Genomic DNA, 55,938 nt, shown 5'->3' with positions numbered 1-55,938 from the left:
CCGATATCGGCGTTGATCCGGCCCCAGGCGGGGATGATCGGGCGCCAGTCCGGATCGGCATCGGCGAGCGCTTCGCCGAAGGTGGCCGACCACGGATACCGCTCGTTGAGCTCGGCATTCGCATAGGTCGAGAAGCGCGAGGGGTTGCCGCCGGCCATCGCCGTCATGAGGTCGCCCTCCTTCGAGGTCAGCCACTGCATGAGCAGGAAGGCCGCTTCCTTGTTCTCGGCATTCGACGGGATCGCGATACCGAAGCCGCCGGTCTGGCTGGCCGCGCGAACACCCACGGGATGCGCTGCCCAGCCCACATTGCCGGCCACGGTGGAGCGGCTCTCATCCTCGAAGGTCGCAGCGAAGGCGATAGAGTCGAGGAACATGGCCGCCTGACCTTGGGCAAAGGCATTGGCCGCTTCCGCCGGACCGAAGGCCGAGGAGCCCTCGGGCCCGCAATCCACGATGGTTTTCAGCGCCTCGGCCGCTTCCACGCCCGCCGCGTTGTTGATGATCGGATTCCATGCCTCGTCGAAGACACGTCCGCCGAGCGGCGCGAGGTGGAGGAGGAACGCGTGGCTCGCCTGGTGACCGGAGGCCGCGCGCGACGCAACGCCGCCCATGCCGGGCTCGAGCTCGGGGATCTGGCAGGCCAGCGTCAGGAGCTCGTCATAGGTCTCGGGCACTTCGAGGCCGTGCTTCTCGAAGATGTCCGTGCGGTAGTAGAGAACGGACGTCTCGGAGCCGTAGGGGATGCCAAAGAGAGATCCCGTGGGACCGGGCAGATAGCCCTTCTCACCGCCGGCGACGCCGATGTTCTGGACGTAGCCGTCGATCAGGTCTTCGGGGTCGTAGTTCGGATCGGCCAGCGCCGGGTTCATGAAGTAGCGCGCGAGGTTCTCGATCTGATCGGCAAAGACGTAGTCGGCCTTCGAGAAGACCACGTAGGAAATCAGGTCATAGGCGCCTTCGTCGAGCGCCAGTTCGAGCGTCTGCCGCTCGCGCATGTCGAGATAGGGCAGCATGTCCACCTCGACCTCGATGCCCGTCTGCGCCGTGAATTCCGGCAGCACCTCCATCACCGCATTGTAATGCGGGTGCGCGGGGAAGTTCACGATGAGCGTCGTGCCCTCGTAGGCCGCGTAGGGATTGCCCGCATGACCGTCCGCGAAGACGGCCCCACCGGCAACGAGCCCCGTGAGGAGTGTCGTTGTCTTGAGTAATTTCAGCATTTCATTCCTCCCTAATGCTGCAGGTCAGGCGTCAGAGCGCCTGTTCTGATTGAGCGTCGAATAGGTGCAGCCCTTCGGCGCGCACCGCGAAACGCAAAGTCTTTCCGAGGGCGATGGGGGTCTCCGATTTCACCTCCACCGTGACGCGGGCCCCGCCGCAATCACAGATGAGGACGGATTGTGCGCCCACGTATTCAGAGACGACGACGCGCAGATCGAGGGCGCCGTCCTCGGGCGCGGCGTCGTTAAATTCGAGATCCGAGGGGCGGATGCCCAGCACGACCTTCCCTGCTGCCTGCGCAGCGGCGCGCTGCGCCAGCGCCTCGGGCAGCGCGATGGAAAAGCCGTCGCCTCGTGCCTTGAGACCGCCCTCGTCGATGAGCTCGGCATCAAGAAAGTTCATCGGCGGCGAGCCGAGGAAGCCCGCCACGAACTTGTTGGAGGGCGCCTTGAAGAGCTCCTCCGGCGTGCCCTGCTGTTGAATGTGCCCGCCATGCATGACCACGATCCGGTCCGCGAGTGTCATCGCCTCGATCTGGTCGTGGGTGACGTAGATCATGTTCTTCTGGACGCGCTGGCTCATGAGCGCGAGCTCCGCGCGCATCTGCCCGCGAAGCTTGGCGTCGAGGTTCGAGAGCGGCTCGTCGAAAAGGAATGTCCCCGCATCGCGGCAAAGCGCGCGCCCCATGGCCACGCGCTGACGCTGGCCGCCCGAGAGCTCCCCGGGCTTGCGGTCGAGGAAGGGCGACAGGCCGAGGATCTCGGCTGTCTCGCGCACCTTCTTGTCGATCTCGGCCTGCGGACGCTTCTGCAGGCGCAGCGAAAAAGACATGTTCCGCGCCACGTTCATGTGCGGGTAGAGCGCGTAATCCTGGAACACCATCGCGATGTCGCGGTCCTTGGGATCGAGCGCCTTCACCGATTTGTTGCCCATCAGAATGTCGCCGTCCGAGACACTCTCTAGGCCGGCCAGCATCCGTAGGGTCGTGGACTTGCCGCAGCCCGACGGCCCGACAAGCACGGTGAACTCGTTCTCCGCCATGTCGAGGTCGATGCCGTGCAGCACCTCGACGGAGCCGTACCGCTTGACCAAGCTTTGCAACTGTATCGCGGGCATCGATTCTCCCAATCCGTTCCCGCGAGTATTGTGTATGCAAAATACCAAGTAAATATCCAAAATTGCCAAGATGGCCTTCGGATGGTATCGATCTCCCAGAAGAACGAGGACGAAATGCCAGATACCGCAGCCAAGGGAACAAGCACCCAGCGCATAGAAGCAGCCCTTAGAGACGATATCGCCGCGGGCGCCCTCTCTCCCGGGGAGCGGCTGGATGAGGTGTCCCTGTCAGAGCGGTTCGGCGTGTCCCGGACGCCCATCCGCGAGGTCCTGACCCGGTTGACGGCGCAGGGGATCCTCGTGCCCGGCGAGAAGCGCGGCGTGCGCGTCGCGCAGTACAATCGCGAAGAACTCGCGCAAATCTTTGAAGCCATGCATGAAATCGAAGCCGCATGCGCACGCGTAGCCTCCCAAAGGCTGACTTTGTTGAGCCGCGCCGAGATCGAAGCAGCCCAGGCCGCCTGCATCGCCGCCGCCAAGGAGGGTGATCGGGAGGCCTACCTGAAGGCCAACGAGGCTTTTCACGACGCCATCTACCGCGCCACCGGCAACCCCTACCTCGCGGGGATCGCCGCGGAATTCCGCCACCGGACCGGCCCCTTCCGGGCCAAGAAGTTCGGAACCGAAGGCGATCTCGTGGCCTCCGCGGAAAGCCATCTCGACCTGATCCAGAGCATCTTCTCCGAGGATTCGAAGGCCGCCTCTGACGGCATGCGCGCCCATATGACAGCCTCTTTCCTCCAGACACTCGCCGCCAACACGCCCTGAGCCCCCGAGAAAGCGCTTGCGTTCGCATGCTGAAACGTAATTCTGTATGCAAAAGTGAGTCACGCCACGGGAGAGGACGACATGGGTGTCCAGGAGACCAAGATTTATCCAATCAATACCGGGTGGCTCGAAGCCGATCTTGGCACCTACACCTTCTGGAAGGGTCCGGCGGGCAAGAAGTTCTGGAACCCGGTCTACTGCCACTACGTCGACACCGGGGAGATGAAGATCCTCGTGGATACCGGGCTCTGCGACGAGGAGCGCGCGACGAAGTATCACCACAAATGTCAGAAGCGCGGCTGCCTGCAGGTCCACGAGCACCTTGAGCAGAAGCTCGGCGTCCACCCAGACGAGATCGACGCCATCGTCTTCACCCATCTGCACTGGGACCACGTGCAGAACATGAAGCTCTTCAAGAACGCGCGCTACATCGCGCCGAAGGCCGAGATCGAAATGGCCTACAACCCCCTGCCCCTCTATTACCGCACCTATGAGAGCGGCTATCTCGGGATCGAGCCCGCCTATGCCGGCTGCGTTTTCGAGGCCGTGGAAGACGAATGCGAGGTCCTCCCCGGCATCACGATGTTTCATACGCCCGGCCATTCCGTGGGTCACATGGCCGTCACGGTCGCCACCGCCGCGGGCGATATCGTGCTGGCGGGGGATGCCATCTTCCAGGAACGCAACCTTGAGCCCTGCGCGGCGGAGGGCTGGCGGTACTGGGTGCCCGCGCGTTTCGTGAACAGCTACGAGGGCTGGAAATCGGTGGAGGAACTCGACAAGCGCGCCGACGTGATCCTGCCCTGCCATGACGAGGCCGCCAATGCGCGCTCCGACGTCTTTCCCTACGCGGGCATGCCGCTCCGCAAGCGGCGGCAGTTCATCCCGGGCTTCCAGTTCTACTTCGGCGACATGCCTCCCGGCACAGCGCAGGAGTCCGCGCCCGCCATGGCGCCCGAGGAGGTGGAAGGCTACCTTGCCGCCCTCACCGATCCCAAGGACATGGCCGAGAGCTAGACGATGGTTCAGGCGATCGCCTCACTGGCGGACGTGGCCGCCTCCTACGACGCCATCGTGCTCGACCAGTGGGGCGTCCTCCATGACGGCACACAGCCCTATCCGGGTGCCATCGAGGCGATCAGCGCCTTGCATGGCCAAGGCACCCGCTTCGCGATCCTGTCGAATTCGGGCAAGCGCGCGGCCCCGAATGCCCTACGCATCGCGCGGATGGGCTTCTCATCGGCGCTCTTCGAGGCGGTGATGACCAGCGGAGAGGCGCTCTGGCAGGATATCTCCGCGGGCCGCGTCGCGGCGCGCGTGCTTTTCCCCATCGAGCGTGCGCATGGCGATGCAGCGCTCTGGGCCGAGGGGCTCGACATTGCGCTGACCGACGAGATCGAGCAGGCGGAGGCCGTGCTTCTCATGGGCCTGCCGGATAACGCGGCGGGCGATGCCTTTGGCGATGTCCTCGACCATGCTATCAGCCGTGGCTTGCAGGTCATCTGCACCAACCCGGACAGGGCCTCGCCCCGCGCGGGCGGCCACACAGTCACCTCGCCCGGGCAATTGGCCCAAGATCATGTGGCGCGGGGCGGCGATGTACGCTTCTACGGCAAGCCCCATCGCCCGATCTTCGAGGCCGTCGCGCGCGATCTATCTACGGCGCCCGGGCGTCTCCTGATGGTGGGTGACAGCCTCGAACACGACATCGCCGGCGCCGCGCATGCCGGTTGGGACAGCGTCTTCATCCAGTCGGGCCTCCATGCCGGTTATTTCGCGCGGGGGGGCACGGTCACGGCCCTCGCGGCCCAAGAAAGCGCGTCGCTGCCCACCTACACGCTCGCGAGCCTCGGCGCCACGGAAGGACAAGCCGCATGACCGAGCCCGCCGCGTTCACCAGTTTCCGCGCCTTTTCGGCCCGCCTGGGGCAAGACCCGCTGCGCGTCCAGGGCCCCGGCGGAAACACCTCGCTCAAGGATGGCGCGCGGATGTGGATCAAGGCCTCCGGCACCGAGCTCGCCGATGCGGAGGACTGGGATATCTTCGTCGCCGTCGATCTCGACGCGGCCCGCAAGGAAGCCCGGGAGGAGGCCGGTGACGGGTCCTGCAAGACCACCGTGCTCGACCCGGCCCAAACCCTGCGCCCCTCGATCGAGACCACATTCCACGCGGCCCTCGATTGGCCCGTTGTGGCACATACCCACTCTATCGCCACGCTCTGCCACGCCATCAGCCCACAGGGCCGCGCAGCTGCCGATACCAAGCTCGCCGGTCTGCCCTTCGCGCGGGTGCCCTATGCCAAGCCCGGCCTTCCGCTCACGCGGGAAATCCTGCGCCGCGCGGCACCCGGCACGCAGGTCTTCGTGCTGGAGAACCACGGGCTCATTTGTTGCGCGGAAAGCGTGGAGGCCTGCGCCACGCTCATGGACGAGGTGGAGGCGCGATTGGCCCTCCCTGTGCTTGCGCCCGCGCGCGCCGCGCCCGCGCAAACCCCGCCGGACGGGTTCCATTGGACCGCCGAAAGCTGGCTCGCGCAGGATGCCGGGCGCGCGGGCCGCGCGCTCGCGGGGTCCTACTACCCCGACCATGTCGTCTTCCTCGGCCCGGCCCTGCCCGAGCGCGATCACGATGGACACCCGCCAGCCCTCCTCGTCCGCGGGGCAGGCACGGCGCTGCGAGACGGCGCGACCCCCTCGCAGACGGCGATGCTGGCTTGCCTCGCGGACGTCATGGCGCGGCTCCCCGCGGAGTGGGAGCCCGCCCCGATCGGCGCGGCGGCGGAGGGCGAATTGCTCGATTGGGACGCCGAGAAGTACCGGCAGGCCTTGGCCGCGCGCTCATGAGCCGCCTCCCGGGCCGACCATGAGCCTCTCGCTCGGCATCGATCTGGGCACGTCCGGGGTCCGCACGGCTGTCCTGTCTGAGAACGGCGCGCTCCTCTCCCAGGCCAGGGGGACCTACGGCGCGGGCCAGGCCTCCCGCGAGCCCGAGGCCTGGTGGGCGGCCGCCGAAACCTGCCTCACCGATCAGATCGCCTCCTTGCGGGCAGCCGGGCATGACCCGCGCGAGATCGCGACGGTCTCGGTGGACGGCACCTCGGGCTCCATGGTGCTGGTCGATGACAGCCTCGCCCCCGTGACACCGGCCCTCATGTATTCGGATGCGGGCTTCGAGGCCGAGGCCGCCGCCATCGCGGCCCTGGCCCCCGATCCGCACATCACGCGGGGCAGCGGGTCCTCCCTCGCACGCCTGCTCCACCTGCAGAAAGATCCGAATGCCGTGCGCGCCACCCATGTGCTGCATCAGGCGGATTTCATCCTCGCGCGCCTGAGGGGACAGGGCGGCGTCTCGGACGAGAACAACGCGCTCAAACTCGGCTACGATCCGGAGACCGGGGCCTGGCCCGCGTGGTTTGCCGAGGCTGGCGTGCGCCCAAGTCTCTTGCCGAGGGTCGTGGAAGCCGGGGCGCATCTGGGGCCCGTGGATCCCGCACTCGCGCTCAGGCTCGGGCTCTCGGAGACGTTGCAGGTCCATGCCGGCACGACCGACAGCCTCGCCGCCTTCCTGGCCGCGGCTCCCCTCGAGACCGGCTGCGCCGTGACATCGCTCGGGACCACTATGGCCATCAAGATCGTCAGCGACACCCGCATCGACGCCCCGCAGATGGGGCTCTACGCGCACCGTCTTGGCGGGCGCTGGCTCGTAGGCGGGGCCTCCAACACCGGTGGCGGCGCGCTGCTCGAGGTGTTTTCCGGCGCAGAGCTCGCGGCGCTCTCGGAGCGGATCGACCCGGACGCGGCCAGCCCGTTCGACTTCTACCCGCTCTCGCGCCCCGGCGAGCGCTTCCCGGTCAACGATCCCGCGCTGCCCCCCCGCCTGACCCCGCGCCCGGAGGATGACGTGGCCTACCTGCACGGTCTCCTGGAGAGCATCGCCCGCATCGAAGCGCGCTGCTACGCGCTAATCGCCGAACTGGGGGGCCCGAGCCCGAAGAGGATCATCACCGCCGGCGGGGGCGCGCAGAACACAGCCTGGACACGGATCAGATCCCGGGTCCTCGCCAAGCCGGTGACCGCGGCCACCCATGCCGAAGCCGCCATCGGAGCCGCCCGCCTGCCCCTCTTGGCAGCGCAAGTGGGCTCCGGGGAGCCCTGATACAGCCGCTCCTTCGAGACAGCAGGTGAGCGGGCATGCGGAATGCTTCGGTTGTCTAGGCGAAGAAGAGTTCGCCCTCGCCAGCGGCTTGATCAACAACTATACCACGTCGGTCCAACTTCCTCATCACACGACCAAATTCGTTGGTGGCGACCATGTCATCATATGTCGTGGCTTTGCTGTGCCGATCCGAGTAGTCCGGCCACAGGTCCTCGGCCGCAATCGCAGTCTGTTGCGCCAGAAACGCTTTTGCGTGACCCTCGAAGAATGGCGTGATCATCGCTTCGATGTCACGGGTCAAAAGCGACGCGTCCGGCCGTGGGTCCAAATTCGTCGCCACTTTCACGATCCGCTTCTGCGCCTTCAAAAACGCCCGTCGGTTTGTGGTCTGCGCGGCGACGAGCGCGGTCAAAACGAAGGCTGAAGGCGACTGGTTGCGCCGAGGCACGGTGCGTTCTGCCTCGGTCAATGCAACGCCGACGGCATTCAAGAACTGATCAACCACTGACGCAAAGCGGGCTCCAACGAAATGCACATGCACATTCTCCCCGCCCAGCCGTTCGGACCAGTAATCGACATGCTCCGCGAAACGGAGGTTCGACACGACGTGATGCGCGAACCAGTCGGACCGCAAGAACGTCTCGAGTGATGATCGGTATTTGCCGGTCTTCACACCTTGGGCATAGTGCGACACCACCCACTCGACCCAGGGCCGAAAGACGATATGGAGCTTCACCGATTCAAACCGGTCAGTCAGTTCGCGATATTCGTTTATGCGCCTTTGATGAGACGCCCCTTCCGCAGAAAGGATGATATTGGGCGCACAAGAAGCGTCTATTGCAGCGAAGAGGTTTTCGCGCGCAGTGTCCAATGGCACCTCGCTGCTGAAATGCTGAAACGCGACATTGCCGCCTCCGCCCGACAAGCTCTTCATGTAGGGTGTTAGATTGCCAAAGCCGCGGTCGGACACGCGCACATAGTCGAAACCCTGTTCAAGCAACCGCGAGCGATTAGCTTTCAAAACAGCTTGCAGCGTGCTGGAGCCGCACTTTGGCAAACCCACGTGCAGATGCAATGTCTGGCCCAAGTTCGAATACTCCAGTCGGGCATGGCCACGATGGCAAGAAAGACGCTTTTTATTCTCTTTGCAACAGGCCCAGCTGCACGCAAATCTGCCGCGTCAACCTGATCACAGACCTCGATAACCAGTAGAAGCCTCAATGTCCGTTCGCTCGAACCCGCTGAGAGCGCCCCAACCGCTACTTCAACTAGAGGTTCCCACTCTTGCTGGCCGCTTTGCCACCGTTGCACGAAGCAATCGCGGCCAAGCAGCTTCCTGAAGACGAGTTGGGACCATTTTGAGCAGGGCACCCAAACAGAAGCACGACGTTCTCATCGAGTTCCGCGAGACTCAGTGCGCGTCAGACCGCCTTCAAAGCTCCACCTCGGCCCACGTAATGATGAGCAGAATGATCAGAAAAAAGCCGGCTCCGTGCCAATGCTGCTTCGACGTTCTTCTAAACGATCGAGCGCTTGTAGGTCGTTGCGCGTGGCAGGCAGGGTAAGACTTGGCGGAGGCTGTGGGATTCGAACCCACGGGACGCTCTCACGCCCAACGGTTTTCAAGACCGCCGCATTCGACCACTCTGCCAAACCTCCGGTGGCTTCCCGATAGCCTGCAGGCGGGACGGTGGCAATGAGCGGCGTCCCAGCCGCGGACATCTGCCCCGATCTCGGCCCCAAACTCGGCCTTGATCTCGACCCGGGCCGCGGCCCCTGCCCTCGTGCAGAGCCCCCGAACGCAAAGCTTTGCAAACGAGGCGGGATTCGCTATCTTCGCGTCAGACGGGGTCAACCCCGCATCGAGCAGCAGCGAGCGCCCGGGACAATCCGGGGCCGGAAACCAGTGCGGGGGCACCGCATGACGATGAGGCAAGCCATGACGGGACCTTTCTCCACCTCCTTGCGACTGCGCAGCAGCACACTCCTGGCGGGCATCGCCTGCCTGGCGCTCGCCGGGTGCGAGACGATGCCGGACTTTCTCAGCCCCGCCGAGGGCACCGGCGCCGAGGTGACACGCGCCGCGCAGACGACCACGCTCGTCGAGCGCGACGTGGAAGCGCCCGAGGTCTTCCAGGTCTCCGAAGCCGGCCTCTGGGACGGGCGCCCCTCGCTTGGCGGCGTCTGGGTCGCGCATCCCACCGTGGACGAGCCCGAGCGCGTCATCATCCGCAACGATGCCAATGGCTCCTTCGTGATCGGCGCGCTCTTCCGCAAGGAGCGCGAGACGCCGGGACCGGCGCTGCAGGTATCGTCTGATGCGGCCGAGGCGCTGGGTGTGCTGGCAGGCGCGCCCACCGTGCTCGACGTGACAGCGCTCCGCCGCGAGGAGATCGAGGAAGCCCTGCCCGGCTCTGACGGTGCGACGGATGCCGAGCCCGCCGTGGCCACGCTGCCCGACAGCGCGGATGTGGAGACAATGGAGCTCGACAGCGATCCCACGATCATGGCCGCAGCCGCAGCCATCGAGGCCGCGGCACCAGCGGCCCCCGCCAATCCGGAGCTCGTCGCCGCCGCTCCGGCACCGCAGCCCATGCCCGGCGCAGGCGCCATCACGCCCGCCGCCGCCGACACCACTCCGGCCCCCGCGCCGCGCCCCAGCACGGGCCGCCCGGCTTCCCCGCTCGAGAAGCCTTTCATCCAGATCGGCATCTTCTCGGTTGAGGGCAATGCGCGGCGAACCGCCGACCTCATGCGCTCCTCGGGCATCATTCCCACCGTCTATGACCAAGAAAGCAGGGGCAAACGCTTCTGGCGCGTTGTGGTCGGGCCGGTCAATACAACCGGAGATCGCGCCGAGGTCTTGAAAACCGTGAAATCCCTTGGTTTCACTGACGCATATTTCGTCACTAACTAGCGCGCCAGTTGGGCCCCACGCTCCGCATCGGGGCGCGCAAGGAGACATCCCCCATGTTCGCGCGCCTCGCACTTCTCTCAGCGCTCCTCGCCACGCCGCTCGCGGCTCAGACCTTCGACACGCGGGCCGAAGCCGCCTACGTGGTCGACCAGCGGACAGGCGCCGTCCTGCTCAGCAAGAACGCCGAGACCCCGCTCCCCCCCGCCTCCATGTCAAAGCTCATGACACTGCTGATGACCTTCGAGGCCATCCAGCGCGGCACGCTGGCGATCACGGACGAGCTGCCCGTCTCGACCTACGCGGCCAATCGCGGCGGCTCGACGATGTTTCTCGACAGCCGGGACCGGGTCAGCGTGGAGGATCTCATCCGCGGGATCATCGTGCTCTCGGGCAATGATGCCTGCATCGTCCTCGCCGAGGCGCTCAGCCCCGACGGCACCGAGGCAGGTTTTGCGCGGATGATGACCGCGCGCGCGCGAGAGCTTGGGATGGAGAATTCCACCTTCATGAACTCCACCGGCTGGCCCGCGGCAGGACACCTGATGTCGATGGAGGATCTCGCGATCCTCGCCAACCGGCTCATCCTCGACTTTCCCACCTTCTACCCGCTCTTCGCCGAACAGGAATTCGCGTTCGACGGACGCGCGCCCTCCAACACGCGCAACAGGAACCCCGTGCTGAGCCTCGGGATCGGCGCGGACGGGCTCAAGACCGGCCACACCCAGGAGGCGGGCTACGGGCTCACCGGTTCCGCCCGGCAGGGAGATCGGCGCATCATCTTCGTCGTCACCGGGCTCGAGACCCCCGGCCAGCGCGCCGAGGAGGCCGAGCGCATCGTGAACTGGGCGTTCCGGCAATTCTCGGAGACGGTCGTCGCCCCGGCGGGCACGCGGCTCGCCGAGGCGGAGGTCCACATGGGCGCGAGCCAGCGCGTGGGGCTGACGACGTCGGAGGACGTGGCCCTCCTCATCCCGACCATCGGCGCGGGCGACATCACGGCCCATGCCAGCTATGACAGCCCGCTAGAAGCCCCGATCATCGAAGGCGATATCGTGGGCGAGCTCGTGGTGGAGATCCCCGGCTTCCAGCCCATGCGGCGCCCCCTCATCGCGGCCGAGACCGTGGAGGTGGGGGGCTTCGTCCCGCGGCTTCGCACGGCCGCTGACGCGCTTCGCCGCCAGCTTCTCGAAGACGGGACAATCGGCGGCGCGGACGCCGCGGACCCGGCCTCTTGAGCGCCCGCAACGGTCTCTTCATCAGCTTCGAAGGGATCGACGGCTCCGGTAAATCCACGCAGGCCCGGGCGCTCGAGACCGCGCTCAAGGCGGAGGGCCGCGCTGTCACGCGCACGCGGGAGCCCGGCGGCTCCCCCGGTGCGGAGGAAATCCGCAGGCTTCTCGTGGAGGGGGATCCGGACCGCTGGAGCGCGGAGACGGAGCTCCTGCTCTTTACCGCCGCGCGCCGGGACCACCTCGAGACGCTCATCGGCCCAGCGCTGGAGCGTGGCGAGATCGTCATCACCGACCGCTTCGCGGATTCGACACGCGTCTACCAGGGCGCCACGCGGGGCGACCTGCGCAGCACGGTGGACAGCCTCCACGCCCTTATGATCGGCCGCGAGCCCGACATCACGCTCGTCATCGACATCGACCCCGCTGTTTCGCTGGAACGCGGGCTGGCGCGGGGCTCGGGCGAGGACCGTTTCGAGGAGTTCGGCCTGCCCTTCCAGCAAAAGCTCCGCGCGGGCTTCCTCGCGCTGGCCGAGACGGAGGCGCGCTGTCACCTCGTGGATGGTAACCGCAGCGCCGAGGCGATTGCAGAGGATGTGCTGGCCCTGATACGCCCCGCCCTATGAGGCCCGTGGATATCCCCGCCGAAGAGGCGCCGCCCGAACCGGACAAGCTCGACGCCGCGCCGCATCCGCGCGAGGCCGCCGCCCTCTACGGGCAGGCGGCGGCGGAAGCGGCGTTTCTCGAGGCCTTCATCACGGGCCGGCTCCACCACGGCTGGATGCTCACCGGCCCGAAGGGCATCGGCAAGGCCACCCTCGCCTGGCGCATCGCGCGCTTTCTCCTCGCCACGCCGCCCCAAGACGACGGTGGCCTCTTCGGCGCGCCCCCGCCGCCCGAAAGCCTCGAGATCGGCCCCGAGCACCCGGTCGCGCGGCGCATCCTTGCGCGCGCGGAGCCTGGGCTCTTCTCGCTCACCCGCTCGGCGGTGGAGAGCACGGGGCGCATGAGCCGCGAAATCCGCATCGACGACGTGCGCCGCCTGCGCGGCTTCTTTTCCATGTCGGCAAGCGATGGCGGGCGTCGGGTCGTGATCGTGGACGCTGCCGATGAGATGAACATCTCGGCAGCCAACGCCATCCTCAAGCTCCTCGAGGAGCCACCGAAGGACGCCACGCTCCTCCTCGTCACGCACCAGCCGACCCGGCTTCTGCCGACCATCCGCTCGCGCTGCCGGGTGCTGCCCTGCCAGCCGCTCTCGCCCGCCGATCTCGGCTCCGCCCTCACGCAGGCAGGCCTCGCGCCGGAGAACCCGGACGCGCTCACCGCGCTGGCGGATGGCTCCGTCGGTGCCGCTGTCCGGCTCGAGACCGAGGGGGGACCGGCGCTCTACGCGGCGCTCCTCGCGCTGCTGGGGACCCTGCCCCGCATGGACCGCGCCGCGCTGGCCAAGCTCTCGGGCGCCATGGCGGGCACGGGCGGGCAAGACCAGCTCGCGCTCACGCTCGATCTCCTCGACATCCTGCTCGCCCGTCTCGCGCGCACCGGGCTCCTCGGCGCGCCGCAGCCCGAGGCCGCCCCGCGGGAGGCCGAGACGCTGCGCGCGCTCAGCCCCGATGCCCGCGCCGCGCGCCGCTGGGCCGAGCTCGCCGCCCGGCTCACCACGCGGGCCCGGCAAGGCGCGGCGGTCAACCTTGACCCCCAGTCGCTCATCTTCGATACGATGCTCAAAATCGAGACCGAGGCAGCCTGAGCCCTGATGGAACCCCAAATCGTCGACAGTCACTGCCACCTCGATTTCCCGGATTTCGAGGGTCAGGTGCCGGAGCTCGTCGCCCGCGCGGCGGCGGCGGGCGTGACGCGCATGGTCACGATCTGCACGCGGCTGAGGCTCGAGCCGCAGGTGCGCGCCATCGCGGACGCCCATGCAGGCGTCTTCTACGCAGCGGGCACCCACCCGATGCACGCCGCCGAGGAGCCCATGGCCAGCGTGGACGCGCTACTCGCGCTCGCCCAGCATCCGAAATTCGTGGGCATCGGCGAGACCGGCCTCGATTACCACTACACCTCCGAGAGCGCCGCCGTGCAGCAGGAAAGCCTGCGCATCCACATCACCGCCGCGCGCGAGAGCGGACTGCCCCTCATCATCCATGCCCGCGCCGCCGATGACGACATGGCGCGCATCCTCTCCGAGGAGCATGCCGCGGGTGCCTATAGCTGCGTGATGCACTGCTTTTCCTCGGGGGCGGCGCTGGCGCGTACGGCACTCGATCTGGGCTTTTACCTCTCGATGTCGGGCATCGCTGCCTTCCCGAAGAGCCAAGAACTGCGCGATATCTTTGCCGCCGCGCCGGTGGAGCGCATCCTGACAGAGACCGATGCGCCCTACCTCGCGCCCCCGCCCTATCGCGGCAAGCGCAACGAGCCGGCCTACACGGCCCATACCGCCCGCGTGGGGGCCGAGGTCTTCGGCATGGATTACGCCGATTTCGCCGCGCAGACCTCCGCCAATTTCGACCGCCTCTTTGCGAAAGCTGCCGCATGAGGCGCTTCACGATCCTGGGATGCGGCTCCTCGGGCGGCGTACCGCGCCTCGGCAATCAATGGGGCGCCTGCGACCCGGATAACCCGAAGAATCGGCGCCGCCGATGCTCGCTCCTCATCGAGCAGGAGGGCCCGGGCGGGACGACGAGCGTCCTGATCGACACGTCCCCTGACATGCGCGAGCAGCTCCTCGATGCGGGCACCGCGCGTCTCGACGCGGTCGTCTACACCCATTCCCATGCCGACCATGTCCACGGGATCGACGACCTGCGCATGATCGTCTTCAACATGCGCGCGCGGCTGCCCGTCTACGCCGACGCCGCCACCGAAGCGGATCTGCGCCAGCGCTTCGGCTACGCCTTCGAACAGCCGCCGGGGAGCGATTATCCCCCGATCCTCGACGTGAACCCTTTCGAGGGCCCGATCGAGATCAGCGGGCCCGGCGGAACGATCGACATCGCGCCTTTCGACGTGGAGCACGGCTCCATCATCGCCAAGGGCATCCGCTCTGGCGACGTGGCCTACCTGCCCGACGTCTCCGAGATCCCGGAGGCCTCTTGGGCCGCGCTCTCGGGCCTCGACACGTGGATCGTGGACGCGCTGCGCCTCACACCCCATCCGAGCCACAGCCATCTCGACAAGACCCTCGCCTGGATCGAGCGGGTCGCCCCGCGGCAGGCGGTCATCACCAACATGCACATCGATCTGGACTACGCCGCCACCGACGCGGCCACACCGGGCCATGTCATCCCCGCCCATGACGGTCTGACCATTGAGCGGCCCTGAGGGGCATCGGGGCGCGCCGTGAACGCGCTCCTCGATGTCATCGTGCCGGTCTTCATCGTCATCGGCGCGGGCTACCTCGCGGTCTGGCGGGGCTATTTCTCGGACGCCGCTGTCGACACGCTCACGCTCTTTGCCCAGCGCTTCGCGATCCCGGTCCTGCTGTTTCAGGCCATCTCGGGGCTCGACCTCTCGCAGGTGCTGTCCTGGCCGCTCCTTTTGAGCTTCTACATCGGGGCGTTCACGGGCTTCTCGGCGGGCCTCTTCGGGGCGCGCTTCCTCTTCGGCCGCCCCTGGGAAGACAGCGTTGCCATCGGCTTCGTCGGGCTTTTCTCGAATTCCGTCCTCCTCGGCCTGCCCATTACGGAGCGGGCCTACGGCGCGGACGTCCTGTCCTTCACTTACGCGATCATCGCCTTCCACGCGCCGTTTTGCTACGCGCTGGGGATCACGGTCATGGAGATCGTGCGCGCCGAAGGCAAAGGACCGCTCGGCATCGCGCGGGCCGCGGCGAACGCGATGTTCCGCAACGCGCTCATCGTGGCCATTGCGGCGGGCTTCGTGGTCAATCTCACCGGGCTCCCCCTGCCCGGGCCGGTGGCCGACGCCGTGGAGATCGTGAGCGTGGCTGCGCTCCCCACAGCACTCTTCGGGCTGGGCGGGGTCCTCGTCCGCTACCGCCCGGACGGCGAGCTCCGCATCGTCTTCTATCTCTGCGCGGTCTCGCTCGTGCTCCATCCCGCGCTGGCCTTCGCGCTGGGGACGGTCTTCGGCCTCACCCAGGACGCGATCCGCGCCGCCGTCCTCACCGGGGCCATGGCACCGGGGGTCAACAGCTTCATCTTCGCGAGCATGTACGGGGTGGGCAAACGCGTGGCCGCCACGACGGTGCTCCTCGCCACCGCGTTCTCGATCCTGAGCGTCTGGCTCTGGCTTCTCATCCTCGGCTGAGCGCGTCCTCGAGGGCAGGAAGGAAACGCGCGTCAAGGCCCAGATCAGCCACGCTCACGGTCACCCCCGCTACCACGCGGCGCCCCAGCCCGGCATCGGCGTAGAGCGCGTTGATCGCCTCCTCGAAGGCCGCGTCGTCTGCGCGCGTGAGAAACATCGCCTGCCCGAGCACGGCCCAGTCGCCGCCCGGGATGGGCGACATGCGCAGCGCCGTTCCCGCGAATTTGAGCCCGTCCACGGTGACGTTGAAGGCCCCGTCGCAATAGCTCCCCTCCACAGCCCCGGTGCCCGCGGTGACGCCGCAGGCGGCGAGAGCCGCGATGAGCGGCGCGCAGATCGCGGCATAGGCCTCCTCGATGGCATTGGCCGCCTTGGCACTTTGCCGGAAGGCGAGGCCCATGCTCACGACGCCTGGGCCCTGGGGCGTCACGTCGCCGCCCGTGCTGCGGAAATGGCAGGGCCAGCCCCGCGCCTCGGTGGCCGCAAGCCCGGCCCGCAGCCGCCCCGACATGGCGCGCGGTGCCACAAGACACCGCGCCTCGGCCTCCCAGAGAAGCGCCGCGCCCGGGGAGGCTTCGGCCTTCACCTCGGCGGCGGCGGCCGTTTCACGGGCGAACGCATCGTGCAGGGGAAGGGTCAGGAGCGCCATGGCGCTTGTCTGGAGCGTATGACCGGGCGGCGCAAGCTGGTCCGTTTGGAGAACGAGTGCCCTGTGGCGGCGGGCCCGTCTCTGCCGTGCGGCAAGGGCCAAATGGTGCGGTTGAGAGGACTCGAACCTCCACGGGAGTTACCCCACAGCGACCTCAACGCTGCGCGTCTACCAGTTCCGCCACAACCGCACGCTAACTGGTAGCGCGGCGTTTAGCGAAGGCCCCCGGTCGCCACAAGAGCATTTTTGCGCTTCCCGCGTGGAAGACCGCGAAAAAGGATTTCCTGCCTCGGGGCGCGTGCCGGGCCGCCTGCGCCATGGCGTGCCCTTCCGCTCGCGGCGCCCCGCTGTTAGGCCACCCCCATGGTCGAATGGCGCATCTCAGACAGGCTCGTCCCCTACGAGGAGGCGCTCGCCGTCATGGAAGAGCGGCAGGTCGCCGTGCGTGACGGCCGCGCCGATGAACTCGTCTGGTTTCTGGAGCATCCACCGCTCTATACCGCCGGCACTTCCGCGGATCCCAAGGACCTGCGGGAGCCGGACCGCTTCCCCGTCCACGCCGTCCATCGCGGTGGACAATACACTTATCACGGGCCCGGACAGCGCGTGGTCTACCTGATGCTCGACGTGGCCGCGCGGGGCCGCGACGTGCGCCGCTTCGTGGAAGGGCTCGAGGCCTGGGTCGTGGACACGCTCGCGGAGTTCAACCTCGTGGGCCATATCCGCCCGGGCCGGGTCGGGGTCTGGATCGAACGGCCCGACAAGCCCCCTCTCTTCGATGGGCGCCCCGCGGAAGACAAGATCGCTGCCATCGGCATCAAGATGCGCCGCTGGGTAAGCGCCCACGGCATCTCGATCAATGTGGAGCCAGATCTGGCGCATTTCGACGGGATCGTGCCCTGCGGCATCGCCGAACACGGGGTCACGAGCCTTGTCGATCTCGGCCTGCCCGTGACGATGGCCGACCTCGACGCGGCCCTCATGAAGACCTTCGAGCGTGCCCTTCCTGCCTCTGCCGCAGCGTAAATTCCAAGCCACATTCCCCGGGCGCGGGCGGTGCTATAAAACCCCCGCAACAAAAATGAAAAACGGGGAGAACAATGGGGACCACCGCCAAGCCTTGGACGTCCTATTACGGGCCCGGTGTCCGAACGGATATCGACGCGGCCTCCTACCGAAATCTGGCTGATCTGATCAGCTCCGCCTCCGACACCTACGGCAAGGCCAAGGCCTTCACGGCCTGCCTGCCCAACGGGATGAACGGATCGCTGAGCTTCCGCCAGATCGATGCGATGTCGGATGCCTTCGCCGTTTACCTGCGCGAGGTGGCGGGGCTCTCGGCGGGCGACAGGGTCGCCGTGCAGATGCCCAATTGCCTGAGCTTCCCCGTGGCGGCTTTCGGCATCTTCAAGGCAGGCTGCGTGCTGGTGAACGTCAATCCTCTCTACACCACTGAGGAGATGGCCAAGCAGTTCGAGGATGCCGAGCCCCACGCGCTCGTCATCATGGACCTCTTCGCCGACAAGATCCCCGGCGCCACGAAAGGCCACCCGATCCCCAACGTCATCGTCACCCGCGTGGCCGAGTTCTTCCCCGCCGCGCCGCGCGGCATCGTGGGCCTCGTGCAGCGTTACTGGGATCGCTCGATCCCCGAAATCACGGTGGCCCACATCCGGCTGCCAGCCGCCCTCGCCGCGGGCCGCGCGATCATCAAGGAAGGTCGCGTGGAGGCTCACGCCTACCATCAATCCGTCGCGCTCGAAGATCTCGCCGTGCTGCAATATACCGGCGGCACCACCGGAGTCGCCAAGGGCGCCATGCTCACCCACGGCAACCTCATTTTCAACATGGAGCAATCCATGGAGCTGCTGGCGGGCGACATGGAGAAGGGCAAAGAGATCATCCTCACCGCGCTGCCGCTCTACCACATCTTCGCCTTCACGGTGAACATGCTGGCCTTCTACTGGCTGGGCGCGCGCAACATCCTCATTCCCAATCCGCGCCCGCTTTCGAACCTCAAGAGGGCCTTCGAGAACTACAAGATCACCTGGATGAGCGGCGTGAACACGCTCTTCAACGGGCTGACCAACGAGGTCTGGTTCCAGGACACGCCGCCCAAGCACCTGAAATTCGCGGGCGCGGGCGGCATGGCCTTGCAATCCTCGGTCGCCAAGCGCTGGGAGGAGGTGACGGGCACCGAGGTCGTGCAAGGCTACGGCCTCACCGAGACCTCGCCGGTCCTGACCTTCGAGCCGTTCGGCAAGGCACGCGAGGGCACGATCGGCGTGCCGGTGCCCTCCACCGACGTCGTGCTCATGGATGAAGAGGGAAAGCCCGCAGCCAAGGGCGAACGCGGCGAGATAGCCGCCAAGGGCCCCCAGATCATGAAGGGCTACTGGAGAAAGCCCGAGGAGACCGCCAAGGTCATGGTGGGAGACTACTTCCTCACCGGCGATATCGGCACCATGGACGAGGACGGCTATTTCCGCATCGTCGACCGAAAGAAAGACATGGTCGTCGTCTCCGGCTTCAACGTCTACCCCAACGAGGTGGAAGACGTGCTCGCCGCCCATCCCGGCATCCTCGAGGCCGCCGTCATCGGCGTGCCGGACGGGGCCACGGGCGAGGCCGTGAAGGCATTTCTCGTCGCCTCCGACAAGGGCCTCACGCAAGACGCCATCCGCACTTACTGCAAGGAGCACCTCACCTCCTACAAGGTGCCCCGCATCGTGGAATTCCGCGATGAGCTGCCGAAATCCAATGTCGGCAAGATCCTGAGAAAAGACCTGCGCGCCGAGGAACTCGCCCGCGCCGCCAATATCGCCGCGGAGTGACGCAAGATGGTCGATGAAACAACACAGACCCTGCTGGGGATCATGGTAGGCGTCATCATGCTGGGCCTCGGTGCCTCGCTCACCCCGCGGGATTTTCTCCTCGCACTGAAGCGCCCGCAGGGCCTCCTTATCGGGGTGGCCTCGCAATACGGGATCATGCCGCTTCTGGGCTTCCTCTTCGTGACCTTCCTCGTGGTGCCGGAATCGATCGCTCTCGGCATCCTGCTCATGGCCTGTATGCCGGGCGGGACGACATCGAACGTCTTCACCTATTTCTCTAAGGGCAACCTCGCGCTTTCGCTCCTGATGACGGTGACCTCGACGGCCACGGGGATCTTCCTCATCCCCATCGTGCTGCTGATCTACGCGGCCGCGCTCGATATCGAGATCCCGCGCGAGGATATCATCTCCGTCCTCGCCGTTCTCCTCGTGCCCGTGGCGCTGGGGATGACCATCCGCAAGCTCAACGCCAATGTGGGCGCGGTGATGGAATTCTGCGGCTCCATGCTGGGCGCGTTCTTCATCATCTTCATCGCGGCGACGTGGATCCCGCAGAACTGGCAGTTCCTGCTGGGGACGAGCGCGGCGACCTACACGGCCGCCATTGGCCTCGGCGTGGTGGGGATAACGCTGGGTTACGTCTTCGCCACGGCGCTCCGGCTCCACCCGAGGAACGCGCGGACCGTGGCGCTGGAGACAGGCATCCAGAACGGCCCGCTCGCCATCGCCATTGTCGTCTTCACCTTTCCGCCCGAGGAGCAGCAGGCGATCATGGCTGTGCCCGCGCTCTACTCGCTCTTCATCGTGATGGTCTCGACGGCGGTCACCTTCATTTTCCGGCGTGCCAATACCGCGGCGGAGCAAAAGATGCCCGATAGCCTCCTATAGGCTGTGGCAAGATGCGGGGGCTCACGGGTGTGAGGGCCCCCGCATCACATCGAAAGGGGCACCATGCTCTGCAGGATCGGTGAGGTCGAGGTCTGGCGGCTTTTGGATATCCTCGGGCCGTTCCTCGCGCCCGAAGAGCTCTTTCCCAATGCGGGGCCGGACGTGGCGCGCCTCATCGAGGAGGACGCGCCCGGCAGTATCTGCCCCGAAACAGGGCGTCTCATCCTCCCTGTTCAGGGCTTCCTGCTCAAGACGCCGACGGCCAACGTCCTCGTGGATAGCTGCGTGGGCAACGACAAGGACCTGCCGCGCCTCCCCGCCTGGCACAAGCGCGCCGATGACCGCTTCCTTTCAGCGCTCACAGCCGCGGGCCTTGCCCCGGGCGATGTCGATTACGTGCTCTGCACCCATCTCCATGCCGATCACGTGGGGTGGAACACGCGGCTGGTCGACGGGCGGTGGATCCCCACCTTTCCCAATGCGCGCTACCTGATGCCGGAGGCCGACGAGGCCCATCATCGCGAGAGCGGGAGCAGCCTCTACACCGAGAGCGTGCTACCGGTCATCGCCGCGGGCCAGGCGGAGCTCGTCTCCGGGCCCCACGCGCTCGGCGCGGAGATCACACTGCACCCCGCGCCGGGGCACACGGCAGGGCATTGCGCGATCCTTGTCCGGAGCGGCGGGCGCGAAGCGCTCATCACGGGCGACGCGCTGCATTCCACCGCCCAGTGCCGCCACCCGCACTGGCACTTCAAGTTCGACAGCGACCCGGAGAAAGCCGAAGCCACCCGCAAGACGCTGCTGGCCGAGACGGCGGAGGCGAGACGCCTCGTCCTCGGCAGCCACTTCACGCTGCCCTCGCTCGGTCATGTGGAGGCCAAGGGCGACGTCTTCCGCTGGAAACCGCTTTAGGCGGGGCCCAGCGGCCACGATCTCGCCGCACCAGGGCGGCAATTTGGCCCTGCTCTCCACCTAGCGTTGCGCCGGCCGGTGGACGCAGGAGCCCCCGCGCCCGCCGCAAGCAGCATTGGAGCAGGCATGTTCGGACCCGTCGTCGTGACCGTACTGGTCGTATTCATTCTCGATATGTTTTTTCCGACCATGGAGATCACCGTCTCGGGCTTCACGGTGCAGGCCTCATACCTCTTCGTGCTCTTCATGGGCGGCCTCTGCGGCGGTGCGCGCTTTGTCTACCTTCGAGCCCGCCCCATGGAGATCGGGGAAAAGGTCTACGCCGTTGTCCTCGCCTATCTCCTCGTGACCCTCATCCCGCTCGCGATCTTCGCCCTCTTCGTCTACATCGCGCGTGACGAGCCCTCCGTGGCCCGACTCTTCGAGATCGACACCACCGCGGGGGACTGGATAGGCTTTCTCGTCGGGTATGTGGGGGTGGATATCGTGCCCAACCTCGTGACCCTTTACATCGCGATGTCGCTGCCGAAGCTCGTCTCCCCCGCCCGTCACTACAGCTAGGCGGCAGGGCCAAAGACAGTCGCGGGGACAGTCGCGGCGACAGACGCTCGACTTACGGGAAACGTCTCGCGCTTTTCTGGGCGGCAGTCCGCGCGGAAACTGCGCGGTTCTGCCGCGCTTGAGGCGGAACGCCGCGTTGCGTGCCACAGCATACAGCCGCTAGAGGTGTCTTGACGAAGTTGGGTCGCGCCCTAGCGAACCCATCCGTAAGAATCGAGGGAACACGAATGGCAGACGCAGCCGTCCACGGACACGAGCACGAAGACACGCGGGGCTTCTTCACCCGCTGGTTCATGTCCACCAATCACAAAGACATCGGCATTCTCTACCTGCTGGTGGGCGGCCTGACGGGTTTCATCTCCGTCGCCTTCACCGTCTACATGCGCCTGGAGCTCATGGATCCCGGCGTGCAGTACATGTGCATGGAGGGGGCTCGGTTCTTCTCCGCGGCATCCATCGAGAATTGCACGCCCAACGGCCACCTCTGGAATGTCATCATCACGGCCCACGGGATCCTGATGATGTTCTTTGTCGTGATCCCCGCGCTGTTCGGCGGATTTGGCAACTATTTCATGCCCTTGCAGATCGGTGCGCCGGACATGGCGTTCCCGCGGCTCAACAACCTGTCCTTCTGGATGTATGTCGCGGGCACCTCGCTCGCCGTGGCCTCGGTCTTTGCGCCGGGCGGCAATGACCAGGCGGGTTCGGGCGTGGGCTGGGTGCTCTACCCGCCGCTTTCGGTGAACGAGGGCGGCATGTCCATGGATCTCGCGATCTTCGCCGTGCACCTCTCGGGCGCGTCGTCGATCCTCGGCGCCATCAACATGATCACGACCTTCCTGAACATGCGCGCGCCGGGCATGACACTCTTCAAGGTGCCGCTCTTCGCGTGGTCGATCTTCATCACCTCGTGGCTGATCCTCCTCGCGCTTCCCGTGCTTGCTGGCGCCATCACGATGCTGCTCACGGACCGGAATTTCGGCACGACGTTCTTTGACCCCTCGGGCGGCGGCGACCCGGTGCTCTACCAGCATATCCTGTGGTTCTTCGGGCACCCTGAAGTCTACATCGTCATCCTGCCGGGCTTTGGCATCATCTCCCACGTGATCGCCACGTTCAGCCGCAAGCCTGTCTTCGGCTACCTGCCCATGGTCTGGGCGCTCGTGGCCATCGGCGTGCTCGGCTTCGTCGTCTGGGCGCACCACATGTACACGGTGGGCATGAGCCTCACGCAGCAATCCTACTTCATGCTGGCGACGATGGTGATCGCGGTGCCCACGGGCGTGAAGATCTTCTCCTGGATCGCGACGATGTGGGGCGGCTCCATCGAGTTCAAGACACCCATGGTCTTTGCCATCGGCTTCGTCTTCATGTTCACGGTGGGCGGCGTCACGGGCATCGTGCTCAGCCAGGCGGGCGTGGACCGCGCCTATCACGACACCTACTACGTCGTGGCGCATTTCCACTACGTCATGGCCATCGGTGCGGCCTTCGCCATCTTCGCGGGCTGCTACTTCTACGTGCCCAAGATGTCGGGCCGGATGTATCCGGAATGGGCCGGTCACCTGCATTTCTGGATGTTCTTCATCGGCACCAACCTGACCTTCTTCCCGCAGCACTTCCTCGGGCGTCAGGGCATGCCGCGCCGCTACATCGACTACCCGGAGGCCTTCGCCTACTGGAACTGGTGGTCCTCCATGGGCGCGTTCCTGAGCTTTGCCTCGTTCCTCTTCTTCATCGGGATCATGGCATACACCGTCTTTGCCGGCCGCCGCGTGACCGAGAACAACCCGTGGAACGAATGGGCAGACACGCTCGAGTGGACGCTGCCCTCTCCGCCGCCGGAGCACACCTTCGAGACGCTCCCGAAGCAATCGGATTGGGACAAGGGCCACGCGCACTGAGCTCTCAAAACAAGGCCCGGGGCGCGACCATGCCCCGGGCCTTTTTCATTCAACACCTTGCCGGCCTCGCGAGGCCTGATCGATGCCCTACCGCTGGTCCCACACCGCCCCCGACACCGAAGAGCTCGAGCTCTGGCCGCACCGCTCGCTGACAAAGCGCGGCTTCGTGTGGTTCATGGCGGCGACGATGGTGCTCTGGTCGGTGCCGCTCCTCTCGGTGCTGGGCACAGCAGCGCTTTGGTGGATGCTGCCTTTCATCCTGCTGACAATCGGCGCGCTCTGGCTGCTGGTGAAACGCAACTACCGCGACGGCGACATGTCAGAGCGGCTCTCGATCACCCATGACGACTGCCACCTGCACCGGGAAAACCCGCGCGGCCCCGCGCAGGACTGGCACTGCAACACGCACTGGGTCAGCGTCCAGATGCACGAGACGAACCCGCAGGTCCCACACTACGTGACCCTGCGCGGTGCGGGACGGGAGGTCGAGATCGGGGCCTTCCTCAGCGAGGACGAGCGCCTGACGCTCTTCGACGATCTTCAGCTGAGGCTGGCAGCGGCGAAGACGCTCGCGCCGTGAGCGCCTAACCGAGCTTGGCTTTCACGAGCGGGCCCACTTTGCCGAAATCCATCCGACCGGTGAACTTCGATTTGAGCGCGCCCATCACGGGGCCCATGTCGCGCAGGCTTTCCGCGCCCACCTCTTCGATGGCCTCGGATATGGCGGCCTCGGTCTCCGCCTCGTCGAGCTGGCGCGGCAGGTAATCCTCGATGATGCCGATCTCCTGCAGCTCCTGCTCGGCAAGCTCGATGCGACCGCCCTCCTCGTAGACCCGCGCGCTCTCCTGGCGCTGCTTTACCATCTTGCCGAGGAGAGCGAGGATCTCGTCCTCGCCCACCTGCTCGCCACGGCCTTCGGAGCGGGCGACGATGTCCTTTTCCTTGAGGGCGGCGTTGATGAGCCGGAGCGTGCTCAAGCGCTGGCTGTCCTTGGCTTTCATGGCGTCTTTGACGCCGTCACTGAGCCGGGAGCGCAGGTCCATGGGTCTATCCTTCGATGCGGGTTGCTCGAGGCCGGAACATAGGGGTCTGGGCCGCGTAAAACAACGCAAGCGGCACCTTGACCCCACCGCGCCTCTTTTCTACTCCCGTCCAAGTTTGCCCGCGGCGCGCCTCGCCCCCTGCCCGAGCGCGTGCGCCCCGCGAGACAGGAGCGCCCGATGTCCACACCCGCAAAGCCCACCGCCTGCCTCGTCCTCGCCGACGGCACGATCTTCTACGGCCAGGGCTTCGGCGCCACGGGCCAGACCGAGGCCGAGCTCTGCTTCAACACCGCCATGACCGGCTACCAGGAGATCATGACCGACCCCTCCTATGCGGGCCAGATCGTGACCTTCACCTTCCCCCATATCGGCAATGTCGGCGTGAACCCCGACGATGACGAGACCGCCGATCCGGTGGCAGCCGGCATGGTCGTGAAATGGGATGTGACCGACCCGTCGAACTGGCGCGCCGCCGAAAGGCTCGATGCCTGGCTCGCCAAGCGGGGCCGGATCGGCGTCGGCGGGGTGGACACCCGCCGCCTTACCCGCGCCATCCGGAACCAGGGCGCGCCCCACGTCGCCATGGCCCATGATCCAGACGGTGAGTTCGATATCGAGGCGCTGCTCAAGGCCGCCCGCGCCTTTCCCGGGCTCGAGGGCCGCGACCTCGCCAAGGACGTCACCTGCGCGCAATCCTACCGCTGGGAAGAGATGCGCTGGGCCTGGCCCGAGGGCTATGCCCGCGTCGCCGACCCTAAGCACAAGGTCGTCGCCATCGATTACGGCGCCAAGCGCAATATCCTGCGTTGCCTCGCCTCCGCGGGCTGTGACGTGACGGTGCTGCCAGCGACGGCCACCGCCGAAGACGTGCTCGCGCTCGAACCCGATGGCCTTTTCCTGTCGAACGGCCCCGGAGACCCCGCGGCGACGGGCGTCTATGCCGTGCCGATGATCCAGCAGGTGATGGAGGCCTCCGACATGCCGGTCTTCGGCATCTGCCTCGGGCACCAGATGCTCGCGCTGGCCCTCGGCGCGAAGACCATCAAGATGAACCACGGCCATCACGGCGCGAACCATCCCGTGAAGGATATCGAAACCGGAAAGGTTGAGATTACGAGCATGAACCACGGCTTCACCGTGGACAGCCAGACCCTTCCCGAGGGGGTGATGGAAACCCATGTGAGCCTCTTCGACGGATCGAATTGCGGGATCCGGGTGAAGGATCGCCCGATCTACTCCGTGCAGTACCATCCCGAGGCTTCTCCCGGGCCGCAGGACAGCTTCTACCTTTTCGAGCGCTTTGCGGCTGCCATGGATGGCGCGGACGCCTTCGCCCGCTAACGCCTGATTAACCATTAACGTCCCATTAACCCGCCCTGCGCTACGAAGGCGCAGGAAGAGGGGAATGGATCATGGCTCACGTCCGGTCGCTGGGCGGCTTTTCCGGCGCTGCCTCGGAGGCCCGCGCGCCGCGGCGCGTCGGCGCCAAACCGTGGGACACGCTCGACGAGCTGACACGAAGCGGGATCATCCCCCTGGATCGCGCCGAGAGCGCGCGACGCGCCGCAAAACGCACGGGTTCACGCCCCGAGGACATCATCCTTCACCGACGCCTCGCCACCGAGGCCCAGATCGCAGCGGCACGGGCCAAGGTCCTCGGCGTCCAGCTCGCCGACCTTGATAGGTATCCACCCGAACGCCTCCTGCTCGACGCCCTGGGCGCCACGGAGGCCATCCGCTTCGGCGTGCTGCCCTGGCGCCGGCTGGGGAACACGACGCTCGTGGCCGCTCCCTCCCAGGAGGCATTCAAGGCTGCCGGGCCCGCCCTCACCGCGTCTCTCGGCCAGTGCGCGCTCGTCATCGCCGAGCCCAACGCCATCACGCAAGCGATCCTGCGCAAGAAGCGCACCTACCTGACGCGCCTCGCAGAAACGCGCGTGCCCATCCGCGAAAGCTGCCGCGCGCTGTTCGGCGCACGCTGGGAGATCGGCATCGCGGCGCTCGCCGTCGCTGTGCTCATCGCCCTCGGCTTCGCCAGTGGCCCCGTGCTGCTCGTAGCCACGTGCTGGGCTCTCCTGACGCTCGTGGCCACGACACTTCTCAAGATCGCCGCCGCCGTGATCTCGCTGACCCGAAAGGTCCCTGCCCCGCCGGACATGCGCGGCCTGCAGACCGCCGCCCTGCCGCGCATCTCGATCCTCGTGCCGCTCTACGAAGAGACCCGCATCGCGCAGCACCTCCTCGCGCGCCTGCAAAAGCTCAACTACCCGCGTGACCGGCTCGACGTGATCCTCATCACCGAGCGGGACGACTTTACCACCCGGGACACGCTGGCGGCCACGGCGCTTCCGCACTGGTTCCGCCATCTCACGGTCCCGCCGGGACGCGTGAAGACGAAGCCGCGCGCGCTCAATTTCGCCCTCGACCATTGCCGGGGGACGATCGTGGGCGTCTACGATGCGGAGGATGCCCCGGAGCCCGACCAGCTCCTTCACGTGGCCGGCGCCTTTGCCCGTGCGGAGGGCGACGTAGCCTGCCTGCAAGGGCGGCTCGACTACTACAATCCCGAGGAAAACTGGCTCTCCCGGTGCTTCACGATGGAGTATGCCGCTTGGTTTCGCGTGCTGCTCCCGGGCCTCGCGGCGCTACATTTTCCAGTGCCGCTCGGCGGGACGACGCTCTTTTTTCGCCGCGCCGCGCTCGAAGAGCTGCATGGCTGGGACGCCCATAACGTCACCGAAGATGCAGATCTGGGCCTCCGCCTCGCGCGGAAGGGGCTCCGCACGGAGCTCATCGACACGGTCACCCACGAAGAGGCCAACTGCCGCGCGTGGCCCTGGGTGCGGCAACGCTCGCGCTGGCTCAAGGGCTATGCCATCACCTACGCGGCCCATATGCGCCGGCCCGCTGCGCTCTGGCGCGACCTCGGCCCATGGGGGTTCCTCGGCGTGCAAGTGCTCTTTCTCTGCACGCTCTCGCAGTTCCTGCTGGCGCCGCTCTTATGGAGCTTCTGGCTCGTGGTCTTCGGATGGGCGCATCCCATCCTGCCGCTTCTCCCAGAGAACGGCCTCCTGTGGATCATGGGCCTTTTCATCGTCAGCGAGCTCAGCGGCCTCGGCCTCGTGGCCCTCGGCCTCAGACAGACACGGCACGGACATATCTGGCCCTGGATGCTCTCGTTACCCGCCTACTTTCCGCTCGGCACGGCGGCGGCCTACAAGGCCGCGGGAGAGCTTCTCGGCCGACCTTTTTATTGGGACAAGACGGTGCACGGCGTGACGCTGACGGCCGAGCCCTGAAGCTGCCTACTCGGCGGCCTCGTTCTTGAGACGCGTGACGAAGGCCTTGCTGAGATGCGAGCGCAGCGCCTCGTCTGCGGCGGCGCCATCGCGCGCTCGGATGGCATCCACCACCGCCTGATGCTCGGCCAGCGCGACCTCCCCCCGGCCCTCGACGGCGAGCGAGGTCGTCGCCATGAGCGCCATGAAGCGATGCACGAGATCGAGCTGCTGCACGAGAAAACGATTGTGCGACGCGAGGTGGACAAGCTTGTGAAAGCGTCTGTTGGAGTGCGACAGCGCCTGCGGATCCCCGATGAGCGCGCGATCGGCGTCCACCATGCTCTGAAGGACCTCGATCTCCTCTGCCGTGGCATGCTGTGCGGCAAGCTGCGCGGCGAGCCCCTCGAGCTCGGAGCGCACGACATAGAGCTCGGCCAGTTCATTGTGATCAAGAGAGGACACGATGAGCGAGCGCCCGTCGCGCGTGAGCATGGATTGGGTCTCCAGCCGCTGCAACGCTTCGCGGATCGGGGTGCGCGACACGCCAAACCGGTCAGCGAGCTCGCTTTCAACGAGACGGTCGCCGGGCTTGTAGACGCCCATGTCGATGGCCTCGAGGATCATCGAGTATGCATCGCGAACGGGAACTTTCACATCCATTGCCGGCGCCTCTTTCGCAGCTGTGTCAGCTTACCCTCACAGGTCAGTGTCAATCAAGCCCACGATGGTCTGCGTTGGACGGCAAGATAAGCCGCGCTAGCCTCAAAGCCATGTTCGACACATGGGTCTTCGACCTCGACAACACGCTCTATCCCCCCGAAGCCCGGCTCTTCGATCAGATCGAACGGCGCATGGAGTCTTTCATTTCGCGTCGCTTGTCGGTGTCTGACGAGGTCGCGCACGACCTCAGGTCGCGCTACTGGGCCGACCACGGGACGACACTGGCGGGCCTCATTGCCCATCATGACGTGGAGCCGGGCGAATTCCTCGCCGACGTCCATGATATTGATTTCACGGGGCTTTCACCGCATCCGCCGCTCGCCGACGCCCTCGATGGCCTGCCCGGGCGCAAGATCATCTTCACCAATGGCGACGTGCCCTACGCGCGCAACGTGCTCGCGGCCATCGGCCTCGCAGAGAGGTTCGACGCGCTCTACGGGATCGAACATGCACGCTACGTCCCCAAGCCCGCGGCGGAAGCTTTCGAAGCCATCATCGCGCTCGACGGCCTCGCCCCCGAACGGGCCGTCATGTTTGAGGATACGCAGCGCAATCTCGAGGTCCCCCATGCGCTGGGCATGACGACGGTCTATGTCGGGCCCGATGCGGCTCAGGGGCCTCACGTACACCATACGACGTCGGATTTGGCGGGCTTTTTGTCTCAGATTGGCGATGCTGCGTTGCCGCAAATGGGCGGGAGCATACGTTAGCCTCATGTTTGACCGCACAGACATCCTTATCTCCGGCGGCGGTGTCGCCGGGCTTACCGCAGCAGCCGCCTTTGGCAGCGCTGGCTTCAACGTCATCTGCGTGGATCCCGCGCCCCCCGTCACGGAGCGTGACGCGGAAGAGGCGGATTTGCGTACGACGGCCTTCCTGCAACCGGCCCAGGACTTCCTGAACAGGGTTGGCGTCTGGCCGCTGATGGCCCCGGAAAGCACGCCCCTGGCCACGATGCGCATCGTCGATGCCGGCGGCGCGGAGCCCGTTGCGCGCGTCAGCCGCGATTTCGAGAGCGGGGATGTGAGCGACGGGCCCTTTGGCTACAACGTGCCCAACTGGCTGATCCGCCGCGTGCTGCTTGAGCGATTGGAAGAATTGCCCAATGTCAGCTTCCGCCCCGGGGTCGCCACCACGCGCTTCCTCGCCCGCACGACAGAAGCGCTCGCCACGCTGAGCGACGGTGCGCGCATCTCCGCCCGCATGGCCATCGCGGCGGACGGGCGCGACAGCTTCATTCGCAAGGCCCTCAACATCGGCGCGCGCCGCATGGAGTTCGGCCAGCGCGCGCTCACCTTCAGCGTCACCCATGACGCCCCGCACGAGAATGTCTCGACGGAAATTCACCGTACCGGTGGACCGTTCACCCTCGTCCCGCTTCCGGACTACGAGGGAAAGCCGTGCTCGGCGGTCGTCTGGATGGAGACCGAGGATAACGCGCAGGCGCTGCTCGCGCTCGACACGGAAGACTTCGAGGCCGCGGCTACGGCCCGCTCGGCCGGGCTCTTCGGCGTGTTGCGCCTCGCCTCCCGCCGCACCTCCTGGCCCATTATCAGCCAGCTGTCGGATCGCTTCTTTGGCCCGCGCACGGCCATCGTGGCCGAGGCCGCCCATGTCGTCCCGCCCATCGGAGCGCAGGGCCTCAACATGAGCCTCTCGGACCTTTCGACCCTTCTGGACCTCGCCACGGAGGACGCGGATGCGCTGGGCTCCGAAACCATGCTCAAACGCTACGAGGAGGCACGCTACGGCGATGTGCGAACGCGTGTGCTGGGCGTCAGCGTGCTCAACCGCACGTCCATGGCCGATCTCGGTGCCGTCAGGGACGCGCGTGCCTTCGGCATCCGCGCGATCCACGATATCACGCCCGTCCGCACGACCCTCATGAGGCTCGGGATGGGCCGGGGCAGCTCCTCCTAGAGCACCTTGTCGACCACGCGCCTGAGCCGTGCCACCGTGGCGTCCACATCGCGCAGCTTGTCGAGGCCGAACAGGCCGATGCGGAAGGTGCGGAAATCCTCGGGCTCATCGCATTGCAGCGGCACGCCCGCCGCGATCTGCATGCCCTCTGCAGCGAAGCGCGCGCCATTCTGGACATCGGCATCGGCGGTGTAGCTCACCACGACGCCCGGCGCCTGAAACCCTTCGGCGGCGACGGAGCGGATCCCCTTTTCCTCCATGAGCGCGCGCACGGCCCGGCCAAGCGCCCATTGCGCTGATTTCGCGGCCTCGAACCCGAATTCCCGCGTTTCAGCGACCGCGTTCCGAAAGTGAACGAGGCCATCGGTGGGCATCGTGGCGTGGTAGGCGTGCTTGCCCGCCTCGTAGGTCTCCATGATGGAGAGCCACTTGCCGAGGTCGATGGCAAAGCTGTTGGATTGCGTGACTTTCACGCGTTCGATCGCGCGCGCGGACAACATGACGAGCCCCGCGGATGGCGTGGAAGACCAGCCCTTCTGCGGGGCAGAGATCAGCACGTCGACGCCGGTGGCCGCCATATCCACCCAGATGCAGCCCGACGCGATGCAATCGAGCACCATGAGCGCGCCCACCTCGTGGGCCGCGGCGGCGAGGCTCGCGATGTAATCGTCCGGGAGAATGACGCCCGCGGAAGTCTCCACGTGGGGGGCAAAGACGATATCCGGCTTCACCTCGTGGATCTTCTCCACCACCTCCTCGATGGGCGCGGGCCGGAAGGGGGATTGCGGGGCGTTGCCCGTGCGCCGGGCCTTGATCACCTCGGTCTCGGCCGTGAATTGCCCGCTTTCGAAGATCTGGCTCCACCGGTAGGAGAACCATCCATTGCGCACGACGAGCGCGCGGGCATCCTGCCCGAACTGTCGCGCCACGGCTTCCATGGCGTAGGTGCCGCCGCCCGGGATGATGGCCACGCCCTCCGCGCCATAGACTTCTTTCAGCGCGCTCGAGAGATCGCGCATGACCTGGCCGAAAGAGGCGCTCATGGAATTGAGCGAGCGATCGGTGAAGACGACGGAGAATTCGTCGAGCCCCTCGGGGTCCACTGTGTCGAGCAATGCCATGGTATCCTCCCTGAAAACCGAAGCTCTGGGTAAAGGCCCGCCGAAGCCTTGGCAAAGTCTACTTCGGTATACTTTGCCTGTTTTTTCCGGGTCTTGGACGGTCCGAGGTCGATTTCGGAGACTGAGGTTTCCCATACGCGCCGCCTATCCCGGACCTGATCCGGGACCTCGCGCTTTGAAGGGGGAGGCCCTGGGTCACGCCCGGGGCGTGAGGCTTTCCATGGGGCCCTCGCGCACCTCTTCGGAGAGGAGCACGTTCGATTCGATATCTCCCACGCCCGGCAAGGTCATGATGCGGCGGCGGAGCACCCGCTCGAAATCGGCGATGTCGCGGGCCGTGACGCGCACGCGATAATCGTAGAGGCCCAGCACATGATCGACCCGCTGCACCTCGGGAATGGCGGAAATCGCACGCTCGAAATCCTCGAGGCTCACCCGCCCGCGCGTGGCCAGCTTGATCCCGAGAAAGACCGTAACACCGAAGCCCAGCGCCTTCTCATCGAGATCGAGGCGCGCCCCTTTCAGGATGCCCGCCGCGCGCAGTTTTTTGAGACGCCGCCAGGTGGCAGGTTGCGACAGCCCCACCCGCCGACCGAGATCGGCCGTGCCCTGCGTGGCGTCGGCATGGAGCGCGCGGAGAAGCGCCACATCGATGGCGTCGGGGATCATGGCGGCGGTCATAGCGGCAGCCCCTCGCGGCGCGAAACCTCCGCCACATGCATCAGCGCCTCGATATCGGCGATGTGGGGCAACGTCAGGATGTGGTCTCGGTAGAGGGCCTGATAGTGACCCATGTCACGGGCGATGACCGACAGCCGGATATCGACGCGACCGAGAAAGGTCTGCAGTTCGATGACCTCCGGCACGGCGCGCGCCGCGGCGAGGAAATCATCGAACGCGCGCGGCGATTTTTCGAGCGTGATGCGCAAAGAGACCTCCACGGCATAGCCGAGCGCGCGCCAGTCGATGCGGGCGCGGAAGGCGCGGATCACGCCGTCGGCGCGGAGCTTCTCGATCCGCCGCGCGGCCGTGGCCTGCGGCACCCGCGCGGCCTCGGCAAGGGCGGCGAGGGGCTGTTCGGGATCGTCTTGCAGGTAGCGCAGAAGGCGGCGATCGGTGGCGTCGAGCATGGTTTTGTTGATATCAGGCATTTGCGCGCATGGATATGCCGGAAAAGAGGTATTTTTCGAAGGATGGAGGAGTGAGGCTCGCGCGCGCATGCGTTAGGACAACGCCAGTTTCATCCAAGGGAGGACGCCATGCGCGTTTACTATGATCGCGATTGCGATGTGAACATCATCAAGGACAAGAAGGTCGCCATCCTCGGCTATGGCAGCCAAGGCCACGCCCATGCGCTCAATCTCCGCGACAGCGGCGCAAAGAACCTTGCCGTGGCGCTCCGCGAGGGCTCTCCCTCCGCGAAGAAGGCCGAGGGCGAAGGCCTGACGGTCATGGGCATCGCCGAAGCGGCGGCCTGGTGCGACGTCATGATGTTTACCATGCCCGACGAGTTGCAGGCCGAGACGTACCGCAAGCACGTCAAGGACAACTTGAAGCCCGGCGCGGCCATTGCCTTTGCCCACGGCCTCAACGTGCATTTCGGCCTGATCGAGGCGCCGGCTGAGGTCGACGTCATCATGATGGCACCGAAGGGCCCCGGCCACACGGTGCGCGGAGAATACACCAAGGGCGGCGGAGTCCCCTGCCTCGTGGCCGTGCACAACGATGCCTCCGGCAAGGCGCTCGAGATCGGCCTGTCATACTGCTCCGCCATCGGCGGCGGTCGCTCTGGCATCATCGAGACGAACTTCAAGGAAGAGTGCGAGACCGACCTCTTCGGCGAGCAGGCCGTGCTCTGCGGCGGCCTCGTGGAGCTCATCCGCATGGGCTTCGAGACGCTGGTGGAGGCGGGCTACGCGCCCGAGATGGCCTATTTCGAGTGCCTCCACGAGGTGAAGCTCATCGTGGATCTGATCTACGAAGGCGGGATCGCGAACATGAACTACTCCATCTCCAACACGGCGGAGTACGGTGAATATGTCTCCGGCCCGCGGGTGCTACCCTATGACGAGACGAAGGCGCGGATGAAAGCGATCCTGACCGACATCCAGACGGGCAAATTCGTGCGGGACTTCATGCAGGAGAACCAGGTGGGCCAGCCCTTCTTCAAGGGCACGCGGCGCATGAACGACGCGCACCAGATCGAGGAAGTCGGCGAAAAACTGCGCGGGATGATGCCGTGGATTTCTGCGGGCAAGCTCGTGGATCAGGCCAAGAACTGACGCGTCTTAATACGAACAAAGGGCCCCGGGCAGTACTGCAGCGGGGCCCTTTTTCTTTACGGAGCTTGGCGATCGCTCGGCGCATCCGCGGCCAAGGAGCTCTTGGGGATGCCGTCATCCTCCTTGCGCTCCAGTGTTTTCTTCTTCGACCTCATCGCGCCGATGATGACGAGCGTAAAGGTCGTAAGGGCGAGAATTGCGAGAAGCGGAAACGTTTCCATCGTATCTTCCTTTCTTGCGTGGGTGCGGACCCTCTTTGTGGAGAGACAACGACACCCGTGCCCGAGCGTTCCATCGACACCCTGACGCAGGATCACGGGGCTGTGAGCGCGGTCAAATTGTCAGGTCACCGCCTGCCAGAGCTGGAGCGCCTGCCGCGTGGGCGCGACATCGTGGATCCGCAGGATCTGGGCACCCTGCGCCACGCCCGCCAGCGCCACGGCGACGGAGCCCGGCATCCGCGCGTCTGCGGCCTCCACGCCCGAGAGCGTCCCGATGAAGCGCTTGCGAGACGCGCCGAGCAGGATCGGGCAACCGAGCCCGTGGAGGAGGGAGAGCCCCCTCAACAGCGCGAGATTGTGGTCGAGCGTCTTACCGAAGCCGATGCCGGGATCGACAATGATCCTATCTCGCGCGACGCCTGCAGCCAGCGCCGCCTCCACTTGCCCCCCGAGCGCGTCGAACACGTCGAGCAGCACATGCTCATAGCGCGGATCTTGCTGCATCGTCTTGGGATCACCCTTGGCGTGCATGATGCAGATCGGCACGCCGGTACGCGCGGCAAGGGGCGCCATGGCCGGGTCGAAGTGAAGTCCAGAGACGTCATTCAAGAGACGTGCCCCGGCGGCCAACGCGGCCTCGCCCACGGCGGCCTTTCTCGTGTCGATGGAGATCGGGAGCTTGGTGTCCATGGCCGCGATAGCAGAAGACGTGCGTGCGATCTCCACATCCGTGGGCACGGTTTCTGCGCCGGGCCGCGTGCTCTCACCGCCAATATCGAGGAGATCGGCCCCCTCGCCTTCCATCCGCTCGGCATGCGCGACCGCGCTCTCTGTGCTGTCGTAGCGGCCGCCATCGGAGAAGCTGTCGGGCGTGACGTTGAGGATGCCCATGAGCCGTGGCTGGTCCATGGAGAGGCCGGCGATGTCCGCGCGTCGTGCCTCGAGACGTTCCATTAGGTGGGAGGGGACGGCCCGCCAATGAATGATGCGCGCACCCTCCCGCGTGATCTCCTCGACATGGGAGAAACGCAGCCATCCGCCTGCGAGCCGCGGGCCCGGCGCGCCGCGCTGGGGCAAAGGTCGGTAGTATCGCCTCAACGAAGGCCGTCGCGCTGGGGCACGTCGCCTGCGGGAACGTCCAGGCCGAGGTTGAGGATTTCCTCCGCCTGCATCTCGTTGGCGAGCCAGGAGATCAGCGCGCCTGCATCGGCGCTTTCGGGGCCTTCGACCGCGTCGAGCACCATTTTGGACGGGGCCCAGACGCTGATCTGCCCGTGGCGCATGCCCCAATCGAGCTCGGTCCGCGTGCCGACGACGACGCAGCGCGGGTCCCGACCGGCGAGCATCCATGCATTCTGCTCGATGGCGAGCAGGTCGATCCGACGCTGAACCGGCGCGTTGCCGCCCTGGGGCGCAGGGGCCTCGGGGAGACCGACGCAGAGGATGAGGGGAGACGGCTCGGCTGCAAGCGCGTCGAGCAGATGCGAAAGAGCGTCATCCGAGATCTGGCGATTGCCCAGGGCCACGATGCGCGGCTGCGGCGTATCCTCGATGGAGAGCACCTTCGGGCCAGCACTCCGCACGATTTCCACTCCCAATGTCCCAGGCCCGCGGTCGAGCTTCTCGATGCGCAGAAAGGCGCGCTCGGCCTGCGGCTCCACAAGGATGCGCTGCGCCACGCGCTCGGCGAGAGTCTCGAGGAGGTTGAGGCGTTCTTCTGCGAGGGCGGCTTCTATGGCCTCGGTGATGCGGTCATAGCTCAGGATGCGGTCGACGTCGTCGGATAAATCTGCGGGTAAAGCAGAGACTTCCACGACGACGTTGAAGCGGATGCGCTGGGTGACGCCTCGCTCCGCCTGGAATGCGCCGATCTCCGCATCGAGGACGAGATCGCGCACGCTGATCCTGTCACGCTCCGGCGCGTCGGCGCGGGCACGTTCCTCGGGATGGGCGAAGGCGAGCGAAAGATCACGGGTCATAGCGCGGCGATACTAGCGCGGCGGGCCGCTCGCAAGCGCTCGCGCGCGACGCCTCTGCGCTCACCCGCGGCGGTAGAACTTGTGATAGCCGATGGTGGTGGTGTGCTCGAACACGCGCGACCAACGCGGGCTGACGGACTGCGTGTGATAGAACTGCGCGCCATTCGTGAGGTTACCCGCCGCACCTGCCATGGAGAGCCGCGCCACGCGCCCCACGAGACGCCACGCGATGGGCTCGCGAATGACCTCGGCATGACCGTCACAGGTATAGGTGAACTGGCAGCGATAGCGCTCGCCCGTGCCTTGATTGATCACCTTGCAGACGGTGTTTGGGAAGCGGGGGCTCTCGACACGGTTGAGAATCACCTCGGCAACGGCGAACTGCCCTTTCACGCTCTCCCCACGTGCCTCGAAATAAAGCGCCTCCGCGAGGCAGCGCCATTCAGGGCCACCCTCGATAAAAGGCTGTGTTTTCAGCCATGCATTGGAGAATTGTACGTCCGGCGCATCGCCTTCGATGCGCGCCCGGGGCGACAGGAGACGCGCGGTCGTCGAGGCGTCCAATTTCGACAAACTCTTGGCCTCGAACGCCACAGCCCCTGAAATAGCGAGCGTGTTGTTCTGGGCAGCCAGCGGCATTGCGAACGAGAAAATTGCCACAATAACAACAAGATAGCGCATAAAATTGTTCCTTTAGGTCAGAAACCCATGGGGCAGCTTTGCGTCAACTGCCGCTCGTAACTCTTTGTTTTAAAGGAGTCCAGACTGTGGCGCTGATTTGGTACGCTGCGTCACACCTGCCGAGCGGTCGCCCGCTCATCAAGGGCCACATGGGCTGCCGCGAGCCGAGCGCCGGGCACGCGAAATGGCGAGCAGGAAACATAGGTGAAGCCGGCCTCCCGGCACATCCTGATCGCCTCCGGGTCCCCGCCATGCTCGCCACAGAGGCTGAGCACCACGTCCGGGCGCGCACCGCGCCCCCGTTCTGCCCCGATCCGGAGCAGTTCTCCCACACCGTCGGTGTCGAGGCGATGGAAGGGATCCTCGGGGTAGACGCCCTGCTGCACGTAGTCCGACATGAAACGTCCCGCATCATCGCGCGAAAGCCCGTAGGTCATCTGCGTGAGATCGTTCGTGCCAAAGCTCAGAAAGGCCGTATGGGGCGCGATGTCACCGGCCCGCAGGGCGGCCCGAGGCGTCTCCACCATCACGCCGATGGTATAGCTCAAATCGCGGCCTGTCTCAGCGCGCACCGCTGCCGCCACCGCGTCGATGCGCTTGCGCACAAGCTCCACCTCCCGCCGGGCGGTCACGAGCGGGATCATGATCTCGGGCGTCACATCGCCGACGCTGAGCGCGGCTTCGAGGATGGCCCGCACCTGCATGTCGTAGATCTCGGGCATCGTGATCGCGAGCCGGACACCTCGCATGCCAAGCATGGGATTGTATTCGGTGAGAGAACGGACCCGCTCCTCCACCTCGCGCACGGGCAGACCGAGCGCCCCGGCAAGGTCGCGCAGGCCTTCGCGGCCCGACGGCAGGAATTCGTGGAGAGGCGGATCAAGAAGCCGCACGCAGACGGGTCGCCCTTCCATGATCCGGAAAAGCTTTGCGAAATCAGCGCGCTGCATCGGCAAGAGGCGCTCGAGCACCGCCGCCCGATCCTCCGGGCTCCCCGCGAAGATCATCTCGCGCATGACCGTGAGCCGGTCTCCCTCGAAGAACATGTGCTCCGTGCGGCAGAGCCCGATCCCCTCGGCGGCAAAGCCCGCCGCGCGCTCGGCTTCCTCGGTGGTGTCCGCATTGGCGCGCACGCCGATGTCCCGGATCGCATCTGCCCAGCTCAGCAAGGTGGCGACGCTGTCGTCGAGCCCGGCCTTCGTCAGCTCGGCCGCGCCGGCGAGCACTTGCCCTGTCGTGCCGTCGATCGTGATCGTGTCACCCTCGGAGAAGCGCCGGCCAAATGCCTCGAAAGCGCGCTTGCCGTCCTGGACGGAGATGTCGCTCGCGCCGACGACGCAAGGCAGCCCAAAGCCGCGCCCGATCACGGCGGCGTGGCTCGTGATCCCGCCGCGCTCGGTCAAGACCGCCTGGGCCGCGTGCATGCCGCGGATATCCTCCGGCGTCGTCTCCCGGCGCACGAGAACGCAGGCCTCTCCGCGCGCGGCGCTGGCCTGCGCCTCGGCGGAGGAAAAGACGATGCGCCCGGAGGCCGCGCCCGGAGACGCCGCGATGCCCCGCGCGATGACGTCGCGCGATGCGCCCGGCGCGATCTGGGAGTGCAGCAATTCTGACAAGGTGGAGGGTGTGATCCGGCGAACGGCCTCTTCGCGGGTGATGACCCCGTCCTCGGCCAGAGCCACGGCCACGGTGACCGCGGCCCGAGACGACCGGGAGATCCTCACCGCATCGAGGATCGCCAGCGCGCCGTTCTCGATGGCGAACTTGATCTCCATCTCCTCCCGCAGCCGCTGCCGCGCAATTTCGCCGTATTCGAGGAGCTCGGCAAAAACCTCTGGCTGATGCTCCTCGAGCGAAGGGCCGCGCGGATCCCGTGTCAGGTAGATGGCGTCGGATTCACCTTGCGCCTCGCGGCCGTGGGCGCGGCTCAGGTAGCGGCCGGTCACCTGCGGTTTGCCGTCCTCGGACGAGACGAACTGGATCACACCGCTGCCGCGTTCTCCCTCGACCGGCATGGGCGCCATGCGTTGGATGATGAGGCCAAGGCCTGCATCCGCCGGCGCGCCCTGCGCCTGCCGGAGAAGCCGGGCCGACGTGCCCTCCCAGGCCCTGGCCATGGCCCGCAGGACTTCTGCGAGCTGCGTTCCCGTCTCCTGCGGCAGCGGCTCGCCCGCCTCGTCCTCGTAGGCGTCGAGCGCCGCGCGAAGCGTCGCGGCATCCGGCGTCCCGAGTTCGGGGAATGCGTCTGCGTCGAGCCGCGCGACATGGAGCGCGTAGGATTGAATGAACCGGAGATAGAGCGCCGTCGCCGCTGCCTCCCCGATCGTTTCGCAGAGGGCGGCATGGCGCGCTCCGTTCATGCCGATATTGAGGATCGCGGCTGGCCCGCCCCAATCCGCATGCTCCGAGGAGGGACGGACCGAGAGGAGATCGCTGGCCTCGAAAGGCCCGAGGATCGTGGCGAGGTCAGGCGCCGCCCCCGCTGCGATGCGGCGCACCGTGGAAAAGCAGAGCGCCACCGTCGTCGGCACCGGCATGCCCAGTCGAATAAGGCGCTGCAGGCATTTTGCACGCCCCCCGTGGAACCGCGCCTTCATGTGCGCGGTGGGCGTTATCGGCGCGATATCGGAAACTTGGAGCTCTTGCTGCACTGCGGCATCCCTTCGTCGGCAGATTACGCTTTAGGCGCTGCAAATCAAGGGAAGCCTCCAAAACGCCCTTTCGGCGAGCCGCTTAGCCTTCGATCCGCGTCAAATCTGCCACCTGGCCCACGGTGGAGCGGATCTGGCTGAGAAGGTTGAGCCGGTTACGCCGCACCGTTTGTGCGTCGGCATTGATCTTGACCGCGTCGAAAAAGGCGTCGATCGGCGCGCGCAGCTCGGCCATGGCGCCCATGGCGGAGACGAAATCCTCGGCCTCCATGGCAGGCTTGATCTTGCCCTCCGCCGTCTCGAGCGCCGCGAAAAGCGCCTTCTCCTCCTCGGCCTCGGCGAATTTCATGTCCGCGCCGTAGGAGTATTCGACCCCGTCCGCGTCCTCGGCCTGGCTCAGGATATTGTTGGCGCGCTTGAAGCCCTGCACGAGGTTCGTGCCGTTTTCCGTGTTCATGACCTCCTGCAGTGCCGTCGCACGCTTCACGAGGAGGCTCAGATCGTCATTGCCCGGCATGGCGAGGCAGGCGTCGATGACGTCATGCCGGATGCCACGGTCACGGAGATAGACCTTGAGGCGGTCGTGGAAGAACGATGTGAGGTCAGCGCTTTCGACTGGGAAATCAGACCTAACTTTTGCTTGCAGCGCCTCCAATGCGACAAGAATCTCATTGGAAGAAAGTTCCTCATGACGACTAGCGTGGGCAAGAGCTTTGAGAACGTCATCATCCAGCCAACTGTCTATCGTTCGTAGCGTGGCATCATGTCCTTTAAGGCTCATCCCCCATGAGGGTTCTACTTCTTCCTCTTTCATTGCTGTCCAAAACTCATCTGCAAACGCCCTGAAAAAGGAGCGTTTCAGAATGGAAGCTAAGCGTATTTCCACTTCAGCATGATCGACAATGCGGAGCGTGCCTAGGGTGGCTCGACGAAGGGCGAAAGGGTCCTTTGATCCCGTGGGCTTCTCACCAATTATCCAAAACGAGGCCAAGAGATCGAGTTTATCAGCGAGGGAGACGGCGACGCTCACCGGCTCGGTGGGCACGGCGTCGGAAGGGCCGAGCGGGGCATAATGGTCTCGGGCGGCGTTGGCCACGGCCTCGGGCTCCCCTGCTTCCAGCGCGTAGTAGCGCCCCATCGTGCCCTGCAATTCGGGGAACTCGTAGACCATCTCCGAGGCAAGGTCGGCCTTCGCGATCTTGGCGGCCGCTTCGGCCTGCTCTGGATCGGCGCCCACTGCGGGTGCGAGTTCTCGGGCGAGCGCCGCGATGCGGGCGATGCGCTCGGCCTGCGTGCCGAGCTTGGCGTGGAAGGTCACGTTTTCGAGGCTCTCGAGCCACGCGCCCATCCCGGCCTTTGCCACGCGCAGGTCGTTCTCCCAGAAGAACTTGGCGTCCGAAAGACGCGCGGCGAGGACCTTCTGGTTGCCTGCGAGGATCGTGGCGCCGTTATCAGACGTCTCGCGGTTGGCCACGGTGATGAAGCGTTCGATCCGGCCCGTTTTCGGATCGCGTACGGAGAAGAACTTCTGGTGTTCCTTCATGGAGGTCTGCAACACCTCCGGCGGGAGGCCGAGGAACGCCTCGCCGATCTCGCCCATGAGCACGACCGGCCATTCCACGAGGCCCGCCACCTCCGCCAGAAGCCCGCGATCCTCGACGACCTCGAGGCCCACGGCCTCCGCTTGCCGCACGGCATCCTTCCAAATCATCTCTTGCCGCGTCTCGGCGCGCAGGATGACGTGGTGCTTTCCGAGCTCCGCTTCGTATTGCGCCACGTCGGTCACGGCAAAGCGCGCGGGCGCCATGAAGCGATGGCCGCCGGTTGTGTTTCCAGCCTCGAATTGATCCACCTTAACAGGCACCACCGCGCCATCGAGGATGCACAGGATCGATTGCAGCGGGCGCACCCAGCGCAAGCTGCCCGAGCCCCAGCGCATGGATTTCGGCCACGGGAAGCCGCGCACCGTCTTTTCCAGCGCCTCTGCGATGATCTCGGCGGCCGGGCGGCCCGGCTTCGTGATTTGCGCGAAGTAAACCTGGCCCTTCTTGTCCTCCCGGATCTCGAGGTCTTCCTTGGTCACGCCCGCGCCGCGCAGAAAGCCCTCGAGGGCCTTTTCCGGCGCGCCGACCTTGGGGCCCTTGCGTTCCTCGGTCACGGTAGGGCTTTCGGCAAGAAGGCCCGCGACGGAGAGGGCGAGGCGGCGCGGGGTCGCGAAATGCTCGGCGCTCTCATAGGTCAAGCCCGCGCCGGTCAGCGCCTCGCAGACGAGCCGCTCCAAATCCGCAGAGGCACGCGCCTGCATGCCCGCCGGAATTTCCTCGGAGAAGAGTTCGATCAGAAGATCAGGCATTCACTGCGTCCTTTCGGGGCAATCGTCGCCCGCTGGCGTGCCGTCATAGAGGCGGTCACCGCAATCATTCACTTGGTGCCAGACGAAGCCCTGCCCCGCCTCGGTGATGGCGACGACGCGGTCGATCCCGTATTCGAGATTGCGCGTACCGGTAAAGGCGATGGCCGTGCCCGCATCGAGGGCCGCGCCGATGGCCTCCGCATCGAAGCAGTCGAACCAGCCGGGTGCCGTGAGCGGCTCGGCCGCGTCGAAGATCTCGTAGGTCTCGGTGAGCGTGGCGAGGCTCGTGGGCGTGGTGAAACACGCACGGAAGCGGATCGGGGAGCTGTCGGCGTCGATGGCCTCGAGGCCCTCGGCCAGGATCGGCTCCGGCTGCTGGCTGGAGAGACTGGTGAGCTCCACCGTGGCGTCCTCGACGTCGTAGTAGAAACCGTAGACCTGAGCGTAGTAGACGCCGCCGCCGACGCCCAGCGTGACGAGCACGAGAAGCACCGCGATGATCTTACCGGCCATGGCACGCCTCGGCGGAGGGGGGCGGCGGCGTCAAGCCCGACCTCGGGAGGGCCGCGGTGCTGCGCGCGATATCTCGGCGCGACCGGCAGGCAGGGCGACGGACGGACGGCCCTCGATAGTATGCTCTCCCGGGGGGGAGATCGGGCATGGCGCTGGCGCGCCGGGTGCGCCTGGCCGCCATCACGCCGCCTCCCAACCGCCCGCTTCCGTCTGCACGAAGGCGTCGGCGCAGCGTTTGGCCAGCGTGCGCACGCGCAGGATGTAGCTCTGCCGCTCCGTCACCGAGATCACGCCTCGCGCGTCGAGCAGATTGAAGAGGTGCGAGGCCTTGATGCACTGGTCATAGGCCGGGTGCGCCATGACGATGCGCTTGCCGGTCTTTGAATCTTCGTGAGGCGCGTCGAGGATCGCGTTGCAGGCGGCCTCGGCATCCTTGAAGTGCTGTAGCAGCGTCTCGGTGTTGGCCACGTCGAAGTTCCAGCGGCTGTACTCCTGCTCGGTCTGGCGGAAGACATCGCCATAGGTGAGCGGGATCGGCACCTGCGGATCGTTATAGGGCATGTCCATCACGTGCTCGGCGCCTAGCACGTACATCGCCAGCCGCTCGAGCCCGTAGGTCAGTTCGCCCGAGACGGGATGGCAATCATGTCCGCCCACCTGCTGGAAATAGGTATATTGCGAGACCTCCATCCCGTCGCACCAGACCTCCCAACCGAGGCCCCAGGCGCCGAGCGTGGGGCTCTCCCAATCGTCTTCGACAAAGCGGATGTCATGGATCTCCATGTCGATCCCGATTGCTTCGAGCGAGCCGAGATAGAGCTCTTGCAGGTCGGGCGGGGACGGTTTGATGAGCACCTGATACTGGTAGTAGTGCTGAAGACGGTTCGGGTTCTCGCCATAGCGGCCATCTGTGGGCCTCCGGGACGGCTGCACATAGGCCGCCGCCCAGGGCCGGGTCCCGAGAGAGCGCAGCGTCGTGGCGGGGTGAAACGTGCCCGCGCCCACTTCCATGTCATAGGGTTGCAGCACTGCGCAGCCCTTTGATCCCCAGTAATTCTGGAGGCGCAGGATGATCTCCTGAAACGAACGCGGGGCGTCTTGCGCGGGCATGGGCAGCTCTCTCCGGCTGTGAGCCGTGCTTCCCTAGCCGCCGCCCCAAAGAGGGTCAATGCGGCGCTCCCCGCAATGGCTGTAGCGGCGATGTGACAGGTGCGGGTTTTGCCGGGGCCCGACGCCGCATTTGGCGCTTTTGCGGTGCAGCATCTGCCGCTTTTGCTAATGTGTCGGGGTATTTTCAGGGGGACGCACCACAGATGCGACGGGTTATTCTTGCGGCGCTCGTATGGCTGGCAGCGAGTTCGGCGGCCGTGGCCCAGGACAGGGTCTGGATCCAGGTAGAGGCCCAGCCGAGCCTGCGGAAGGCGCAGGACCGCGTCCGGAACTATGCCGCGCGCTTGCCGGACGTGGCGGGCTTCCAGCTCTCGGCGCGCTGGTACGGCATCGCTCTCGGCCCCTACTCGCGTGCGGATGCAACCCAACGGCTCGCCGCGCTCCGCGCGGAAGGGCTCGTTCCAAGGGACTCCTACCTCGTCGAGCCCGCCCGGTTCGAGCGTCAGTTCTGGCCCATCGGGGCCGAAGACCTGCGAAACACCACGGCCATCGTGGCCCCCGCGCCAACGCTTCAACAGGAGCCCGAACTCCGGCCCGCGGACGAGACACCCCGACAGGCCCGTGCCGCAGAGGCGCTTCTGAGCCGCGATGAGAAGCGGCTCCTGCAGACCGCGCTCGCCTCCGAAGGCTTCTACAACTCAACGATCGACGGCCTATTCGGGCGCGGCACGCGGGCCTCCATGGCCAACTGGCAGGCCGCGAACGGGTTCGAAGCCACCGGCATCCTGACGACGGCGCAACGGGTCGCGCTCATCGACAGCTACAACTCCATCCTCGACGGTCTCGGCATGGAGCGCGTTGTCGCCGCGGAAGCGGGCATCTCGATGCTCATGCCCAGCGCGCAGATCGCGTTTGATGAGTTCGAGGCGCCCTTCGTCCATTACCGCGCGACCGGCGAAGACGGGATTGCCCTCTCGTTGATCTCGCAGGACGGGTCCCGCGCACGGTTCCAAGGGCTCTACGACGTGCTGCAGACGCTGGACGCTGTGCCGACCGACGGCCCGCGCGAACTTCGCCGCGACAGCTTCACCATCACAGGCATCGACGCCACCCGCCACACCACCGTGGACGTGCGCTACGAAGACGGCGCCATCAAGGGGTTCCTGCTCGTATGGCCTGCCGGCGATGAGAAGCGGCTGACGCGGGTGCTGAGCGAGATGCGTGCGAGCTTTGGCACGCTCCCAGGCACACTCGATCCTGCCCTGTCGCCCCCGAGCGAGGACCAGTCCCTCGATCTGCTCGCCGGCCTCGAAATCCGACAGCCGCAACGGGCGGCCACAGGCTTCTTCGTCGATGGCCGGGGCACCGTGCTCACCGCCGCCGAGACACTCGGCGCCTGCGAGCGCGTGAGCATCGGGGCGGACGTGGATGCTGACGTCGTCTTCGCGGACGCCGATCTCGGCCTCGCCCTCCTGAAACCGAAGCGCGCGATTTCCCCCATCGCCTATGCCACCTTCCAATCCTCCGTTCCCCGCCTGCGGGACGAAGTGGCCGTGGCCGGCTTCTCCTATGGCGGCGATCTCGGCGCGCCGACGCTGACACTCGGCGAGCTCGCCGATCTCAAGGGCCTCGACGGAGAGGACAGCGTCAAGCGCCTGAAACTCCGTGCCGAGCCGGGTGATAGCGGCGGTCCCGTCTTCGACCGCGGCGGCGCCGTGCTCGGCCTGCTGCGTCCGGCACCGGAGCGTGACGGCCAAGTGCTGCCGGACACCGTGCGCCTCGCCGTGGATGCGGATACCATCCGCTCCAGGCTCGCGCTGGAGGGCGTGGCCATCGAGGAAGTCGATGCGTTCGCCGTTCTCGACCCTGTCGAACTTAGCTCGCTGGCGGCAGATATCGCCGTCCTCGTGGAGTGCTGGTAGCGGTCAGCCGATCTCGGGCGTGACGTAGATAAGAGTGGGGCCATCGGCCTCGAAGGCCGTGGTGACTGCCTCCTGCATCTCCGAAAGCGTCTCGGGTGCCACGCCATGCGCTCCATAGGCCCTTGCCAAGGCGACGAAATCCGGATTGCGGGCCACGACCGCGTTGGGCGGGATCTGCGCGGCGATCATGCTGTCCTCGATCTCCTTGAGCTTCCCGTTGTCCCAGAGAAAGATCGGCAAGGGCAGGCCGAGCTCCACGGCCGTCCCAAGCTCTTGCAGCGTGTATTGAAAGCCGTAATCGCCTGCGATCGCCAAGGTCGGCGCGCCCTTCCGTGCCACTGCCCCGCCAATGGCGGCCGGAAGCGCGTAGCCCAGCGTGCCGAAGCCTGTGGGATGGTGCCAGTGACCCGGGCGGTCTATGTCCCAGACCTCCTTCGCGGCGTAGGCGAACTGCGTCATGTCCGAATAGAGCATCGTGCCCTCGGGCAGGCAGGCGCGGAGTGCATCGGCCACGGGCACGATGCCCGGGCGCTCCGCGTCGACCTCCGCCCGCCAACGGCGCCGAGTGGCCGCGATCTCATCGGACGACCACCCCGCCGCGGGCGTATGGCCGGCAAGCGCGTCGAGCACCGCCTCCATGATTTCATAGCAATCGCCGAGGATCACGCGATCTTGCGGCCTCTGCTGGCTGGCGAGGACCTGCGGGTCGATATCGAGGCGGAGGATGGGCGTGTCAGCCCCGAGACCCGTGCGCCAAAGGTCGACCTCCGCCAGCTCGCATCCGGCGACGACGATCAGGTCCGCCTGCCCCAGCACGCGCGCACTCTCCGGCCGCGCGAGCGTCGCCCCGAAGGACAGCGGGTGCCCCGGCGGCATGATCCCGCGCCCTGCATAGCTCATGAAGACGGCCGCGCCCGCGGCCTCGGCCAGCTTGGGATAAAGGCTCGCCCCAATGGTCGCGCCACCCCCGAGGATGAGCACGGGCCGCGAGGCCGCCTTCAGCGCCTCCGCGATGCGATGCACGGCAAGCTCATCACGGGGAATATCCCCCGCCAGTTCGTCATTCGCACGGGCTGGTGGTGACGGGGCCTCCGCCTCAAGGAGCTTGATCGGCACCGAGAGGTGCTTGGGCCTCTGGCGCCTCGTGTCGAACTCCATCAGCGCCCGGTCGATGAGCGCATAGGCAGCCTCGGCGGTGCGGGCTTCCTCTGACCAGTCACAGACCGTTTCCGCCGCCGCGCGCTGGTCCTTCATCTGGTGAAGCTGGCCCCGCGTCGCCGCCGTCTCATCGAGACAGGAGGAGATCGCCAGCACCGGCACACTGTCCGAGTAAGCCTGCCCCAGCGGCGTGAGCACGTTCGTGAGCCCCGGCCCGGTGATCACGTAACACACCCCCGGACGGCCTGACGCGCGGGCATAGCCATCCGCCATGAAGCCCGCCCCCTGCTCATGGAGCGCGAGGACATGGGTGATCCCGGCCTCCGCGATCCCGCGATACATCTCCTGGTTATGAACCCCAGGGATGCCAAAGATCGTATCGACGCCCCGCGCCGCCAGCATGTGCGAGATCTGGGCCCCGAGCGGTCTTCGCATCACGTCCTCCAGAAGGCGCGCGTGAAGAGAACGAGCACCGCCATGAGCTCGAGCCGCCCGAGGAGCATCCCGGCGGCCAAGAGCCACTTGGCGGTGTCATTCAGCCCGCCGAAATTCTCCGCCGGGCCGATCTCGCTGCCGAGGCCGGGCCCGATATTGGCGATGGCCGAGGCCGCGCCGGAGACAGAGGTGATCGCGTCGAGGCCCGTCATGGACAAAAGGATCGCCAGCACGATGAGCGAGCCGATGAAGACCACGAAGAACGACATCACCGAATCCATCACGTCCTGCCCCACGGGGCGCCCGTCATAGCGCGGCGTGAAGATGCCCGAGGGGCTGTAGATCTGCCGCACCTGCGCGGCGACGGAGGCGAAGAGGAGCTGGTAACGGAATATCTTGACCGAGCAGGACGTCGAGCCCGCGCAGCCGCCCACCAGCCCCACGAAAAAGAGCGCGACCACGGGGAACGCGCCCCAGAGCATGTAATCTTCGCTCGCATAGCCCGTGCCGGTGATGAGCGAGGTGGTGTTGAAGAGCGCGGCCAAGGGCGCGGCGAGGCCCACCTGCCCTGCCCGGAGCCACAGCCAGACCGTGATAGCACCCACGGCGACGGCGAGCACAGCGGCGAGCCCGAGGACCTGCCGATCCTGAAAGAGCGGACGCGGCTCCCCGTTGAGGAGCTGCACGAAGCGCACGAATGGCAAGGCCGCGAGGACCATGAAGAGCACGGCCACGAGCTGCGCACCGGCGCCGAACGCCCCGAAGGAGGCATCGCGCGTGGAAAAGCCACCGGTGGAGACGGTGGTGAGCGCGTGCATGATCGCCTCGAAAAGCTCGAGCCCTGCGGCGATGTAGGCCGCCGCGCACAGCGCCGTCAGCGCAACGTAGATCACCGAGATCTGCTGGGCGATCTGGGCGGCGCGGGGGAGGATCTTGCCCATGGTATCGAAGGCTTCGGACCGGAAGATCTGCATGCCGCCCACGCGCAGCTCCGGCAGGAACACCATGGCCACGACGATGATGCCCACGCCCCCCAACCATTGCAGCATCGCGCGCCAGGCGAGCAGCCCTTCCGGCAGGGTGTCGAGCCCTGAAAAAACAGTCGATCCGGTGGTGGTGAGGCCTGACATCGCCTCAAAGAACGCGTCCGTGGGGCTCGCCTCTGTGGCCCCGATGATGAAGGGGATGGCGCCGAAGACGGGAAGTGTTACCCAGACGCCCGTTGTGAGCAGGAAGGTCTCCTGCAGCGAGAGCCCGCCGCGGTTCAGGTTATGGGTCGCGAGCGCCACGAAAAGCCCGACGAGAAAGGTGAACGCCGCCGCCTGTACGAAGACCCAGCCATGGGCATTGCCGTAAAAGAAGTCCACGCCCGCCGGGATCAGCATGACGACACCGAGCGCCGCTACGAGGAGTGCGATCACGTAGGATACCGGGCGGACGTCGATCATGGGGTCAAGCGGTGGCGGAGCATCCCGGGCCTGTCAACTCCTAGCGCCGCTTGGGATAAGGGCTCGGATCCGGCTCTTCGAGCGCGGCCAGCACGGCGCGCACGCGCTTGAGCACTGTGGCCTCTGTCTTGGCCGACGCGACTTGGTGGGCAAAGCCCCGCTGCGTGCCGGGTGTGAGCCCGGCCCAGACCTCGCCCGCGCCTTCATCTTGGGCCAACGCGTCCGCAAGCGCGGGAGGGACATCCACGGCGTCCGGGTCATCGTATCGAAACGCGATGCGGACCGGGTCCCCCTCGCCCAGCCCGGTGGCCTTCTGCATGGCCTTCGAGAAGATGAAATAGGCCCGTCCGTCGGATGTGGGATGGAGCGCGCCCTTGAAGCTCACGCCGCCGAGCTCTCCCACGACGCGCGGTCGCGCCCGCGCGGGCTCCGGCAGCCCCTCGGCAAACGCGGGCGGCAGCCACGCCACGGTGTAGCCCATGGGCGTGTACCGCCCCACCTCACCAATGGCCTCGAACGGAAAGAAGACTTCCAAGATCGTCTCTTCACCTTTCCCGAAGAACTTGGGGAGCGCGAGGGCAGGCCCCCACGCCCGGCGCCTCAGCCCACGTGGAAAAGGGAGGCGAAGAGCCGGGGATCAAGGCTCTCGCTTGCAAAGGTCTCGCCCTCTGTCAGCACGCTCACCGCGTCATGGGAATGCAGGCTTTCTTGATGCGAGGCCACCACCCTGAAATCGCCCACGCGCGGATCGGCGAGAAGCACCTCGCAAAAGGAGCGCGCCGCGTCCTCGACGAAGATCGGGTTGGCGGCGTTCAATTCGGCAAACGCCTGCTCGTCCTCGCGCTTGACCATCACCTGCGTCTCCGTGGGCACCGCCGCGCGGCAGAGCTCCACGAGATCCTCGAACCAGAGGCACGGCGCCCCCTCCGCAAGCTCCAAGGAAATCCGCGCGACGGAGCGCTGCGAGTGCGGCGTCGCAAGCTGGCCGCGCGTGGCACGGGCATGCTCGGAAAGCTCCAGCGAGCACGGGCAAGTCGACGAGTAGACATAGTCGAGATGCACGATCTTCTTGCGCACGCCATCACGCTCCACGAGTTCGAGCGCGAGATCGTAATACTGGTAGCCCTCGAGCCCGGACCGAAGCGAGCCCACCTTCATGGGAAAGGACGTGCGCATCTGGATGCGCGCGTCAAAGCTCTCGAGATCGCTCTTATAGGCGTCGAGGGCGCGCGCCATCACGTCGAAGCTGAAGGTCTCCTCGGCATAGGCATAAAAGCTCCGCATGATGCGGCTCATGTTGATGCCCTTTTTCTCCGCCTCGAGGCTCACGGTGCCGGTGACGGAGGTCTCGAGCGTCGTGGGCGCGCCGTCGCGTGTCATGTAGCGGATCGGCAGCCGGAAATTCGAAATGCCCACATGCTGGATCTGCTGCTTGGCGCCGCGGATCAGGGAGGACGGCCCGTTCTGCAGATCGGGCAGCGATGCCTTGTAGGCGCCGTCCACCGAGAAATCCTCAGGGTAGGCGCGTGCCAACGCCGGATAAGCGGATGGACGGCCCGGCATCAGGCCCGCGACTTGCGGGTCGAGATCGGTAAGCTCGCTGGCGGAGACCTTGCCAGCCCAACGGCGCAATAGCGCCAATGCGGCCTCGGCCTCTTCCCGGCTGGGCTCACGATCGATATCGGCTGCGTGGATGTTCATGGCAATTTCCCCCTTTCAACGCGGGTGCGGGCCAAGCACTTAGATGGGCGTGCGGCGTCCTATGACAACCGCCATGTTCGCATTTTGCCTGAGATTTACGCACCGCGCGAGAGCGTGGATCACCCGGAGAGGTCCAGGAACATGCTATATCGCAGGATCGCCAGCCCGCCGCGCTCGACCTCCTCGGCGCGGTGGATCGTCCAACCATGGCGTGTGAAAAACGGTTGCGCATAGGCGCTGGCGTCGACAGCGAGATAGGTCAGCCCCGTCGACCGCGCCGCGCGCAGGATTTCAGCATATAGCTTGTCTGCGAGCCCGGTGCCCCGCGCGTCCGGCGCCACGAAGGCCATGTCGATATAGCCTCTGGGCGTCAGGCTCATGAAGCCCCGGATCGCCTCGCTATCCTGGGCCACGAAACAGTGCTCCGCGCCGAGCCTCTCGGCAAAGGCCGCGCCATCGGGCACCTTGGGCGCCCAGGCCCGGCGCTGGGCCGCGTCGTATTTCTCCGCCGCTCCCACGTGGACGGCCTCGTAGAAGAGAGCTGCGCAGCCCGCGCCATCTTCCGCGCGAAACCGCCGGATCAGCATCAGGCCGCGTCCAGCGCCGCGCCCAGATCGGCGATGAGGTCCCCACTGTCCTCCAATCCCACGGAGAGGCGGATGAGGCCCTCGGTGATCCCGAGGGCCTGACGCGTCTCCTCGCTGAGCCGCTGGTGGGTGGTGGTGGCCGGATGCGTGACGATGCTCTTGGCGTCGCCCAGATTGTTGGAGATCGTGAAAAGCGCGAGCGCGTTCAATACCTTGAAGGCCCGCGCCTTCGTGCCGCAATCGATCGCGAGGAGTGTGCCGCCCGCCCCCATCTGCGCCATGGCGAGGGCGTGTTGCGGGTGGCTCTCGTGCCCGGGATAGATCACCCGCTCCAGATCGCGGCGCGCCGCGAGCGCGTCGGCCAGCGCCTCGGCGGAGGCGGTCTGGGCGCGCACGCGCAGTTCGAGCGTTTCAAGCCCCTTGAGCATCATCCACGCGGTGAAGGGCGACATGGACCCGCCCGTATGTTTCATGAACGGGACCACGAATTTTTGCAAAAATTCGTGGCGGCCGAGGATGACGCCCCCCAGGGCGCGGCCCTGCCCGTCGATATGCTTGGTGGTGGAATAGATCACCACGTCCGCGCCTTGCGCGATGGCACGGGAATAGACCGGCGTGGCGAAGACGTTATCGACCATCACGAGCGCGCCCACCTTGCGCGCGAGGGTGGAAACCGCCTCGATATCAATGACTTCGAGCGCCGGATTGGACAGGCTCTCGAAGAAGACGACCCGCGTGTCAGGCCGGATCGCAGCCTCCCATTGCGGAAGCGAGGTCCCGTCGACGAACTCCACCTCGACCCCGAAGCGCGGCAGGATGTCTTCGAGAATGTAGAGACAGGAGCCGAATAGGGCGCGTGCCGCCACGACATGATCGCCCGCCTTGAGCACCGACATGAGTGCGCCATTCACGGCCGCCATGCCGGATGCCGTGGCAAACCCGCCCTCGGCCCCTTCAAGCGCCGCGATGCGGTCTTCGAACATGGCGACGGTCGGATTGCCATAGCGCGCGTAGATGAACTCGTCCGGCCCGCTCTCGATGAAGCGTGCCTCCGCGTGTTCGGCGCTCTCATAGACGAAGCCCTGCGTGAGAAAGATCGCTTCGCTGACCTCTCCGTATTGGCTGCGGCGGATGCCCTCGTGGACAGCCTTGGTGCGTTTTTCCATCGGTGCTGCCCTCCTTCAGGCAACAAAAAAAGCCCCTGCCGGCGGCAGGGGCGCAAATACGCTCCTCACCTGTTTAGCGGTTTCTTTTACGTGGCCCGCAATCCGGCACAAATCGCCACCCTTCGTGCCTATGCCGCCCGGCGCTCCCGGTCAAGCGCGGCCCTTGCCATCCGGCCCGCACTGGCCATCCTGAGCATGCAAAGGAGCATTCCATGATCGATCTCTACTACTGGCCCACGCCCAACGGCTGGAAAGTCACGATTGCCCTCGAAGAGATGGGCCTGCCCTACAGGCTCCATGAGATCGACATCGGATCAGGCGCGCAGTTCGAGCCGGATTTTCTCAAGATCGCGCCCAACAATCGAATGCCCGCCATCGTCGATGCGGTGGGGCCCGACGGCGACCCCGTGAGCGTCTTCGAATCCGGGGCGATCCTGCTCTACCTCGCCCGCAAGACCGGCCAATTCGGCGGCGCCGACGCCCGGGGGCAGATCGCCGTGGAAGAATGGCTCATGTGGCAGATGGGCGGCGTGGGCCCGATGGCCGGACAGGCCCATCATTTCCTGAAGTTCGCCCCGAATTTCGACCCGCCCGTCGTGCTTCCCTACGCGCAGGACCGCTACCGTGGAGAAACCGCGCGCCTTTATGGGGTCCTCGACCGGAGGCTGGCGCAGAGCGAATGGGTCGCCGGGTCTGCGTACACGATTGCCGACATGGCCATTTGGCCGTGGGCCTCGCTCTGGCCGGGGCAAGAGCAGAGCATGGACGACAAGCCCCATCTGAAACGGTGGCTCGCGGCTTGCTGGGCGAGGCCCGCGCTTCAGCGGGGGCAGCAGGTGCTCGCCGAGAAGCGCAAGGGCGCGGCGACCAAGGCGGAGCTCGACGCGCTTTTCGCGCGATAGCATCCCCGCAAAGAAAAAGGGCTGGCGCAAGGCCAGCCCTTTTCCCGATTTGAGTGCGCTGGATTTAGCGGCGCACGTCGATCTCTTCTTGATCAACCACGTTGCCGTTCACGATGAGCGAGGCGACGAGGTCCTGGCCGGATGCCGGCGTTGCGAAGGGCACGCGGACGTCGGTGTTGGTGCCGGCGTTCAGCATGGCCGTGCCGAGCACGTCACCGGACAGCGTGGAGATCTGCACTTCACCTGCGCCGAGCGTACGAGCCACGTTCACGTCGTAGAACGTGTCGCCCTGCTCTGCACCACCGAGGATGCCGAAGGTGTTGTTGGCGGATGCGGCGCCAGCGGAGAGTGCGATGGCGGTGGCGGCGATTGCGAATTTCTTGAACATGAGAGTTCCTTTGTTTCAGTATGGTCGGCGGGGTCAGCGCCGGGTTTGATGTGTTCCGGGCGGTGGCGGGTTAGGGTCGGTGCCGCCGTCCGATGACCGAGAGATGTGTCCTGTGACGAAAAGAAAAACCCTCGAACCGTTCACATGAATCTGTGCATCAGGTGACACGCCCAACCTGTTGAAATGCCAGAAACCCTCACGCAGGGGCGGTTCTGTGCACAGAGGCGAAGACTTGGTGCGCCCGCGCCGGGAATTGGCGCGGATTGCATGAAAAAACGGGAAATCAGACTGTAACAAATCACAAGCGGCGCGTGATCTGAAACCGGAAAATGCCGAAAAATTCTCGCGTTCCGGGCAGGAAAACGAAAAAGGCCGGCCCGAAGGCCAGCCTTTCGCGCGTCTGTCTGGGGATTTAGCGCGCGACGTCGATCATTTTGACGTCCACCACCTCACCGTTGACGATGAGCTTGGCAATGAGGTCCTGGCCTGTCGCCGCACCCATAAAGGCCACGCGCACGTTGGCATTGGGTCCGGCCTTCAACGCCGCCATGCCGAGGACCGCGCCATTGAATGTCTCGATCTGGACGGAGCCGGGCGCGGAAACGGAGGCGACCCTTTATCAAGCCCGCTGTTTGACCAGAGTGGGGCGGCAGGGACGGGACTTGCACTCTTCTTCAGGCGAGTGCCCCTAGGACGCGTCGTCCTCGATGACGTGGCTTTGGAGCGCCATGATCTGCCACCAGAGAAAGACAAAAAGCGCGATCGGGAACCCGAATGTCTCGATCGCCACCCATGTCTCGGTGCTCATGGTCCGCCAGATGATCTCGTTGGCCACCGCCAGCGCGGCAAAGGCGAGCGTCAGGCGACGGGTCAGAATCATCCAGCCCTCATCGGTCATGGGCATCATCTCGGCCATGACATAGGCGAGGAAGCTCTTGCGCTTGATAAGCCCGATCCCGAGCATGACCGCGAAGAAGCCGTAGACAAGCGTCGTCTTCATCTTGAAAAACCGCTCGTCGTTGAAATAGGCCGTCAGCGCTCCGAAGAAGATGACCATGAAGGCCGTAAAGATCTGCATGCGGCTGAGCTTGCCCGTGAGCATCCAGAGCAGGCCCATGGCCGCGAGCAGGATCGGCACGAAGATGACGGTGGCCACGATGAAGCCGGAATATTCCGTGCCGCCGAAGGTGAAGATCTCGTCCTGGATGCGCAGGTAGATCACGAAGAATGCCACGGGCGGGCCCAGCTCGAGCACAAGCTTTGTCATCGAGTTGATTTCTTTCGTCTCCGCCAAGGCTCAGCCTCCGAATTCCACAATCACCGCGCCTGCCGCGATCGCGGCCATGAGGGCCGCGCGCCGGGGCCCCACCGTCTCCTTGAGAAAAAGCCACCCGATGAGGGCGGCGAACACGGTGGACGTCTCTCTCAGTACCGCCGCCTCGCCCACCTTGTCGAGCCGGGTCGCCACCATGATCGACCCGAAGGAGCCGAAGGCGACGAAGGCGCCAACGATCCCGCGCGCTAGAAGAGGACGCACCGGTGGGCGGAGGGGGTCACGCCAGTACAAGATGGGCCCGAGCACGACGAAATCGAAGGAGGTGAGGAAGAAGAACCACGCGAGAAAGGTGAAAGGATCCGGGATCGCGCGGATGCCGTAAGCGTCGTAGGTCGTGTAGAGCGCGACGAGTGCCCCGGTACCCACGGCAAACCACAGGGCCGGCACGAGGCTCACGCGATCCACCTCCACATGTCTGAGATTGTAGGCTGCAAGCCCGAGGATCGCCCCGCTGAGCAGCGCCACACCCGCCCATTGCACGAGCGTGAAGACTTCCCCGAAGAAAAAGTAGGCTCCGATCACGGTGAAGATCGGCGCCGTCCCCCGGACGACAGGGTAGACCACCGTGTAAGCACCACGACTGTAGGACAGCGCCATGCCGACCTTGTAGGCGAAGTGAATGACCATGGCGCCCGCCATGATCAGCCATTCCTGCCCCACGGGCCACGGCACCACGAAGAGCGCCACCGGCGCGGACAGGACGCAGATCCAGATATCGATGGCACCCCGCGTGAGCCATGGATCGTGCTTGCCCTTCTGGAGCGCACCGAAAATCGCGTGAAGAAAGGCCGCCAAAAGCGCGAGGACGAGCGCCGCGCGGGTGCCCGCCTCCGTTCCCTCAATGCCCAGGATCCACTCAGTCATCGGCGGGGCTCAAGGGCGCTTGCGCCTTTTGCGTCGCTTTGGATGCAAGGACGCCTGCCCGCGGCGCCTGTCGTCACGCCCCATCAGGCATCGAGGCCCGTGAGCGCAGCCGCGAATTCCTCAGGGTCGAAGGGCGCAAGATCGTCGATCTGCTCGCCCACGCCGATGGCGTGGATCGGCAGGCCGAACTTGTCCGCGAGCGCCACGAGAACACCGCCCTTCGCCGTCCCGTCGAGCTTTGTCATCACGAGCCCCGAGACATCGGCGAGTTTCTGGAAGGTCTCGACTTGCGAGAGCGCGTTCTGGCCGGTGGTGGCATCGAGCACGAGGAGCGTGTTGTGCGGCGCGTCGGGATCCTTCTTGCGAATGACGCGCACGATCTTGGCAAGCTCTTCCATGAGGTCGGCGCGGTTCTGCAGCCGGCCTGCCGTGTCGATCATCAGGAGGTCTGCCCCCTCGGCTTCGGCCTTGGTCATGGCGTCGAAGGCAAGGCTCGCGGGGTCCGAACCCTCCGGCGCCGTCAGCACCGGCACCCCGGCGCGATCGCCCCAGACCTGAAGCTGTTCGACGGCCGCCGCGCGGAACGTATCGCCCGCGGCAATCACCACGGATTTGCCCGCCGCGCGAAACTGCGAGGCGAGCTTGCCGATGGTCGTGGTCTTGCCGGAGCCGTTCACGCCCACGACCAGCACGACCTGCGGCGTCTTCGGGTAGATGGGAA

Annotated in this window: 54 protein-coding genes, 2 tRNA genes and 1 riboswitch (2 of these 57 running past the window's edge); of the genes, 26 read left to right on the top strand and 30 right to left on the bottom strand. The window is 65.9% G+C overall.

All coding sequences use genetic code 11. From position 1 onward, the window contains the following. Both AAFM92_02050 and ugpC read right to left on the bottom strand, forming a co-directional pair. Positions 1-1,223, bottom strand: the 5' portion of a protein-coding gene (locus AAFM92_02050; GenBank protein ID MEL7299142.1) for an extracellular solute-binding protein. It extends 115 nt beyond the left edge of the window; 1,223 of the gene's 1,338 nt are visible here — the first part of the coding sequence; the start codon lies at positions 1,221-1,223; the stop codon falls past the left edge of the window. A 31-nt stretch (positions 1,224-1,254) separates the two neighbouring features. Beyond that, positions 1,255-2,340: a sn-glycerol-3-phosphate ABC transporter ATP-binding protein UgpC gene (ugpC, locus tag AAFM92_02045; protein ID MEL7299141.1), complete on the bottom strand. Its 1,086-nt coding sequence runs from the start codon at positions 2,338-2,340 to the stop codon at positions 1,255-1,257. 81 nt (positions 2,341-2,421) lie between these two features. Here ugpC and AAFM92_02040 point away from each other — a divergent pair, with 81 nt between their 5' ends. The 5 genes from AAFM92_02040 to AAFM92_02020 all read left to right on the top strand — a co-directional run bounded on the left by AAFM92_02040 (position 2,422) and on the right by AAFM92_02020 (position 7,263). After that, positions 2,422-3,108 carry a GntR family transcriptional regulator gene (locus AAFM92_02040; protein ID MEL7299140.1) on the top strand — a complete coding sequence of 229 codons (687 nt, stop codon included), beginning with the start codon at positions 2,422-2,424 and terminating at the stop codon, positions 3,106-3,108. An 81-nt stretch (positions 3,109-3,189) separates the two neighbouring features. Next, entirely contained in the window at positions 3,190-4,125 is a 936-nt protein-coding gene (locus AAFM92_02035; protein ID MEL7299139.1) for an N-acyl homoserine lactonase family protein, read from the top strand. Between the two features lie 3 nt (positions 4,126-4,128). After that, positions 4,129-4,986: a TIGR01459 family HAD-type hydrolase gene (locus AAFM92_02030; GenBank protein MEL7299138.1), complete on the top strand. Its 858-nt coding sequence runs from the start codon at positions 4,129-4,131 to the stop codon at positions 4,984-4,986. Next, positions 4,983-5,951 carry a class II aldolase/adducin family protein gene (locus tag AAFM92_02025; protein MEL7299137.1) on the top strand — a complete coding sequence of 323 codons (969 nt, stop codon included), beginning with the start codon at positions 4,983-4,985 and terminating at the stop codon, positions 5,949-5,951. The genes AAFM92_02030 and AAFM92_02025 overlap by 4 nt, the downstream gene beginning before the upstream one ends. Positions 5,952-5,970: 19 nt before the next feature. Continuing rightward, positions 5,971-7,263 carry an FGGY-family carbohydrate kinase gene (locus AAFM92_02020; GenBank protein ID MEL7299136.1) on the top strand — a complete coding sequence of 431 codons (1,293 nt, stop codon included), beginning with the start codon at positions 5,971-5,973 and terminating at the stop codon, positions 7,261-7,263. A gap of 55 nt (positions 7,264-7,318) precedes the next feature. Here the strand turns inward: AAFM92_02020 and AAFM92_02015 are convergent, their stop codons facing one another. Further along, positions 7,319-8,350 (bottom strand): hypothetical protein, encoded by a 1,032-nt coding sequence (locus AAFM92_02015; GenBank protein MEL7299135.1) that lies wholly within the window; start codon positions 8,348-8,350, stop codon positions 7,319-7,321. 482 nt (positions 8,351-8,832) lie between these two features. Beyond that, positions 8,833-8,922, bottom strand: a tRNA-Ser gene (locus AAFM92_02010). A 280-nt stretch (positions 8,923-9,202) separates the two neighbouring features. Here AAFM92_02010 and AAFM92_02005 point away from each other — a divergent pair. Genes AAFM92_02005 through AAFM92_01975 form a run of 7 tightly spaced genes read left to right on the top strand, consistent with a single transcriptional unit; the run spans position 9,203 to position 15,687 of the window. Beyond that, positions 9,203-10,180: an SPOR domain-containing protein gene (locus tag AAFM92_02005; GenBank protein ID MEL7299134.1), complete on the top strand. Its 978-nt coding sequence runs from the start codon at positions 9,203-9,205 to the stop codon at positions 10,178-10,180. Between the two features lie 53 nt (positions 10,181-10,233). Beyond that, the gene (locus tag AAFM92_02000) at positions 10,234-11,415 is read left to right on the top strand and encodes a D-alanyl-D-alanine carboxypeptidase family protein (GenBank protein ID MEL7299133.1); all 1,182 of its coding nucleotides are present in this window, start codon (positions 10,234-10,236) and stop codon (positions 11,413-11,415) included. Continuing rightward, positions 11,412-12,035, top strand: a complete 624-nt coding sequence (gene tmk / locus AAFM92_01995; protein MEL7299132.1) for a dTMP kinase — start codon at positions 11,412-11,414, stop codon at positions 12,033-12,035. The genes AAFM92_02000 and tmk overlap by 4 nt, the downstream gene beginning before the upstream one ends. Positions 12,036-12,046: 11 nt before the next feature. Continuing rightward, positions 12,047-13,162: a DNA polymerase III subunit delta' gene (locus AAFM92_01990; protein MEL7299131.1), complete on the top strand. Its 1,116-nt coding sequence runs from the start codon at positions 12,047-12,049 to the stop codon at positions 13,160-13,162. Between the two features lie 6 nt (positions 13,163-13,168). Next, positions 13,169-13,954 carry a TatD family hydrolase gene (locus tag AAFM92_01985; GenBank protein MEL7299130.1) on the top strand — a complete coding sequence of 262 codons (786 nt, stop codon included), beginning with the start codon at positions 13,169-13,171 and terminating at the stop codon, positions 13,952-13,954. Then, a complete protein-coding gene (locus AAFM92_01980) occupies positions 13,951-14,739 on the top strand; it encodes an MBL fold metallo-hydrolase (protein ID MEL7299129.1) in 789 nt (262 codons plus the stop codon). Before AAFM92_01985 ends, AAFM92_01980 begins: the two co-directional genes overlap by 4 nt. An 18-nt stretch (positions 14,740-14,757) precedes the next feature. Further along, positions 14,758-15,687, top strand: a complete 930-nt coding sequence (locus AAFM92_01975) for an AEC family transporter (protein ID MEL7299128.1) — start codon at positions 14,758-14,760, stop codon at positions 15,685-15,687. Here AAFM92_01975 and AAFM92_01970 read toward each other — a convergent pair. Beyond that, entirely contained in the window at positions 15,674-16,336 is a 663-nt protein-coding gene (locus tag AAFM92_01970) for a hypothetical protein (protein ID MEL7299127.1), read from the bottom strand. The two genes, AAFM92_01975 and AAFM92_01970, sit on opposite strands and share 14 nt — an antisense overlap. A gap of 103 nt (positions 16,337-16,439) precedes the next feature. Continuing rightward, positions 16,440-16,526: transfer RNA gene (locus AAFM92_01965), tRNA-Leu, on the bottom strand. 173 nt (positions 16,527-16,699) lie between these two features. Between AAFM92_01965 and lipB the strand changes: the two genes are divergently transcribed. From lipB to AAFM92_01930, 7 genes are all read left to right on the top strand, one after another. Beyond that, the gene (lipB, locus tag AAFM92_01960) at positions 16,700-17,362 is read left to right on the top strand and encodes a lipoyl(octanoyl) transferase LipB (GenBank protein MEL7299126.1); all 663 of its coding nucleotides are present in this window, start codon (positions 16,700-16,702) and stop codon (positions 17,360-17,362) included. A 74-nt stretch (positions 17,363-17,436) separates the two neighbouring features. Then, positions 17,437-19,170, top strand: a complete 1,734-nt coding sequence (locus AAFM92_01955) for an AMP-binding protein (protein ID MEL7299125.1) — start codon at positions 17,437-17,439, stop codon at positions 19,168-19,170. A gap of 6 nt (positions 19,171-19,176) precedes the next feature. Then, positions 19,177-20,058 carry a bile acid:sodium symporter gene (locus AAFM92_01950; GenBank protein ID MEL7299124.1) on the top strand — a complete coding sequence of 294 codons (882 nt, stop codon included), beginning with the start codon at positions 19,177-19,179 and terminating at the stop codon, positions 20,056-20,058. 63 nt (positions 20,059-20,121) lie between these two features. Further along, positions 20,122-20,970 carry an MBL fold metallo-hydrolase gene (locus tag AAFM92_01945; GenBank protein MEL7299123.1) on the top strand — a complete coding sequence of 283 codons (849 nt, stop codon included), beginning with the start codon at positions 20,122-20,124 and terminating at the stop codon, positions 20,968-20,970. A 126-nt stretch (positions 20,971-21,096) separates the two neighbouring features. Beyond that, positions 21,097-21,531: a hypothetical protein gene (locus AAFM92_01940; protein MEL7299122.1), complete on the top strand. Its 435-nt coding sequence runs from the start codon at positions 21,097-21,099 to the stop codon at positions 21,529-21,531. Positions 21,532-21,758: 227 nt separating this feature from the next. Beyond that, positions 21,759-23,435, top strand: a complete 1,677-nt coding sequence (ctaD, locus tag AAFM92_01935; GenBank protein ID MEL7299121.1) for a cytochrome c oxidase subunit I — start codon at positions 21,759-21,761, stop codon at positions 23,433-23,435. Positions 23,436-23,517: 82 nt separating this feature from the next. Continuing rightward, on the top strand, positions 23,518-24,015 hold the full coding sequence (locus tag AAFM92_01930) for a DUF2244 domain-containing protein (GenBank protein ID MEL7299120.1): 498 nt from the start codon (positions 23,518-23,520) through the stop codon (positions 24,013-24,015). Positions 24,016-24,019: 4 nt separating this feature from the next. Here the strand turns inward: AAFM92_01930 and AAFM92_01925 are convergent, their stop codons facing one another. After that, positions 24,020-24,478, bottom strand: a complete 459-nt coding sequence (locus AAFM92_01925; GenBank protein MEL7299119.1) for a GatB/YqeY domain-containing protein — start codon at positions 24,476-24,478, stop codon at positions 24,020-24,022. Between the two features lie 177 nt (positions 24,479-24,655). On the opposite strand from AAFM92_01925, the gene carA reads away from it, so the two are divergent. Further along, entirely contained in the window at positions 24,656-25,819 is a 1,164-nt protein-coding gene (gene carA, locus AAFM92_01920) for a glutamine-hydrolyzing carbamoyl-phosphate synthase small subunit (GenBank protein MEL7299118.1), read from the top strand. Between the two features lie 71 nt (positions 25,820-25,890). Next, positions 25,891-27,777 (top strand): glycosyltransferase family 2 protein, encoded by a 1,887-nt coding sequence (locus tag AAFM92_01915; GenBank protein ID MEL7299117.1) that lies wholly within the window; start codon positions 25,891-25,893, stop codon positions 27,775-27,777. A 6-nt stretch (positions 27,778-27,783) separates the two neighbouring features. Here AAFM92_01915 and AAFM92_01910 read toward each other — a convergent pair whose 3' ends face one another. Further along, positions 27,784-28,419 carry a GntR family transcriptional regulator gene (locus AAFM92_01910; protein ID MEL7299116.1) on the bottom strand — a complete coding sequence of 212 codons (636 nt, stop codon included), beginning with the start codon at positions 28,417-28,419 and terminating at the stop codon, positions 27,784-27,786. A gap of 110 nt (positions 28,420-28,529) precedes the next feature. Between AAFM92_01910 and AAFM92_01905 the strand changes: the two genes are divergently transcribed. Then, the gene (locus AAFM92_01905; protein MEL7299115.1) at positions 28,530-29,189 is read left to right on the top strand and encodes a pyrimidine 5'-nucleotidase; all 660 of its coding nucleotides are present in this window, start codon (positions 28,530-28,532) and stop codon (positions 29,187-29,189) included. Between the two features lie 4 nt (positions 29,190-29,193). Beyond that, positions 29,194-30,399: a UbiH/UbiF family hydroxylase gene (locus tag AAFM92_01900; protein ID MEL7299114.1), complete on the top strand. Its 1,206-nt coding sequence runs from the start codon at positions 29,194-29,196 to the stop codon at positions 30,397-30,399. On the opposite strand, the gene AAFM92_01895 is transcribed toward AAFM92_01900, so the two are convergent. The 3 genes from AAFM92_01895 to AAFM92_01885 all read right to left on the bottom strand — a co-directional run bounded on the left by AAFM92_01895 (position 30,396) and on the right by AAFM92_01885 (position 32,650). After that, a complete protein-coding gene (locus AAFM92_01895; GenBank protein MEL7299113.1) occupies positions 30,396-31,520 on the bottom strand; it encodes an aminotransferase class V-fold PLP-dependent enzyme in 1,125 nt (374 codons plus the stop codon). The genes AAFM92_01900 and AAFM92_01895 overlap by 4 nt on opposite strands. 195 nt (positions 31,521-31,715) lie before the next feature. Next, complete coding sequence (locus AAFM92_01890; GenBank protein ID MEL7299112.1) at positions 31,716-32,189, bottom strand: Lrp/AsnC family transcriptional regulator; 474 nt, start codon at positions 32,187-32,189, stop codon at positions 31,716-31,718. An 8-nt stretch (positions 32,190-32,197) separates the two neighbouring features. After that, positions 32,198-32,650 (bottom strand): Lrp/AsnC family transcriptional regulator, encoded by a 453-nt coding sequence (locus AAFM92_01885; protein MEL7299111.1) that lies wholly within the window; start codon positions 32,648-32,650, stop codon positions 32,198-32,200. Between the two features lie 129 nt (positions 32,651-32,779). Between AAFM92_01885 and ilvC the strand changes: the two genes are divergently transcribed. Further along, entirely contained in the window at positions 32,780-33,802 is a 1,023-nt protein-coding gene (gene ilvC, locus AAFM92_01880; GenBank protein ID MEL7299110.1) for a ketol-acid reductoisomerase, read from the top strand. 56 nt (positions 33,803-33,858) lie between these two features. Here the strand turns inward: ilvC and AAFM92_01875 are convergent, their stop codons facing one another. From AAFM92_01875 to AAFM92_01840, 8 genes are all read right to left on the bottom strand, one after another. Beyond that, complete coding sequence (locus tag AAFM92_01875) at positions 33,859-34,023, bottom strand: hypothetical protein (GenBank protein ID MEL7299109.1); 165 nt, start codon at positions 34,021-34,023, stop codon at positions 33,859-33,861. A 120-nt stretch (positions 34,024-34,143) separates the two neighbouring features. Then, positions 34,144-34,977, bottom strand: coding sequence for a dihydropteroate synthase (folP, locus tag AAFM92_01870; GenBank protein MEL7299108.1), 834 nt, complete (start codon positions 34,975-34,977; stop codon positions 34,144-34,146). Positions 34,978-35,117: 140 nt separating this feature from the next. Beyond that, positions 35,118-36,002, bottom strand: a complete 885-nt coding sequence (locus tag AAFM92_01865) for a dihydroneopterin aldolase (GenBank protein MEL7299107.1) — start codon at positions 36,000-36,002, stop codon at positions 35,118-35,120. 60 nt (positions 36,003-36,062) lie between these two features. Then, the gene (locus AAFM92_01860; GenBank protein MEL7299106.1) at positions 36,063-36,641 is read right to left on the bottom strand and encodes a cell wall hydrolase; all 579 of its coding nucleotides are present in this window, start codon (positions 36,639-36,641) and stop codon (positions 36,063-36,065) included. Between the two features lie 152 nt (positions 36,642-36,793). Then, positions 36,794-39,280 (bottom strand): putative PEP-binding protein, encoded by a 2,487-nt coding sequence (locus tag AAFM92_01855; GenBank protein MEL7299105.1) that lies wholly within the window; start codon positions 39,278-39,280, stop codon positions 36,794-36,796. A 136-nt stretch (positions 39,281-39,416) separates the two neighbouring features. Beyond that, entirely contained in the window at positions 39,417-41,687 is a 2,271-nt protein-coding gene (glyS, locus tag AAFM92_01850) for a glycine--tRNA ligase subunit beta (protein ID MEL7299104.1), read from the bottom strand. Then, complete coding sequence (locus AAFM92_01845; protein ID MEL7299103.1) at positions 41,688-42,200, bottom strand: DUF6446 family protein; 513 nt, start codon at positions 42,198-42,200, stop codon at positions 41,688-41,690. A gap of 180 nt (positions 42,201-42,380) precedes the next feature. Then, positions 42,381-43,310, bottom strand: a complete 930-nt coding sequence (locus AAFM92_01840; protein ID MEL7299102.1) for a glycine--tRNA ligase subunit alpha — start codon at positions 43,308-43,310, stop codon at positions 42,381-42,383. A 203-nt stretch (positions 43,311-43,513) separates the two neighbouring features. Between AAFM92_01840 and AAFM92_01835 the strand changes: the two genes are divergently transcribed. After that, entirely contained in the window at positions 43,514-45,232 is a 1,719-nt protein-coding gene (locus AAFM92_01835; GenBank protein MEL7299101.1) for a serine protease, read from the top strand. A gap of 3 nt (positions 45,233-45,235) precedes the next feature. Here the strand turns inward: AAFM92_01835 and AAFM92_01830 are convergent, their stop codons facing one another. The 6 genes from AAFM92_01830 to metZ form a co-directional block, all read right to left on the bottom strand. Further along, the gene (locus AAFM92_01830; protein MEL7299100.1) at positions 45,236-46,825 is read right to left on the bottom strand and encodes a thiamine pyrophosphate-binding protein; all 1,590 of its coding nucleotides are present in this window, start codon (positions 46,823-46,825) and stop codon (positions 45,236-45,238) included. Then, on the bottom strand, positions 46,825-48,273 hold the full coding sequence (locus AAFM92_01825) for a TrkH family potassium uptake protein (GenBank protein MEL7299099.1): 1,449 nt from the start codon (positions 48,271-48,273) through the stop codon (positions 46,825-46,827). Before AAFM92_01825 ends, AAFM92_01830 begins: the two co-directional genes overlap by 1 nt. A gap of 40 nt (positions 48,274-48,313) precedes the next feature. Further along, positions 48,314-48,808 (bottom strand): YdeI/OmpD-associated family protein, encoded by a 495-nt coding sequence (locus AAFM92_01820; protein ID MEL7299098.1) that lies wholly within the window; start codon positions 48,806-48,808, stop codon positions 48,314-48,316. 65 nt (positions 48,809-48,873) lie between these two features. After that, complete coding sequence (gene folE2 / locus AAFM92_01815; protein ID MEL7299097.1) at positions 48,874-49,974, bottom strand: GTP cyclohydrolase FolE2; 1,101 nt, start codon at positions 49,972-49,974, stop codon at positions 48,874-48,876. A 119-nt stretch (positions 49,975-50,093) separates the two neighbouring features. Next, on the bottom strand, positions 50,094-50,561 hold the full coding sequence (locus AAFM92_01810) for a GNAT family N-acetyltransferase (protein MEL7299096.1): 468 nt from the start codon (positions 50,559-50,561) through the stop codon (positions 50,094-50,096). Next, positions 50,561-51,727 (bottom strand): O-succinylhomoserine sulfhydrylase, encoded by a 1,167-nt coding sequence (gene metZ / locus AAFM92_01805; protein MEL7299095.1) that lies wholly within the window; start codon positions 51,725-51,727, stop codon positions 50,561-50,563. The genes AAFM92_01810 and metZ overlap by 1 nt, the downstream gene beginning before the upstream one ends. A 52-nt stretch (positions 51,728-51,779) precedes the next feature. Then, positions 51,780-51,856, bottom strand: a riboswitch (SAM riboswitch). Positions 51,857-51,939: 83 nt separating this feature from the next. Between metZ and AAFM92_01800 the strand changes: the two genes are divergently transcribed. Beyond that, complete coding sequence (locus AAFM92_01800) at positions 51,940-52,629, top strand: glutathione S-transferase N-terminal domain-containing protein (GenBank protein ID MEL7299094.1); 690 nt, start codon at positions 51,940-51,942, stop codon at positions 52,627-52,629. A gap of 64 nt (positions 52,630-52,693) precedes the next feature. Here the strand turns inward: AAFM92_01800 and AAFM92_01795 are convergent, their stop codons facing one another. From AAFM92_01795 to ftsY, 5 genes are all read right to left on the bottom strand, one after another. Beyond that, positions 52,694-53,017: a hypothetical protein gene (locus AAFM92_01795; protein MEL7299093.1), complete on the bottom strand. Its 324-nt coding sequence runs from the start codon at positions 53,015-53,017 to the stop codon at positions 52,694-52,696. Between the two features lie 412 nt (positions 53,018-53,429). Next, the gene (locus AAFM92_01790) at positions 53,430-53,567 is read right to left on the bottom strand and encodes a hypothetical protein (GenBank protein MEL7299092.1); all 138 of its coding nucleotides are present in this window, start codon (positions 53,565-53,567) and stop codon (positions 53,430-53,432) included. A gap of 138 nt (positions 53,568-53,705) precedes the next feature. Next, the gene (locus AAFM92_01785; GenBank protein ID MEL7299091.1) at positions 53,706-54,311 is read right to left on the bottom strand and encodes an inner membrane-spanning protein YciB; all 606 of its coding nucleotides are present in this window, start codon (positions 54,309-54,311) and stop codon (positions 53,706-53,708) included. Positions 54,312-54,314: 3 nt separating this feature from the next. Continuing rightward, positions 54,315-55,217, bottom strand: a complete 903-nt coding sequence (locus tag AAFM92_01780; protein MEL7299090.1) for a DMT family transporter — start codon at positions 55,215-55,217, stop codon at positions 54,315-54,317. A gap of 83 nt (positions 55,218-55,300) precedes the next feature. Further along, on the bottom strand, positions 55,301-55,938 hold the 3' portion of the coding sequence (gene ftsY / locus AAFM92_01775; GenBank protein ID MEL7299089.1) for a signal recognition particle-docking protein FtsY. The gene runs 634 nt beyond the window's last position; only the last 638 of its 1,272 coding nucleotides appear in the window; its start codon lies beyond the right edge, outside the window; its stop codon occupies positions 55,301-55,303.

It is taken from the genome of Pseudomonadota bacterium, assembly GCA_038533575.1.
Lineage (GTDB): Bacteria > Pseudomonadota > Alphaproteobacteria > Rhodobacterales > Rhodobacteraceae > Shimia_B.
Note: the sequence above shows the minus strand (reverse complement) of the source record. Positions and strands in the feature narration are given on the sequence as shown.

What these genes read in the sequence shown, in the direction of transcription:
- AAFM92_01835 (MEL7299101.1), top strand. Translation starts at nt 43,514, where the DNA reads ATGCGACGGGTTATTCTTGCGGCGCTCGTATGGCTGGCAGCGAGTTCG.
- AAFM92_02020 (MEL7299136.1), top strand. Translation starts at nt 5,971, where the DNA reads ATGAGCCTCTCGCTCGGCATCGATCTGGGCACGTCCGGGGTCCGCACG.
- AAFM92_01810 (MEL7299096.1), bottom strand. Translation starts at nt 50,561, where the DNA reads ATGCTGATCCGGCGGTTTCGCGCGGAAGATGGCGCGGGCTGCGCAGCT.
- AAFM92_01980 (MEL7299129.1), top strand. Translation starts at nt 13,951, where the DNA reads ATGAGGCGCTTCACGATCCTGGGATGCGGCTCCTCGGGCGGCGTACCG.
- AAFM92_01900 (MEL7299114.1), top strand. Translation starts at nt 29,194, where the DNA reads ATGTTTGACCGCACAGACATCCTTATCTCCGGCGGCGGTGTCGCCGGG.
- AAFM92_02005 (MEL7299134.1), top strand. Translation starts at nt 9,203, where the DNA reads ATGACGGGACCTTTCTCCACCTCCTTGCGACTGCGCAGCAGCACACTC.
- folE2 (MEL7299097.1), bottom strand. Translation starts at nt 49,974, where the DNA reads ATGAACATCCACGCAGCCGATATCGATCGTGAGCCCAGCCGGGAAGAG.
- AAFM92_01895 (MEL7299113.1), bottom strand. Translation starts at nt 31,520, where the DNA reads ATGGCATTGCTCGACACAGTGGACCCCGAGGGGCTCGACGAATTCTCC.
- AAFM92_02000 (MEL7299133.1), top strand. Translation starts at nt 10,234, where the DNA reads ATGTTCGCGCGCCTCGCACTTCTCTCAGCGCTCCTCGCCACGCCGCTC.
- AAFM92_01885 (MEL7299111.1), bottom strand. Translation starts at nt 32,650, where the DNA reads ATGCTCGACGCCACCGATCGCCGCCTTCTGCGCTACCTGCAAGACGAT.
- ugpC (MEL7299141.1), bottom strand. Translation starts at nt 2,340, where the DNA reads ATGCCCGCGATACAGTTGCAAAGCTTGGTCAAGCGGTACGGCTCCGTC.
- AAFM92_01865 (MEL7299107.1), bottom strand. Translation starts at nt 36,002, where the DNA reads ATGACCCGTGATCTTTCGCTCGCCTTCGCCCATCCCGAGGAACGTGCC.
- AAFM92_01860 (MEL7299106.1), bottom strand. Translation starts at nt 36,641, where the DNA reads ATGCCGCTGGCTGCCCAGAACAACACGCTCGCTATTTCAGGGGCTGTG.
- lipB (MEL7299126.1), top strand. Translation starts at nt 16,700, where the DNA reads ATGGTCGAATGGCGCATCTCAGACAGGCTCGTCCCCTACGAGGAGGCG.
- AAFM92_01985 (MEL7299130.1), top strand. Translation starts at nt 13,169, where the DNA reads ATGGAACCCCAAATCGTCGACAGTCACTGCCACCTCGATTTCCCGGAT.
- AAFM92_01970 (MEL7299127.1), bottom strand. Translation starts at nt 16,336, where the DNA reads ATGGCGCTCCTGACCCTTCCCCTGCACGATGCGTTCGCCCGTGAAACG.
- AAFM92_01910 (MEL7299116.1), bottom strand. Translation starts at nt 28,419, where the DNA reads ATGGATGTGAAAGTTCCCGTTCGCGATGCATACTCGATGATCCTCGAG.
- AAFM92_01795 (MEL7299093.1), bottom strand. Translation starts at nt 53,017, where the DNA reads ATGTTCAAGAAATTCGCAATCGCCGCCACCGCCATCGCACTCTCCGCT.
- AAFM92_01790 (MEL7299092.1), bottom strand. Translation starts at nt 53,567, where the DNA reads ATGGCGGCGTTGAAGGCCGGACCCAATGCCAACGTGCGCGTGGCCTTT.
- carA (MEL7299118.1), top strand. Translation starts at nt 24,656, where the DNA reads ATGTCCACACCCGCAAAGCCCACCGCCTGCCTCGTCCTCGCCGACGGC.
- AAFM92_01840 (MEL7299102.1), bottom strand. Translation starts at nt 43,310, where the DNA reads ATGCCCGCGCAAGACGCCCCGCGTTCGTTTCAGGAGATCATCCTGCGC.
- metZ (MEL7299095.1), bottom strand. Translation starts at nt 51,727, where the DNA reads ATGGAAAAACGCACCAAGGCTGTCCACGAGGGCATCCGCCGCAGCCAA.
- AAFM92_01845 (MEL7299103.1), bottom strand. Translation starts at nt 42,200, where the DNA reads ATGGCCGGTAAGATCATCGCGGTGCTTCTCGTGCTCGTCACGCTGGGC.
- AAFM92_01930 (MEL7299120.1), top strand. Translation starts at nt 23,518, where the DNA reads ATGCCCTACCGCTGGTCCCACACCGCCCCCGACACCGAAGAGCTCGAG.
- AAFM92_01875 (MEL7299109.1), bottom strand. Translation starts at nt 34,023, where the DNA reads ATGGAAACGTTTCCGCTTCTCGCAATTCTCGCCCTTACGACCTTTACG.
- AAFM92_02030 (MEL7299138.1), top strand. Translation starts at nt 4,129, where the DNA reads ATGGTTCAGGCGATCGCCTCACTGGCGGACGTGGCCGCCTCCTACGAC.
- AAFM92_01940 (MEL7299122.1), top strand. Translation starts at nt 21,097, where the DNA reads ATGTTCGGACCCGTCGTCGTGACCGTACTGGTCGTATTCATTCTCGAT.
- AAFM92_01830 (MEL7299100.1), bottom strand. Translation starts at nt 46,825, where the DNA reads ATGCGAAGACCGCTCGGGGCCCAGATCTCGCACATGCTGGCGGCGCGG.
- AAFM92_01825 (MEL7299099.1), bottom strand. Translation starts at nt 48,273, where the DNA reads ATGATCGACGTCCGCCCGGTATCCTACGTGATCGCACTCCTCGTAGCG.
- AAFM92_01945 (MEL7299123.1), top strand. Translation starts at nt 20,122, where the DNA reads ATGCTCTGCAGGATCGGTGAGGTCGAGGTCTGGCGGCTTTTGGATATC.
- folP (MEL7299108.1), bottom strand. Translation starts at nt 34,977, where the DNA reads ATGGAACGTCTCGAGGCACGACGCGCGGACATCGCCGGCCTCTCCATG.
- AAFM92_01780 (MEL7299090.1), bottom strand. Translation starts at nt 55,217, where the DNA reads ATGACTGAGTGGATCCTGGGCATTGAGGGAACGGAGGCGGGCACCCGC.
- AAFM92_01915 (MEL7299117.1), top strand. Translation starts at nt 25,891, where the DNA reads ATGGCTCACGTCCGGTCGCTGGGCGGCTTTTCCGGCGCTGCCTCGGAG.
- AAFM92_01905 (MEL7299115.1), top strand. Translation starts at nt 28,530, where the DNA reads ATGTTCGACACATGGGTCTTCGACCTCGACAACACGCTCTATCCCCCC.
- AAFM92_02040 (MEL7299140.1), top strand. Translation starts at nt 2,422, where the DNA reads ATGGTATCGATCTCCCAGAAGAACGAGGACGAAATGCCAGATACCGCA.
- ilvC (MEL7299110.1), top strand. Translation starts at nt 32,780, where the DNA reads ATGCGCGTTTACTATGATCGCGATTGCGATGTGAACATCATCAAGGAC.
- AAFM92_02025 (MEL7299137.1), top strand. Translation starts at nt 4,983, where the DNA reads ATGACCGAGCCCGCCGCGTTCACCAGTTTCCGCGCCTTTTCGGCCCGC.
- AAFM92_01890 (MEL7299112.1), bottom strand. Translation starts at nt 32,189, where the DNA reads ATGATCCCCGACGCCATCGATGTGGCGCTTCTCCGCGCGCTCCATGCC.
- AAFM92_01800 (MEL7299094.1), top strand. Translation starts at nt 51,940, where the DNA reads ATGATCGATCTCTACTACTGGCCCACGCCCAACGGCTGGAAAGTCACG.
- glyS (MEL7299104.1), bottom strand. Translation starts at nt 41,687, where the DNA reads ATGCCTGATCTTCTGATCGAACTCTTCTCCGAGGAAATTCCGGCGGGC.
- AAFM92_02035 (MEL7299139.1), top strand. Translation starts at nt 3,190, where the DNA reads ATGGGTGTCCAGGAGACCAAGATTTATCCAATCAATACCGGGTGGCTC.
- AAFM92_01955 (MEL7299125.1), top strand. Translation starts at nt 17,437, where the DNA reads ATGGGGACCACCGCCAAGCCTTGGACGTCCTATTACGGGCCCGGTGTC.
- ctaD (MEL7299121.1), top strand. Translation starts at nt 21,759, where the DNA reads ATGGCAGACGCAGCCGTCCACGGACACGAGCACGAAGACACGCGGGGC.
- AAFM92_01855 (MEL7299105.1), bottom strand. Translation starts at nt 39,280, where the DNA reads ATGAAGGCGCGGTTCCACGGGGGGCGTGCAAAATGCCTGCAGCGCCTT.
- AAFM92_01950 (MEL7299124.1), top strand. Translation starts at nt 19,177, where the DNA reads ATGGTCGATGAAACAACACAGACCCTGCTGGGGATCATGGTAGGCGTC.
- AAFM92_01925 (MEL7299119.1), bottom strand. Translation starts at nt 24,478, where the DNA reads ATGGACCTGCGCTCCCGGCTCAGTGACGGCGTCAAAGACGCCATGAAA.